This window comes from Roseovarius gaetbuli (assembly GCF_900172365.1).
GTDB classification, from domain to species: Bacteria; Pseudomonadota; Alphaproteobacteria; order Rhodobacterales; family Rhodobacteraceae; genus Roseovarius; species Roseovarius gaetbuli.
Map to the genome: position 1 here is coordinate 1 of NZ_FWFJ01000004.1, position 57,671 is coordinate 57,671.

At 60.4% G+C, this 57,671-nt stretch carries 51 protein-coding genes and 1 pseudogene (1 of these 52 running past the window's edge); 21 read left to right on the forward strand and 31 right to left on the reverse strand.

Features of this window, described 5'->3' with window-relative positions; genetic code table 11:
* Together ROG8370_RS21375 and ROG8370_RS20475 are read right to left on the reverse strand one after the other, a co-directional pair.
* Positions 1–124: pseudogene (locus tag ROG8370_RS21375) on the reverse strand (IS110 family RNA-guided transposase); the annotation flags it as partial.
* 223 nt (positions 125–347) lie between these two features.
* Entirely contained in the window at positions 348–716 is a 369-nt protein-coding gene (locus ROG8370_RS20475; RefSeq protein ID WP_170925171.1) for a hypothetical protein, read from the reverse strand.
* Between ROG8370_RS20475 and ROG8370_RS03175 the strand changes: the two genes are divergently transcribed.
* From ROG8370_RS03175 to ROG8370_RS03205, 7 genes are all read left to right on the forward strand, one after another.
* Complete coding sequence (locus tag ROG8370_RS03175) at positions 708–1,730, forward strand: sensor histidine kinase (protein WP_085825637.1); 1,023 nt, start codon at positions 708–710, stop codon at positions 1,728–1,730. The two genes, ROG8370_RS20475 and ROG8370_RS03175, sit on opposite strands and share 9 nt — an antisense overlap.
* On the forward strand, positions 1,727–2,071 hold the full coding sequence (locus tag ROG8370_RS03180; RefSeq protein ID WP_245827170.1) for a response regulator: 345 nt from the start codon (positions 1,727–1,729) through the stop codon (positions 2,069–2,071). Before ROG8370_RS03175 ends, ROG8370_RS03180 begins: the two co-directional genes overlap by 4 nt.
* Positions 2,068–3,159 (forward strand): sensor histidine kinase, encoded by a 1,092-nt coding sequence (locus tag ROG8370_RS03185; protein WP_170925172.1) that lies wholly within the window; start codon positions 2,068–2,070, stop codon positions 3,157–3,159. The genes ROG8370_RS03180 and ROG8370_RS03185 overlap by 4 nt, the downstream gene beginning before the upstream one ends.
* A 170-nt stretch (positions 3,160–3,329) precedes the next feature.
* Positions 3,330–4,046, forward strand: coding sequence for an energy-coupling factor ABC transporter ATP-binding protein (locus ROG8370_RS03190; RefSeq protein ID WP_245827172.1), 717 nt, complete (start codon positions 3,330–3,332; stop codon positions 4,044–4,046).
* The gene (locus ROG8370_RS03195) at positions 4,021–4,623 is read left to right on the forward strand and encodes an energy-coupling factor transporter transmembrane component T family protein (RefSeq protein ID WP_085825759.1); all 603 of its coding nucleotides are present in this window, start codon (positions 4,021–4,023) and stop codon (positions 4,621–4,623) included. The genes ROG8370_RS03190 and ROG8370_RS03195 overlap by 26 nt, the downstream gene beginning before the upstream one ends.
* Positions 4,624–4,637: 14 nt before the next feature.
* The gene (locus tag ROG8370_RS03200; protein ID WP_085825641.1) at positions 4,638–5,183 is read left to right on the forward strand and encodes a biotin transporter BioY; all 546 of its coding nucleotides are present in this window, start codon (positions 4,638–4,640) and stop codon (positions 5,181–5,183) included.
* A complete protein-coding gene (locus tag ROG8370_RS03205) occupies positions 5,180–5,863 on the forward strand; it encodes a nitroreductase (protein WP_085825642.1) in 684 nt (227 codons plus the stop codon). The genes ROG8370_RS03200 and ROG8370_RS03205 overlap by 4 nt, the downstream gene beginning before the upstream one ends.
* On the opposite strand, the gene ROG8370_RS03210 is transcribed toward ROG8370_RS03205, so the two are convergent.
* The 11 genes from ROG8370_RS03210 to ROG8370_RS03260 all read right to left on the reverse strand — a co-directional run bounded on the left by ROG8370_RS03210 (position 5,860) and on the right by ROG8370_RS03260 (position 21,125).
* Positions 5,860–6,966, reverse strand: a complete 1,107-nt coding sequence (locus ROG8370_RS03210) for a thiolase family protein (RefSeq protein WP_085825643.1) — start codon at positions 6,964–6,966, stop codon at positions 5,860–5,862. The genes ROG8370_RS03205 and ROG8370_RS03210 overlap by 4 nt on opposite strands.
* On the reverse strand, positions 6,963–8,072 hold the full coding sequence (locus ROG8370_RS03215) for an AMP-binding protein (protein ID WP_139838033.1): 1,110 nt from the start codon (positions 8,070–8,072) through the stop codon (positions 6,963–6,965). Before ROG8370_RS03215 ends, ROG8370_RS03210 begins: the two co-directional genes overlap by 4 nt.
* Before the next feature lie 87 nt (positions 8,073–8,159).
* Positions 8,160–8,918: an SDR family oxidoreductase gene (locus tag ROG8370_RS03220; RefSeq protein WP_245827173.1), complete on the reverse strand. Its 759-nt coding sequence runs from the start codon at positions 8,916–8,918 to the stop codon at positions 8,160–8,162.
* A 298-nt stretch (positions 8,919–9,216) separates the two neighbouring features.
* Complete coding sequence (locus ROG8370_RS03225; RefSeq protein ID WP_085825646.1) at positions 9,217–10,542, reverse strand: aspartate aminotransferase family protein; 1,326 nt, start codon at positions 10,540–10,542, stop codon at positions 9,217–9,219.
* Positions 10,543–10,551: 9 nt separating this feature from the next.
* A complete protein-coding gene (locus ROG8370_RS03230; RefSeq protein ID WP_085825647.1) occupies positions 10,552–11,523 on the reverse strand; it encodes a C45 family autoproteolytic acyltransferase/hydrolase in 972 nt (323 codons plus the stop codon).
* Between the two features lie 10 nt (positions 11,524–11,533).
* Positions 11,534–12,994, reverse strand: a complete 1,461-nt coding sequence (locus ROG8370_RS03235) for a biotin carboxylase (RefSeq protein ID WP_139838034.1) — start codon at positions 12,992–12,994, stop codon at positions 11,534–11,536.
* A gap of 12 nt (positions 12,995–13,006) precedes the next feature.
* The gene (locus ROG8370_RS03240) at positions 13,007–15,748 is read right to left on the reverse strand and encodes an ornithine decarboxylase (RefSeq protein WP_085825649.1); all 2,742 of its coding nucleotides are present in this window, start codon (positions 15,746–15,748) and stop codon (positions 13,007–13,009) included.
* Positions 15,749–15,822: 74 nt separating this feature from the next.
* The gene (locus ROG8370_RS03245) at positions 15,823–16,797 is read right to left on the reverse strand and encodes a carbon-nitrogen hydrolase family protein (RefSeq protein WP_085825650.1); all 975 of its coding nucleotides are present in this window, start codon (positions 16,795–16,797) and stop codon (positions 15,823–15,825) included.
* A gap of 68 nt (positions 16,798–16,865) precedes the next feature.
* Complete coding sequence (locus ROG8370_RS03250) at positions 16,866–17,297, reverse strand: universal stress protein (RefSeq protein WP_085825651.1); 432 nt, start codon at positions 17,295–17,297, stop codon at positions 16,866–16,868.
* A gap of 11 nt (positions 17,298–17,308) precedes the next feature.
* A complete protein-coding gene (locus tag ROG8370_RS03255; protein ID WP_085825652.1) occupies positions 17,309–20,059 on the reverse strand; it encodes a TRAP transporter permease in 2,751 nt (916 codons plus the stop codon).
* 109 nt (positions 20,060–20,168) lie between these two features.
* Positions 20,169–21,125 carry a TAXI family TRAP transporter solute-binding subunit gene (locus tag ROG8370_RS03260; protein ID WP_085825653.1) on the reverse strand — a complete coding sequence of 319 codons (957 nt, stop codon included), beginning with the start codon at positions 21,123–21,125 and terminating at the stop codon, positions 20,169–20,171.
* 398 nt (positions 21,126–21,523) lie between these two features.
* Between ROG8370_RS03260 and mgtE the strand changes: the two genes are divergently transcribed.
* Together mgtE and ROG8370_RS03270 are read left to right on the forward strand one after the other, a co-directional pair.
* Positions 21,524–22,906: a magnesium transporter gene (mgtE, locus tag ROG8370_RS03265; protein WP_085825654.1), complete on the forward strand. Its 1,383-nt coding sequence runs from the start codon at positions 21,524–21,526 to the stop codon at positions 22,904–22,906.
* A 56-nt stretch (positions 22,907–22,962) separates the two neighbouring features.
* Positions 22,963–24,576, forward strand: coding sequence for an FMN-binding glutamate synthase family protein (locus ROG8370_RS03270; RefSeq protein ID WP_085825655.1), 1,614 nt, complete (start codon positions 22,963–22,965; stop codon positions 24,574–24,576).
* 71 nt (positions 24,577–24,647) lie between these two features.
* Here ROG8370_RS03270 and gabT read toward each other — a convergent pair whose 3' ends face one another.
* Positions 24,648–26,033: a 4-aminobutyrate--2-oxoglutarate transaminase gene (gene gabT / locus ROG8370_RS03275; RefSeq protein WP_212580049.1), complete on the reverse strand. Its 1,386-nt coding sequence runs from the start codon at positions 26,031–26,033 to the stop codon at positions 24,648–24,650.
* Between the two features lie 229 nt (positions 26,034–26,262).
* Here gabT and ROG8370_RS03280 point away from each other — a divergent pair, with 229 nt between their 5' ends.
* Positions 26,263–26,817 (forward strand): cupin domain-containing protein, encoded by a 555-nt coding sequence (locus tag ROG8370_RS03280; RefSeq protein WP_085825656.1) that lies wholly within the window; start codon positions 26,263–26,265, stop codon positions 26,815–26,817.
* On the opposite strand, the gene ROG8370_RS03285 is transcribed toward ROG8370_RS03280, so the two are convergent.
* From ROG8370_RS03285 to ROG8370_RS03315, 7 genes are all read right to left on the reverse strand, one after another.
* Complete coding sequence (locus tag ROG8370_RS03285) at positions 26,809–27,555, reverse strand: 2-keto-4-pentenoate hydratase (protein ID WP_085825657.1); 747 nt, start codon at positions 27,553–27,555, stop codon at positions 26,809–26,811. The two genes, ROG8370_RS03280 and ROG8370_RS03285, sit on opposite strands and share 9 nt — an antisense overlap.
* Complete coding sequence (locus ROG8370_RS03290) at positions 27,552–28,772, reverse strand: CaiB/BaiF CoA transferase family protein (RefSeq protein WP_085825658.1); 1,221 nt, start codon at positions 28,770–28,772, stop codon at positions 27,552–27,554. The genes ROG8370_RS03285 and ROG8370_RS03290 overlap by 4 nt, the downstream gene beginning before the upstream one ends.
* Positions 28,757–29,530 carry an enoyl-CoA hydratase gene (locus ROG8370_RS03295; protein ID WP_085825659.1) on the reverse strand — a complete coding sequence of 258 codons (774 nt, stop codon included), beginning with the start codon at positions 29,528–29,530 and terminating at the stop codon, positions 28,757–28,759. Before ROG8370_RS03295 ends, ROG8370_RS03290 begins: the two co-directional genes overlap by 16 nt.
* Positions 29,531–29,539: 9 nt before the next feature.
* Positions 29,540–30,820: a TRAP transporter large permease gene (locus ROG8370_RS03300; RefSeq protein ID WP_085825660.1), complete on the reverse strand. Its 1,281-nt coding sequence runs from the start codon at positions 30,818–30,820 to the stop codon at positions 29,540–29,542.
* Positions 30,820–31,371, reverse strand: a complete 552-nt coding sequence (locus ROG8370_RS03305) for a TRAP transporter small permease (RefSeq protein ID WP_085825761.1) — start codon at positions 31,369–31,371, stop codon at positions 30,820–30,822. The genes ROG8370_RS03300 and ROG8370_RS03305 overlap by 1 nt, the downstream gene beginning before the upstream one ends.
* A 128-nt stretch (positions 31,372–31,499) precedes the next feature.
* Positions 31,500–32,474 (reverse strand): TRAP transporter substrate-binding protein, encoded by a 975-nt coding sequence (locus ROG8370_RS03310; RefSeq protein ID WP_085825661.1) that lies wholly within the window; start codon positions 32,472–32,474, stop codon positions 31,500–31,502.
* Between the two features lie 160 nt (positions 32,475–32,634).
* A complete protein-coding gene (locus ROG8370_RS03315) occupies positions 32,635–33,819 on the reverse strand; it encodes a pyridoxal-phosphate-dependent aminotransferase family protein (RefSeq protein WP_085825762.1) in 1,185 nt (394 codons plus the stop codon).
* A 123-nt stretch (positions 33,820–33,942) separates the two neighbouring features.
* Here ROG8370_RS03315 and ROG8370_RS03320 point away from each other — a divergent pair, with 123 nt between their 5' ends.
* Together ROG8370_RS03320 and ROG8370_RS03325 are read left to right on the forward strand one after the other, a co-directional pair.
* Positions 33,943–36,873 carry an FAD-binding and (Fe-S)-binding domain-containing protein gene (locus ROG8370_RS03320; RefSeq protein ID WP_085825662.1) on the forward strand — a complete coding sequence of 977 codons (2,931 nt, stop codon included), beginning with the start codon at positions 33,943–33,945 and terminating at the stop codon, positions 36,871–36,873.
* A complete protein-coding gene (locus ROG8370_RS03325) occupies positions 36,866–37,555 on the forward strand; it encodes a GntR family transcriptional regulator (protein ID WP_245827174.1) in 690 nt (229 codons plus the stop codon). The genes ROG8370_RS03320 and ROG8370_RS03325 overlap by 8 nt, the downstream gene beginning before the upstream one ends.
* Positions 37,556–37,562: 7 nt before the next feature.
* Here ROG8370_RS03325 and ROG8370_RS03330 read toward each other — a convergent pair whose 3' ends face one another.
* The 9 genes from ROG8370_RS03330 to ROG8370_RS03370 all read right to left on the reverse strand — a co-directional run bounded on the left by ROG8370_RS03330 (position 37,563) and on the right by ROG8370_RS03370 (position 46,485).
* Positions 37,563–38,666, reverse strand: coding sequence for an NAD(P)/FAD-dependent oxidoreductase (locus tag ROG8370_RS03330; protein ID WP_085825663.1), 1,104 nt, complete (start codon positions 38,664–38,666; stop codon positions 37,563–37,565).
* Positions 38,663–39,685: a histone deacetylase family protein gene (locus ROG8370_RS03335; RefSeq protein ID WP_085825664.1), complete on the reverse strand. Its 1,023-nt coding sequence runs from the start codon at positions 39,683–39,685 to the stop codon at positions 38,663–38,665. The genes ROG8370_RS03330 and ROG8370_RS03335 overlap by 4 nt, the downstream gene beginning before the upstream one ends.
* The gene (locus ROG8370_RS03340; protein WP_245827176.1) at positions 39,682–40,173 is read right to left on the reverse strand and encodes a GNAT family N-acetyltransferase; all 492 of its coding nucleotides are present in this window, start codon (positions 40,171–40,173) and stop codon (positions 39,682–39,684) included. The genes ROG8370_RS03335 and ROG8370_RS03340 overlap by 4 nt, the downstream gene beginning before the upstream one ends.
* A complete protein-coding gene (kce, locus tag ROG8370_RS03345) occupies positions 40,174–41,100 on the reverse strand; it encodes a 3,5-dioxohexanoate:acetyl-CoA acetone transferase (protein WP_085825665.1) in 927 nt (308 codons plus the stop codon). It abuts the gene before it with no gap.
* Between the two features lie 9 nt (positions 41,101–41,109).
* Positions 41,110–42,462, reverse strand: a complete 1,353-nt coding sequence (locus ROG8370_RS03350; RefSeq protein WP_085825666.1) for an aminotransferase family protein — start codon at positions 42,460–42,462, stop codon at positions 41,110–41,112.
* A gap of 4 nt (positions 42,463–42,466) precedes the next feature.
* Entirely contained in the window at positions 42,467–43,540 is a 1,074-nt protein-coding gene (locus ROG8370_RS03355) for an ABC transporter ATP-binding protein (protein WP_085825667.1), read from the reverse strand.
* Positions 43,541–43,615: 75 nt separating this feature from the next.
* Positions 43,616–44,758 (reverse strand): extracellular solute-binding protein, encoded by a 1,143-nt coding sequence (locus ROG8370_RS03360; protein WP_085825765.1) that lies wholly within the window; start codon positions 44,756–44,758, stop codon positions 43,616–43,618.
* A 57-nt stretch (positions 44,759–44,815) separates the two neighbouring features.
* On the reverse strand, positions 44,816–45,619 hold the full coding sequence (locus ROG8370_RS03365; RefSeq protein ID WP_085825668.1) for an ABC transporter permease: 804 nt from the start codon (positions 45,617–45,619) through the stop codon (positions 44,816–44,818).
* Positions 45,619–46,485 carry an ABC transporter permease gene (locus tag ROG8370_RS03370; protein ID WP_085825669.1) on the reverse strand — a complete coding sequence of 289 codons (867 nt, stop codon included), beginning with the start codon at positions 46,483–46,485 and terminating at the stop codon, positions 45,619–45,621. Before ROG8370_RS03370 ends, ROG8370_RS03365 begins: the two co-directional genes overlap by 1 nt.
* Positions 46,486–46,593: 108 nt before the next feature.
* Here ROG8370_RS03370 and ROG8370_RS03375 point away from each other — a divergent pair, with 108 nt between their 5' ends.
* Positions 46,594–47,553, forward strand: a complete 960-nt coding sequence (locus ROG8370_RS03375; protein ID WP_085825670.1) for a LysR family transcriptional regulator — start codon at positions 46,594–46,596, stop codon at positions 47,551–47,553.
* Here ROG8370_RS03375 and ROG8370_RS03380 read toward each other — a convergent pair.
* Complete coding sequence (locus ROG8370_RS03380; RefSeq protein ID WP_085825671.1) at positions 47,550–48,434, reverse strand: HAD-IIA family hydrolase; 885 nt, start codon at positions 48,432–48,434, stop codon at positions 47,550–47,552. The two genes, ROG8370_RS03375 and ROG8370_RS03380, sit on opposite strands and share 4 nt — an antisense overlap.
* A 270-nt stretch (positions 48,435–48,704) precedes the next feature.
* On the opposite strand from ROG8370_RS03380, the gene ROG8370_RS03385 reads away from it, so the two are divergent.
* The 8 genes from ROG8370_RS03385 to ROG8370_RS03420 form a co-directional block, all read left to right on the forward strand.
* Entirely contained in the window at positions 48,705–49,484 is a 780-nt protein-coding gene (locus tag ROG8370_RS03385; RefSeq protein WP_170925173.1) for a DeoR/GlpR family DNA-binding transcription regulator, read from the forward strand.
* Positions 49,481–50,506, forward strand: coding sequence for an ABC transporter ATP-binding protein (locus ROG8370_RS03390; protein WP_085825673.1), 1,026 nt, complete (start codon positions 49,481–49,483; stop codon positions 50,504–50,506). Before ROG8370_RS03385 ends, ROG8370_RS03390 begins: the two co-directional genes overlap by 4 nt.
* 124 nt (positions 50,507–50,630) lie before the next feature.
* Positions 50,631–51,857: an ABC transporter substrate-binding protein gene (locus ROG8370_RS03395; protein WP_212580055.1), complete on the forward strand. Its 1,227-nt coding sequence runs from the start codon at positions 50,631–50,633 to the stop codon at positions 51,855–51,857.
* A 62-nt stretch (positions 51,858–51,919) separates the two neighbouring features.
* A complete protein-coding gene (locus tag ROG8370_RS03400; RefSeq protein WP_085825675.1) occupies positions 51,920–52,816 on the forward strand; it encodes a carbohydrate ABC transporter permease in 897 nt (298 codons plus the stop codon).
* Between the two features lie 8 nt (positions 52,817–52,824).
* Positions 52,825–53,622, forward strand: coding sequence for a carbohydrate ABC transporter permease (locus ROG8370_RS03405; protein ID WP_370738322.1), 798 nt, complete (start codon positions 52,825–52,827; stop codon positions 53,620–53,622).
* Entirely contained in the window at positions 53,619–54,416 is a 798-nt protein-coding gene (locus ROG8370_RS03410; RefSeq protein WP_085825677.1) for a metallophosphoesterase, read from the forward strand. The genes ROG8370_RS03405 and ROG8370_RS03410 overlap by 4 nt, the downstream gene beginning before the upstream one ends.
* An 18-nt stretch (positions 54,417–54,434) precedes the next feature.
* On the forward strand, positions 54,435–56,096 hold the full coding sequence (locus ROG8370_RS03415; RefSeq protein ID WP_170925174.1) for a Na/Pi cotransporter family protein: 1,662 nt from the start codon (positions 54,435–54,437) through the stop codon (positions 56,094–56,096).
* Positions 56,097–56,185: 89 nt separating this feature from the next.
* A protein-coding gene (locus tag ROG8370_RS03420; protein WP_085825678.1) for an SLC26A/SulP transporter family protein crosses the window boundary here: on the forward strand, positions 56,186–57,671 show its 5' portion. 710 nt of this gene lie beyond the right edge of the window; only the first 1,486 of its 2,196 coding nucleotides appear in the window; its start codon is at positions 56,186–56,188; its stop codon lies beyond the right edge, outside the window.

Below are 57,671 nucleotides of genomic sequence, written 5' to 3' on the forward strand. Positions count from 1 at the left end.
ACATGAATTTCCAGAACTGGGGCCGTGTCAGTTTTTTGCGGAATTGTTCCTTCCCCGACAGCAATGCCCCGTGAACCTGGAAAATACTCTTCGCCAGATCTACACCAATCATTGTATCCTTCATTTTGCCGTCCTCTCCGTTAGATGGTCTACAGACCACCATCTTGGCACATTGCGATGCCGTCAGGGGAGGGCGGCAACCACCCCATCTTCAGTACCTGGAACAGCACATCGCTGATCCTACCGGCGCCAGCCGGTAGTGGTTCAGCGCCGATGATCCGAGCCCAAAGCTTTTCTTTCATTCCAATCCCGGCTTCATCCCGCCGCCGCATGATGTGGAGACCGCGTCAAAGGCTGACCTGGGTCAGATATTCTTTGCCGGTGATGTGGCGATGGCCGCCAATGCGGTTGTCACGCCGCAACTTGGTCGCCCCTTTGGCCTTTATGTGGTGACGGAAATGCCGCGCGACGCCCTTTTTGCGGCGGCGAACAAGATGCTGGTTCGGAATGCGGTTGTGGCGTTTGTCCTGATTTTTCTTGCCATCGGTATCGCGGGGATCATCGGCGCGCATCTTTCCGATCCATTGCGCCAACTCGCCGATGCAGTGCGCAGGCATGTCGACGACGAACCTTTTGATCTTAGGGTTTCGAGCGATGACGAGATCGGGGAACTGACGCTTGCCTTTGCCTCCCTGGGAAACTAGCTTTTGGGTCAAACCCTGCGCGCCTGCGCGATTTTCGATAGCGCCGGTGACGGTATCATCACACTCAACGAATACGGTCAAATCGAAGAAATGAACCCTGCGGCAGGGGCGATTTTCGGGTCTAGGGGCGACGAGCTTGCAGGCAAGGATATTTCACTCTTGATGCAGGAAAACGGGACGCCAAGCGGTTCCCCGATTCCGTGTATGTCGCAAAAGCGCGAGGGTTTGGGGCGGCGCAAGGACGGATCAACCATACCGATTGAAATTTCAATGAGCCGGAACGAGACAGATGGCGGATGTCATTTTATCGGCGTCGTCCGCGATGTCAGCGCAAGACATGCTGCGGAACTTTGCCAGCAAGAGCTTTTCGAGGCGCTTGAGAGATCGAATGCGGAACTCGATACATTCGCCTATATCGCCTCGCATGACCTCAAGGCGCCGCTTCGGGTGATCGAAAACGCGTCGCGATGGCTTGAAGAGGATCTTGAGGCTCATCTGACCGATGACATCCGCGAGAGCATGCAGCTTTTGCGCAACCGGGTGTGCCGGATGGAACAGCTTTTGGATGACATGCTTTTGCATTCCCGGATCGGTCGTGTGGAAGAGCGGGCGGTGCTGGTAAATGGCGCCGACCTGATTGCGGAGATCGAGGGGCTTGTGCATCTGCCGTTGGGGATGACGCTTGTGGTGGATCCCGGATTTTCCAAGATAAACCTGCCCAATATGCCGATCACCACGGTGCTTTTGAACCTGATCTGCAATGCGGTGAAACATCATGATCGTGACAAGGGTCGCATTGAGGTGGGCGTTGTCGCGAAGGAGCCTGGGTTTGGGTTTACCATAAAGGATGACGGCCCCGGCATTCCTGAAGAATACCAATCCAGGATTTTCGAAATGTTCCAGACCTTGAAGCCGCGCGATCAGGTCGATGGAAGTGGCATGGGCCTCGCCATTGTCAAAAAACATGTCCAGCTTGCGGGCGGGCCCTGGCGCGCGCAAAAATCGCCAACCCGGTTATTCGCGTGATTGACGGGGTCGAGGCGCTTGGGCTGTTGCGCGGCGAGACCGGATCGCCGCCGGATTCCTACATTCTTTTGATTGATCTCAACAGGCCGCGGATGAATGGAATCGAGTTGTTGGAGGAAATCCGGAAAGACCCTCTGCTCAAGGAGGCGGTAGCGTTTCTGCTGACCACATCAAGCGATGAACGCGACAGGGCGGCGGCCTATGCGCATAATGTGGCGGGCTATATTCAAAAGCAGAACGCGGGCAGCGATTTTGTTGATTTGATCGGCACGCTTGATCACTTCTGGCGGATTGTCGAACTGCCGGACATGAGATTGGATAGAGTTGGATGGTTGGTATGAGTTTAATTGATGTTTTGGTGATTGATGATGATCTTGGCGATCTCAAGCTGATCCGGCGCTTGCTGGCGGGGCGCCCGGAGGGGGCCAATGTCTATGAGGCCAAGAGTTACGAAGAGGCGCTGTCGTTTTCCGACATGGTGCCGGATGTTGTCCTGCTTGATTATCTGATGCCGGATCTCACCGGGCTTGAGATGCTCAAGCGGCTCAAGGAAAAGTGGCCGGGTGCGGCCTATATCCTGATGACTGGGCATGGCGATGAAGAGATTGCCAAATCGGCGATTCAGCTTGGCGCATCGGATTATATTTCCAAGCGGTCGCTCAATCAGAACGCGCTGTTCCGGATGCTGGATACCGGGATTGCCCTGACGCAGATGCAGGCCAAGATTGATCTGCAACGTCAGGAGCTTGAGACTTTTGCGCATATGCTTGTGCATGATTTCAAGGCGCCGATCCGGGGAGTCAGCTTTCTGGCCGAACAGATAAAAGAGGGTCTTGAGAACGGGGATATGGCGGATGTGCAGGTCAGTCTTGGCTTGTTGAACCGCTCCACCCGGCAGATGTCAGAGTTGATCGAGAGTCTTGCCATGTTGACCAGGGTCGATTCCGATGAGCCGTTTTGCGAGGCCTATCTTGGGGAGCTTGTTGATCGTGCGATCATGGCCAATGAGCGCGACATTTCGTTGAGTGGCGCGCAAGTACGGACCACCGACGTCGGGGCAAGCGCGGTGTGTTCCGCCCCGCAGGTGGCGCAGTTGCTTCAGAATCTGATTGCCAATGCGATCAAGTATCGCGGTGAGGAGAAGCCTGACATCGTCGTATCGGCGCAGAGTGTTGCAAAAGGGCTCCGGGTTACCGTCTCGGACAATGGTCAGGGTATTCCGTCGGAATTCCGCGACCGCATATTCGAGCCGTTTCGTCGGATCAATGGCCGAAATTCAGCGCAGGGCACGGGGCTTGGGCTTGCGACCTGTCGCAAAATTGCCCTGCGCCATGGCGGCACAATTTGGTGCGAACCCAATGTTCCAAGCGGCACCTCGTTTCATTTCAGCCTTGACGCGGGCGAGCCGGGCGCGCGCCCGCAGGCCTAGGTTTCTGCCATTCTGGCACGAAACCGCGGTAATGATGTCACGGGGCATGTTCGTGCCCGCTTGCATTCGCTAGTGTCGATGGCGATACGTGCGCCTGCGCGCATCGACAACGACTCTGAGGGACCAGAATGCAAGGCGAGGCTGTCATTTCAAGATCCGGCGATCCGTCTGTGACGTTTGAAATGGCCGGGGTATCCTTTTCCCGCGAGGGCCGAGCGCTTTTGACGGGCCTTGACCTTTGCGTGCCGGAACGGCGTGTCGGGATCGTCGGGCGAAACGGGTCGGGCAAGACCACTTTGGCGCGGGTTCTGTCCGGGCTGGTGGCCCCTGACCAAGGCGAGGTTCGGGTGTGCGGTGTCGATATTGCCAAGGATCGCAGGGCAGCGATCGAAACCGTGGGCATCCTGTTTCAAAACCCCGATCATCAGATCATTTTCCCGACCGTGGAAGAAGAGCTGGCCTTTGGGCTGCTTCAGGCCGGCGCGTCAAAGCCCGAGGCGGAACGACAAGTCGCCGATATCCTTGCGCGGTTTGACAAATCCCATTGGGCATCGGCGGCGACGCATCAGCTCTCGCAGGGGCAAAAGCAACTGGTCTGTTTGATGGCAATCATCGCGATGGCACCCAAGGTGGTTATTCTCGACGAGCCGTTTTCAGGGCTTGATATTCCGATCCGCGCCCAGTTGACGCGGTATTTTGAGCGTATTGATGCGGCGCTGATCCACATCACCCATGACCCGCAGGCCTTGCGCGGCTATGAAAGGGTGATCTGGCTTGAAGAGGGGCGGATCAAACAGGATGGTGAGGCCGGGCCGACGCTTGCGGCCTTTGGTAAACATATGACCGATCTTGGGGGGCATGATGATATCTCTGACCTCGCCGGTTGAAACGCGCGCCCATCGCTGGCCGGCGGGCGTAAAGCTTGCGGCGCTTTGCGGCGCGACGGTTGTGTTGTTTTCGCAAGAGGGGCTTGGCTTTCATGCGGTGGTATTCGCCGCTTGCCTGCTTGTCTATCGCCTGCCGGGGCGGCGGTTTTTCCGCGCCGGGGTGAAGGGGCTTGTTGCGCTCTGGCCGTTCATCGCGGTGGTGCTGGTCTGGCATATCGTGATTGGCGCGCCGGTTGAGGGGTTGGTGGTCGTGCTGCGGCTGTTATCGGCGGTGGCGCTTGCCAATCTGGTGACGATGACGACCCGGCTTTCGGCGATGATCGAGGTGGTTCGCTGGCTGGCGGCGCCGCTCAGACGGGTGGGGGTGAACACCCGCGCGCTTGAAATCGGGATTGCCCTTGTCGTGCGCTTCACCCCGACGCTGGCCGACAAGGGCGCGCAGCTGGCACAGTCGTGGTCGGCCAGATCGCCCAAAAAACCCAGTTGGAGGATCGTCATGCCGTTCACCGTGCTGGCGATCGACGACGCAGAACATGTGGCCGAAGCGCTCAAGGCGCGCGGCGGCCTGACCCGTTAAAAGGAACTCGACTCATGGAACGTAACCTTGCCCTCGTGGCGCTTTTTGCCGCCCTCATCGCGGCGCTCGGGCTTATCCCGAAATTCACCCTCGGGTTTGGCGTGCCGATCACGGCGCAAAGCCTTGGGATCATGCTCTGCGGGACGGTGCTTGGATCGCGGCGCGGGGCGATGGCGGTGTTGCTGTTCTTGCTGCTGCTTGCGCTTGGCCTGCCGCTTTTGGCGGGGGGGCGCGGCGGGCTTGGCCTTTTCGTGTCGCCTTCGGCGGGCTTCCTCATTGGCTGGCCGGTCGCGGCTTTTGTTACCGGCCTTGTGGTCGAGAAGTGGCGCGGGGCGTCGCTTGCGGTCGTGGCCGGGATTGCCTCGGTGATCGGCGGCATTCTCGTGCTCTATGTTTTCGGCGTTGCGGGCCTCGCCGTGACCTTGAAGAAATCCGGTTATGAAGCCGCCTTGCTGGTGGTTGCCTTTGTGCCCGGCGATATCGTCAAAGCGGTGCTTGCGGGTGTGATCACCGCAGCCCTTGCCAAGGCCCGCCCGCAAAGTGTTCTATCGCGCGCATGAGCATTTCGCCTCTTGAGCAGCTTTTGGCGTCGCGGCGCTCGGTGCGCAAATATCACGCGACGCCGGTGCCAAGGGCCGATGTTGCCCGCATTCTGACGGCGGCGCGCCGCGCACCAAGTGGCGCCAACCTTCAGCCGGGGCGCTTTCACGTGCTCTGTGGTGCGCCGCTGGAGGGGTTGAAATCCGCGCTGCTTGACGCGGTGGCGGTGGCGCGCCCGCAGGTGTCGCAATTCTCGTATTTCCCCGATCCGATGCCGCCGGGACTAAAGGCCAAGCAACGCGCGGCGGGCTATGCGCTTTATTCCGCGCTTGGGATCGAGCGACGGGATTTGGCAGGGCGCAAGGCACAGTTTGATCAGAACTATCGGTTCTTTGACGCGCCGGTCGGGATTGTCGTCACGATCCGGGCGGACATGGGCAAGGGCTGTTTCATGGATCTTGGCATGACCCTCATGGCGCTGTTTCTGGCGGCCGAGGATATGGGCTATGGCACAAGTGGGATCGGTGCTTTGGGCAATTACGGTGATCTTGTGCACGAGATCTTGGACCTGCCCGAGGATGAGCTTGTGGTGTGCGGCATTGCTCTTGGGCGCCCGGATAGATCGGCGCCGGTGAATAGCGTCAGGACAGAGCGCGACGCGCTTGAGGAGTTCGCGCGATTCAAAGGGTTTGACGGTTAGGCGCGCAGCAAGAGCGCTGTGCCGATCCCCCCGGCGGCGGCAATCGCCGCGATCCCGATGCCGCCCCGCGCGACCAATTCATGATAGAGCCGCACGGCATTGATCGCGCCGGATGCGCCGATGGGGTGTCCGCGCGCAAGCGAGCCACCGCCGGGGTTGACGATCTCGGGGTTGAGGCCGCTTTCGGTGACGCAGGCGATGGCCTGCGCGGCGTAGGCCTCCATTATCTCGGCCACGGTAAGGTGATCGGGGGTGATATTGGCCCTGTCGAGCAGGGCTTTGATCGCCGCGACAGGCGCAAGACCGGGAAGGTCCGGGCAACCGCCCAGGGTACAGCCGCCGATAATCCTGACCGCTGGCGCGTCAAGACAGCGCGCGATCCGCTCCGAGACCACAACACAGAACGCCGCGCCATCGGCCGCGACCGATGTATTGGCGGGCGTGATGGTGCCGACCATCGCGCGGCTTCGCGCACAAAGGCCGGGCGACAGGGCGCGGGTGAAGGGGTCTTTTGTGATGCCCCCAATTGTGACCAGTTCGCGCGCCAGCCGGGCGCGCGCCTTGAGCGCGCGATCATGGCTTTGTACGGCCCAGGCATCCTGCGCAGCGCGGGTGATGCCATGCTCTGTGGCAAGGGCATCGGCAGCGACATGCATGTCGGGATCGCGATCTGGCCATGGGGTAAACCGGGCCTGGGCATAGGGCAGGGCAGGGCGGCCATCGGCAAAGGTACGGGCGCGCTCGGGGCGGCGCGAATAGCTCTCGGCGCCGCCGACCACGACGATCTCGGCCTGACCGGAGCGGATCATCGCATCGGCGAGGTTAAGCGCGTCCAGCCCGCTGGCGCATTGGCGGTCAATCGAAAGCCCCGCCACTTGCTCGGGCAGGCCCGCCGCCAGGGCACAGAGCCGCGCAGGATTGCCGCCCGCGCCAAGGGCGTTGCCGACAATCACTTCGCCAACCTTCTCGGGGGCGAGGCCACAGCCGACAAGACAGGCGCGGATCACCGGGGCGGCGATATCAAGAAACTCCAGATGCGCAAAAGCGCCGTTCAGGGGCACGACGGCGGATCGTTTGGCGGCGACAATATAGCTATGCGTCATGCGGTGGCCTCGACCCATTGGGTAAGTGTGCAATAGTCGGGTTTGCCTGCCGCCAGCATCGGCAAGGCGGCGACAAAATGCACCCGGCGCGGGGCGCGCAGCGGGCCAAGGGTTTGTCGGCAAAGCACCAGCAGGTCATGCTCGCTCATCGTGGCATCGGCCCCGGCGACGACCGCGATAAGGCGATGACCGCGCTTTTCATCGGGCAGGGGGAGTACCGCGACACTGCCGGTGCCAAGGGTTGCGGCCAGAAAACCTTCGATCTCTTCGGGAAAGACATTGATGTCAGAGATTGTCACCATTCGGCTTTTGCGCCCAACGACAAAGAGGTTGCCCGCCGCATCCAGCCGCCCCAGCTCGCCAATCGAAAGATACACGCCATCCCAGCGGGTATCGGCGCTTTGACCGCCGGCGTAGCCGTCAAAGAGATAGGGGCTCTTGACCCAGATTTCGCCGATCTGATCGGTTTCATGACCCGCCGCATCGCGGATCGAAATCGAGACACCGGGATAGGCGGCCCCGACCGAACCGAGCGGCGTGGTGTCGTTTGCCCAGCTGACAAAGCTGGTCTCGGCCGCGCCATAGAAATGGATCAGCCGGGCATTGGGAAAGGTCCTTGCGGCGTCGGTCGCGATCCTGTCGCTAAGCTGGCCACCGCCGACCAGAATATGGCGCGTCGATTGAATCGCGGGGGCGTCTTGTGCGCACAGCAGGCCAAGCTGCGTCGGGGTGATATAAAGGACCGTCGCCTGCTCTTGTTCAAGCGCGGCAAGCTGTCGGTCGGGGCGCAGGCCATGCAGGCCAAGAATGCGCGCACCGTGATGGGCGGCCTCTAACGTGCCATAAAGCGCCAGCGAATGCGCCAGCGTTCCGAACACCGCGGCGCAATCGCGCGATGACAGGCCAAGCACCCGCCCGTTGACCGCGAAACTGTCTATCCAGGAGGATTGCGTGCGCCGGATAATCTTGGGCTCTCCGCCAGAGCCCGAGGTCGCGCAGTGAAGATAGCGCGCCGGGTCAGACGAGGGGCTGTCGAGCGGCGCAACGCCCGAGGCGGAAACCGCAATCGAGGCGCGCGCGCGCACCAGTGCGCAGAGGTGCGACATCGCGACGTCCGATCCAAGCACCGTCGCGGAGTCCCGCCATTCAAAGGAGTTCTGGTTCAAACGCTAAGCCCCGATCTGCGTTCTAGTCTAATAATGCGATACATACCCGCCATCAACCGCGAGCACTTGCCCGGTGACATAGGACGCCGCCGGAGATGCCAGAAACAGCACGGCCGGGTTAGCCCAACGACCAAGCGAGGTGTTTCGCGCCAACATGTCGGCGATCTTGGGGTCCGCCGCCGCCTGTCGGTTCGGTTCTGTCTTGAAAAAGCCCGGCGCGACGGCATTGACATTAATGCCCTTGGGGCCAAGTTCGGCGGCGAGCGCCCGAGTCAGACCGATAAGCCCGGATTTGGCCGTTGTATATGCCGCATCGCCGGATTGCGCGATGAGCCCGGCAATCGACGAGATGTTCACAATCCGCCCTTTAGATTTCTTTGCAGTCATCATTTTGGCGGCATGTTGCGCCAACAAAAATGGCGCCACGAGATCGACATCCAGCAAGCGGCGCAGATCTGCGCCGGTGAAGTCCTCAAAGGCGCGGCGATCTCTGAGGCCAACATTGTTGACCAGGATATCAAGCCCGCCCCCGGCGTTTTCGATCGTATCGAACGCCTGTGCAACCGCATCCTCATCCGCCACATCAAAGACCAGAGCCCGCGCCTCGCCACCGTCGCTGGCAATCTCGTCAACGGCTTTTTGCACAGTCTCGCCCCGGCGCCCATTAACCCAGACAATGGCCCCAGCCGCGGCCAGAAGGCGCGCGATTTCAAAGCCCAACCCACTGCTGCTGCCGGTGACCAGGGCCTGCTGGCCGGTGAGGGAAAACGGTCCAAAATTCTGCAACACGCATCTCCCGTTGAAACCTTTGCGATGGGGTGCTTTGGTGTGTAACGCGCAGGAGGGGCTAACCATAGCGCTTTGTTTGCCCGGGTCCGCATGCGAGTATTCTAACGTGCGGGCCAACTAAATGCGCATAAACATAGTTATGTTAACAAAGGTGGCGTGCCCCGAGAAAGTTGATCTTACGTAACCAGAGACGTCGGATGCTTGCCGTTGTTAGGTCAAACGCCTTGCATAATCATGTCGATAGCTATCGCGATTTTAAAAACCACCTCAAGCCTTCGCAAGGCAGGACACCCGATCAGGCCCGTAGGGCCGTTTCGATGGCACCCGAGAGCTTTTGCACCAACTCGTCGATCTGATCGTCGTTTATGATAAAGGGTGGCGCGAGAAGAACGTGATCGCCGGTTTTTCCGTCAATCGTGCCGCTCATCGGGTAACAGATCAGGCCGGCCTCGAACGCCGCCGTCTTGATTCGCCCTGCAATCTTTCGCGCGGGATCAAACGGCGCTTTGGTGTCGCGATCCGCCACAAGCTCGACCCCCTGAAACAGGCCCCTGCCCCGAATATCGCCGACATTTGGATGCTGGCCAAATTCGGCCTCAAGCGCCGCCATCAATTTTGCGCCTTGGGTTTGCACCTGCGGGATCAGGTTACGCCCGATCAAGGCGCTGACCACGGCAACACCTGCGGCGGCGGCGGTGGGGTGGCCAAGATAGGTATGCCCGTGCTGGAAAAACCCGCTGCCGTTTTCGATGGTCTCATAGATTTTCCGGCTACAGAGCATCGCACCAATCGGCTGATAGCCCGCGCCTAACCCCTTGGCGATACAAAGGATATCGGGGGTGACGCCGTCTTGCTCACAGGCAAAGAGGCTTCCGGTGCGGCCCATGCCGCACATCACCTCGTCAAGGATCAAGAGAATCCCGTATTGATCGCAAATCTCGCGGATGCGTTTGAAATAGCCCGGCGCGGCGGTCAAAGCGCCGACGGTGGCGCCGACAACCGGCTCGGCAGCAAAGGCCATGACGTTTTCCGGCCCGACCCGCAGCAATTCTTCTTCCAGAAGGTTGGCGGCGCGAAGACCGTACTCCTCAAGGCTCTCGTCATCGCGCTTGAGACGGTATTCATAGCACGGGTCAATATGGCTCATGTCGATGAGAAGCGGGGCGAACTGCGCGCGGCGCCATTCATTGCCCCCCGCCGAGAGCGCGCCCATGGTGTTGCCATGATAGCTTTGCTTGCGGGCAATCAGGCGGCCGCGCTTGGGCTCGCCCTTCTCGACAAAATACTGGCGCGCCAGCTTAAGCGCAGCTTCCATCGCCTCGGAGCCGCCCGAGACAAGATAGACCCGATCTAGATCGCCCGGCGCATGGGCGATCAGAAGATCGGCCAGCGTCTCGGCCGGTTCAGAGGTGAAAAACCCGGTATGGGCATAGGCCAGTTTATCTAGCTGGGCCTTGACGGCCTCAATGATCGTCTTGTCGCCATGGCCAAGACAGGACACCGCCGCCCCGCCCGAGGCGTCAAGATATTGCTTGCCGCTGGTGTCATAGAGATAACACCCCTCACCGCGCGCGGCGACCGGGGGCAGTTGCTTGGTATGGCGTGGGAAAATATGTGACATCAGTCTCTCCTATGCGGCGCCCGGTATTTGTACATGGCGCCCGCCCTCTTGAAAATGATCCATCGTTTGCGACCAGACGGTGCCCGGCCAACGGACCTCCATCTGTTGCAGGCGTGGGCGATAAACGGCGGTGTAAAGCGTGCCAAACCCGGCGGAAAACGCTGTAGAATAGAGCGGCGGGCGCAGGAAGGCGTTGATGAACTTATCCTCTGGATCGCGGTGCAGGGTCAGGCGTTGCAGCAGATACCGCTCGCGCTCGACCGTGGCGGTAAAGCGCGCATGGCTGACCCATTCGACGTTTTCCTGATGGTTGGTGGCCACGGCGGCATGGGTGATCACCGCCGGGCGATCCGGCGCCATCATCGCGGTCAGGTACTTGCGCTTGGCATCAAGCACGGTGACGTTATAGCTCATATGCGTCGGCAGGCGGGCCAGGGCCGCGCCGGCCTCTTTCGCCGTTTCGCAGGTTTGCAGCACATAGCGCAGGATCAGCGGCACGCCGAACCCCTCGCCGACCACCCGCCGCCCGCCAAAGGTAAGCGAGATCGCCAAACCTGCATCGTTCATCCCGTCAACAAGCCCCCAGAGCCCGTCAGAGGTGCCGATAACGCGCCGCCCCTGCCAGCCGGTTTTCAGGATCAGACTGTCAAAGGCGTTGGGGTTATAGTCGTAATTGCGCACAAGAACCGGTTCTTCACCGGTCCAGATCGCCTGGCTACAGCCCGAAAGATAAGGCGGCGGGCAATAAAAGCTAAGAAAGCGCGCGGCCTGATCGCCCCCGCCGACCAGTTCGCACAGGGTGTCGTAAAGCGGTACGATCTCGGGCATGTGCTGCTCAAGGGCGCGTCGGCTTTCAAGGTATTTCGGCCGCGCCGCGTCGCCCTCTTTGAGCCACCAGCGTTTGTAGTCGGGCCAATATTCGGCGAAAAGCCCGGCCCATTTCGGGCCGGGCAGGTCTTCGCTTAATGCGCGCCAGAGCATCGCAACTTCCTTACATGATCTTGAACGCCGGATCCGCCAGGGCAGGCCCCGCATTGGCAACCGGCAGCGGTTTGCCCGCGACGGTCTGCTTGATGCCGTGGATCCACTTTTTCGCGCGCTCGTTGAGCTGAAAGCTTTTCGTCATCGAGCGGCCCCGCGTCACGAGAATGCCGATATCGGCGCCCTCGTAGCGATAATCGCCCGGCTGAAGGATGCGCAGGAAGAACGCCTCGTTTTCCGATTCAACCGCACGGCGGTGATAATCGAAGCGGTCAAAGACCACGCGGCCATCCTCGAGCATCTTGTAGATGCCGGTTTCGGGTGCGTCGGTGCAGATATCAACGCTGTCCTCGGTGTGCTTGATCACCATCTGCGACCAGCTGTCGATCATGTCGGGGTTGGCCCAACGATTGTTCAGCTCGGTCGTATCAAGGGTGAATTTTTTCTTCGAGAATTCAAGCAAGTGGAACAGGAACAAGGGCGCATCCGCATGGGCAAAGGCGGCGTGATTGGTCATCGACGACGCCCCGGTGATGCGCGGGTTCAACTCGCCCAGCCAAAGATCGCCGGTCTTCTTGTCGATCAGGAAATCAAGTTCGAAGTAACCGCGATAGCCCTCTTTGCGCAACTGCTCGCCGAACTTGAAGGTCAGTTCGCGCGCCTGTTGGCGGACTTTGGGCGGAAAGGCGGTGGACAGGATTTCATTGCCACACCAACCGCCGCGATAGGGCGTGAGATCCTTGAAACCGACAAGCTCGGTCATCAGCGGGCCAACGATGGTGCCCTCTTTGGTGGCGCAGGCCTCGATTGCGGAACCCCGGCAATCAATCCGCTTCATGATCTTAATCTCGCCCTCGCCGATGATCTCGTGCTCGTGACGGCGGAAATCGGCCTCGGACTTGATAAAGAACGTGGTATGGCCGCTATCGCCAAAGGCCGATTGCAGCACCAGATCATGACCGATCCCGGCCTTTTCACAGGTCTTTTGCAGATCCTCGTAGGATTTCACCTCGGCCAGAACATTGGGCACCGAGGGCACGCCGGCCTTGTTGCCGATGCGCACGGTTTCGATCTTGTTGTCCATCGAAGTGCGCAGCTTGGCCTTGGGGAACCAGACTTCGGCGCCAAGCTCCTTGGACAGACGCTCGGTTTCCTCGTCAAACATCAGGAAGACGAATTTCGGCTTGCCGCCCCGGCGCTTGATGAAATCAATCACCTCTTTGTGCTGCAAGAGATAGTTGTTGATATCCTCGATCGACTGAAACTCGGCATGGGGTTGTTCCGAGGGGCAGAACACGTTCGGATGCTTGCCGCCGTAACAGTCGATATAGCAGATATATTTGAAGTTCTTCACCCACTCATCAAGACCCAGAAGGTTAAAGTTGGTGGCCGAAATAAAGTAGATCGGGTCTTCGTTGCGGTGAAAGAACCGGCGGATTTCCGAGATATTCTTGAGCACAGTTGCCATTATAGTTTCCCTTCCTTATTCGGCTGCAGTCTTGATGTTCTTGGCCTTGGGCAAGGCGGCCAGGGCCTCTGGTGTGAAGACGCGCAACCCAAGATCCGCGCGGTAGCCGTGGATTTCATTGACGTCGAGCGCGCGCATGAAGGCAAGGATTTCCTTGCTGATCACCTGCCCCGGCACCAGGATCGGAAAGCCCGGCGGATAGGGGATGATAAAGCTGGCGGAAACCACCTCTTTCCCGGCCTCAAGCGCGTCCTTCAGCGATCCATCCAGTTCAAGATAATCGCAGTTGTTGAGGTCATAGCTCAGGTAATAGGCGGTCCTGATATCGCCCTCAGGCGTCAGGTTGTCGGGCCGGAACGCATCGTGAAAGCGGCTGAAATCCGGCAGCGGCGGGTAATTCTCGGTCAGGTTCTTGACCCGGCGATCAAACGACATCCGCTCCATGTTCGAGGCATCGTCAAGCAGATCGTCAAGATCCTTGGCAATTTCGACCAACACTTCGATAAGATAGGCGACCGACGACCGGGTGGTGCCGATATTGGTCATGAACAAGACGGTGTTGCGCGAGGTCTTGTTGATCTGAATGCCGTACTTGTCCATCAGGATATCGGTCTTGAAGGTATCGCCATCCCAACCGGTGCCGCCAACGGCAAGGGTCACGCGGGTGGCATCAAGCACGAAATCATCCTGCTCCCAGCAATCCCACATATCGGTCCAGCCCTGATCGTTGTCAAAATAGCTGGTGACGCCGCTTTGGCGGTGATGTTCGGGAATCATGTCGCCGGCGGTCAGAACCTTGAAGTACTTTTGCAACAAGGGATGGGTGCTGATGGCCTTGCGCATCGACATGGCCGCTTCGATCTGGCGTTGAACGAATTCAAACCCTTCCAGCTCGACCTGACGGCGGCCGACATCAAGCGAGGCGATGATCTGATAGTTGGGCGAGGTAGACGTGTGGGTCATATAGGCTTCGTGGAACGATTGCTCGACCTCGCCTTTGAAATCCTGATCGTTGACATGGATCATCGAGCCCTGCCGCAGAGACGTCAGCGTTTTATGCGTCGATTGGGTGGCATAGACCCTTATTCGCGCATCGGGTGGCGCGACAAGGCGGGTGTCTAGCCATTCTTCATCTGTGGCATCGGCAAGGGCCTCTTGCTGGGCCTCATAGGTGCGGCGATGCGCATCGGTGCGCAGGCGGCGGCGCAGGTTGTTGGCGGTCCGCATGCCGGTGCGCTGACGATAGGTCGGGCTGAAGCGGGCAAAGGCAAACCAGGCCTCATCCCAGAGGAACACGAGATCACGCTTGATCGCCAGACATTCCTCCATCACGCGCTCGACGTTATAGACCAGCCCGTCAAAGGTACAGTTGGTGAGCAAGAGCATGCGCACCCGGTCAAGCTTGCCGGCGGCCTTCAGGGCCAGAAGCTGATGCTTGATTTCGCGCAGCGGCACCGCGCCATACATCGAGTATTCATTCAGAGGGTAGCTATCGAGATAGACCACCTCGGCGCCGGCAAGAACCATGCCGTAATGGTGCGATTTATGGCAATCACGGTCGACAAGCACGATGTCACCGGGGCGCACAAGCGCCTGCACCACGATCTTGTTGCAGGTCGAGGTGCCGTTGGTGGCAAAGAAGGTCTGTTTTGATCCGAACGCCCGGCTGGCAAGTTCCTGCGCCTCTTTGATGGGCCCATGCGGTTCCAGAAGGCTATCAAGCCCGCCCGATGTGGCAGAGGTCTCGGCCAGAAAGATGTTGGGGCCGTAAAACGCGCCCATATCCTGAATCCAATGGCTGCGGCTGATGGATTTGCCGCGGCTGATCGGCATCGCGTGAAACACGCCGGTGGGCTGTTTGGAATAGTTCACAAGCGCGGTAAAGAACGGCGTCTTGTTGCGGGCCTCGACCCCGCGCAGGATATTGAGGTGCAGCTCCATAAAGTCTTCTTGGTTGTAGAAAACCCGCCGACAGATACCAAGATCAAGGCCCGCGATATCCTCGACCGAACGTTCGGTGACAAGATAGGCGTCAAGTTCGGGGCGGACCCGGTCGATCAGGCGGCACAACTCCGGGCCGTAATTCTCGGGCAACAGCGCCTCAAGCTCATCGGCGCCGCTGGCATTGCTCAGGTATTTGCTGAGAATTTCATTTTCGTTCTTGGACTTCAGAACAAGACCGGGGCGCACGACAATCGCCTGAATGTTATGGTTGAACAGCACCGCGATAAGCGCGTCCTCAAGGCTTGGCACAACAACCGCCTCATAGTGAAACGGATCTTCGGCGCGGCGCATCCGGGTGACGTTGGACTTGAGCCAGCGTTCTTGCTGCTCGCTGACATTGTCAACGATCAGAACCTCGAAATAGGGCCGCGCCATGGCGCGCGCCTCGGGCGACAGCATTGCCTCGTCGTTATGCTCTTCGTCATCCATGCTGTCGCGATCAAGCGGGATCGTGCGGCGCCGATAGGCCCCGGTGGTCAACGCGCGGGTGACCCGGTGCACGCCAAACGACAGATCGTCGAAATTGCCATGCTCGAACTGGCGGCGCATGTGATCAAAGGCGGCCATGCCGGGAAAGGCCCAATAGGGTTCGATCACGGCGAGGGCCTCAAAAAGCTCATTGACCCGCAATTTGAGGGTCGCAATCTTTTTGGCGTCCCGCTCGCGGCATATAGAGGTTGTTGCCTCGCGCAACGCGCTCCACCGGTCAGAGCGGAGCTGCGTTGCGGAATAATAGTCGCTTACAGAATCCATCAATCATTCTCCCGCTTATTGGGCCGGAACGCGATCAACGGATCAGGGGCACAGGGCCCCTGCGGTCCTGCGTTCTAGCCGACTGTTGTTCTGCCCTCGAAAGGGGTGGTTCCATACCCAAGAGCGCGCTTGTGATTGCGCTCTTCGGCTTCGGCATCGGCGGGCACGTCCACATGCAATCCTGCACGTGATCCCTGTTGCGGGATTTCAAGCGGCCCAAGTGTTTTCAGATAGTCGTTGGTTGTGCTGGTGCGATCGTAAACCGAGAAATCAACCGAGCGGTCACGGAAGCTCTTGAGCACCTGGCCCAAGCCCTTCATTCCGGTTTCGCGTTGACGGCGCACCATCGAAAGATCGACCTCGATCGGGAACATGTCCTCTTGTCCGGCGGACTGGTGCAACACCAGAGATGTCGGATCGACCACCAGCGATTTGCCGACGCCGCCGGCGCCAAGGCCGTTCACGTCAAACACATAACACTGAAACTGCGCGGCCGTGGCGCGCGCGATGGCAAGTTCTGCGTCGCGGTCGGTGGTGCCGGTCAGAACCGGGTGAAGCAGCACTTCAACGCCTTGGCTGGTCAATTCGCGCGTGGTTTCCGGGAACCACATATCGTAACAGATCGACAGGCCAAAGCGGCCCACATCCGGCACGTCAAAGACGCAAAACTCGGTGCCCGCCGCGATCCCCGCCTCGTAGGGCAGGAAGGGGAACATCTTGGCATAGCGCCGGATCACCTCGCCATCGGGGTTGATCACCAGAGCGGTGTTGTAAATCCGCCCATCAATCGGCGAGGTCAGGAACATCGAGCCGGGGATCAGCCAGACCTTATAGCGCCGCGCCGCCTCGCAGAATTGGTCGATCACGTCGTTTTCATGCGGCAGGGCATATTTGTCGAGCGGGCCAAACGGCGACAGTTCGCTGAACATCACCATCTGCGTCCAGGGAAACCGCGCCATAAGCACGTCAAGACGATGCAGCATGCCCTCGACATTGGGTTGCAGGGCGTTGACGTACATTTGTACGCCGGCAATTGCGAAAGGGGTCATAATGTCAGCTCTCCGTGCTGGCAGAGCGGCCCGGATCGGGCACAAGGATTCTCTGCTTTGACCACCTATTACGCCCTTACCACCAGAACGGAAACAGGTGATCTGCGCACGATTCTATCAGCATTGGAGCCGACAAGAAACTCCCTTACCCGGTCGGGTTTGGGCGAGGCCATGATCACGAGATCACAGTTGATTTCATCAATGACCTTGAGAACTTTCTTGTGAATCTTACCAAAAGCCAAGTGTTGCTTTACGTCCACATCATCGGGAACTTCGGCGGAAACCAGCGTATTCAGGGCCTCGCTTGCGGCGGCGACGGCCCTCACCTCGAAATCCTCGGGGAAGAACCCTTCGACAAGCGGCGTGCCCATATCGGGGACCACCGACATGATATGCAACTTGCCCTTTGAGGCACGCACAAGCTCTATCGCCTGGGGCAGGGCCAATTTCCACGAGGCCGGCGCGTTAAGATCAATCGTGAGCAGGACTGTTTTGAACATTCTCTATCTCCTCAGGCGGCGGCGGATTTGCGCGGCGCGCGCGCGTTGCGGCCCCGCTGAAGGAACACGACCAAGCCCAAGAGCAAGAGCGCGGGAATGAACATCAGGTATTTGCTTGGCTGACCCACCGGGCGCAGCACGCGCAACACTTCCTGATCCCAGTCAAGGCCTGCCGTTGCCCCGGCGCTTCCAAAGGCGACGTCGTCAATCAACAGGGTCTCGCCTTCGTTGCGGAACGCCAGACCGGCGTTTTGCAGCCGCTCTTCGCCGGTCGCCCCCTCCTTGATCGGCAGGACGGCGACAAACTCGATCGGATCGCCAAGATCATTCACCCCTGCCACCCGAAGCCGCAGGTCTTCGCCCACCGGTGTCGCCATGGCCGCGGCGGCAATCTCGGTCGGGTTTTCCTCGCTATAGGGCGGCGCGACCATATCCATCCAGAAGCCCGGACGGAACAGCGTGAAAGCAATCAGCAAGAGCGCCAGGGTTTCGTAGATACGGTTTCTGGCAATGAACCAGCCTTGGGTTGCCGCCGCAAACAAAAGCATGGCAACCGTCGCGACAATAAAGACAAAGACCCCCTGCACCCAGGTCACATCAATCAACAACAATTCGGTGTTGAAGATGAACAGGAACGGCAGGGCGGCGGTGCGCAGCGAATAAAAGAACGCCACGACCCCGGTCTTGATCGGATCACCGCCCGAGACGGCGGCGGCGGCAAAGCTTGCAAGGCCGACGGGCGGCGTCACATCGGCCATGATGCCAAAGTAGAACACGAAAAGATGCACGGCGATCAGCGGCACTATAAGGCCGTTCTGCTGACCAAGGGTGACGATGACGGGGGCCAAAAGCGCCGACACAACGATATAGTTCGCCGTGGTCGGCAGGCCCATGCCAAGGATCAGCGACAGGATCGCGGTCAGGAACAGAATGGCAAGGATATTGCCGCCCGAGAGAACCTCGACCACATCGGCAAGCGCCGAGCCGACGCCAGTCTGGCTTACGGCGCCGACGATGATACCGGCGGTCGCGGTGGCGATGCCGATGCCGATCATGTTGCGCGCACCGGTTTCAAGGCCGTCGATCAGATCGGTCAGACCTTCTTTAAGAGCGCTACCAAGCTTGCCCTCGCCGCGCATGATCGCGGTCAGCGGGCGTTGGGTCAGCAGGATGAACACCATATAGGCCGTCGCCCAGAAGGCCGAGAGACCCGGCGACAGGCGATCCACCATCAGCGCCCAGACCAGAACCACAACCGGCAGGATGAAATGAAGCCCCGAACGAACCGTCGGCCCCGGCAGCGGAAGCGCGGTCACCGGCACATTGGGATCATCAAGCTCAAGTGGCTCTTCTTTGGAGGCGACATAAAGCAGGGCGATATAGACCAGCGAGATGAAGGCAAAGATGATGTAACCCGCCGCATTCGGAAACGCCGGGCGAATCCAGCCCATGCCATAATAAACCGCAAAGGAAATTGCGCAGATCGCGGCGATGGTAAAGGCGATGCCGATCAGGCGCTGCACGATGGGTTTGGGCGTATAGGCGCGCGGAAGACCTTCCATGCCGGCCTTGAGCGCCTCAAGATGCACGATATAGACCAGAGCGATATAGCTGATCACGGCGGGCAAAAAGGCGTGTTTGACCACGTCGAAATAGGGAATGCCGACATATTCCACCATAAGGAACGCCGCGGCGCCCATCACCGGCGGCATGATCTGGCCGTTGACCGAACTGGCCACCTCGACCGCGCCGGCCTTTTCAGAGCTGAAGCCGACCTTTTTCATCAGCGGGATGGTAAAGGTGCCGGTGGTCACCACGTTGGCAATCGACGAGCCCGAGATAAGCCCGGTCATCGCCGAAGACACCACCGCCGCCTTGGCGGGGCCGCCCTTCATGTGACCCATCAGGCTAAAGGCGACCTGAATGAAATAGTTGCCCGCCCCTGCCCGGTCGAGCAGCGAGCCGAACAGCACGAACAGAAAGACAAAGGATGTCGAGACACCCAAGGCGATGCCGAACACGCCCTCGGTGGTGATCCACTGGTGGTTCACGATTTCCGACAGGCTGTTGCCCTTGTGGGCGATGATGCCGGGCATATAGGGGCCAAGCACGGTATAGACGAGAAAGACCGAAGCGACGATCATCAAGGCCGGCCCAAGCGCGCGGCGCGTGGCCTCTAGCAAGAGCATGAGGCCGATCACGGCAACGACGAAGTCCTGAAGGATCGGCGCGCCGACGCGACCGGAAATATCACGGTAATAGACGTAGAGATAAAGCGCGGCCATGGCGCCAAAAACCGCCATTGCCCATTCCCAGACCGGCACCTTGTCCTTTGGCGAGCCAAGCAGGATCGCCGCGACAAGAGCTATCGCGATCAGCGGAATCCACCATGTCGAGGTGCCGTCCTTGGCACCGACCATGAACAGAAACGCCAGAACCACCGGTACAACAACGCCAAGCCCAAGCTGAAACTTGGTGCGCGCCGCCGGAAAGGCCGCGAAGGCAAGGAAGATGGCAAAGGCCAGATGAATCGACCGGCTCTCGGTGTCGTTGAACACGCCCCAGCCGACGATAAACGGGATCGGCGAGGCAATCCAAAGCTGAAACAGCGACCATGCAAGCGCAACGCAGGTCAGGAAAATGCCGACTGTACCCGTCGTGCCGCGCCCGCCTGTATCAGAGGAGGCAACCAGCGCGTCGAGTTCTTCCTGCGATAGCCCGCCACGATCTTTGGTTTGCTGTTGGTTTGGATTGTCCGACATGTCAGTCCCCCGCGGCCCGCTTTGCAGGCGCTTGATTGCTGTGTCTCAAGGTCGGTGCGGCAAACCCTCTTGCCGCACCGATGTGTCAGGTGTCGAAAGGCGAGGTGCCTTACTTCCAGCCACGCTCTTTGTAATAGCGGACCGCACCGTCATGCAGAGGCGCCGAGAGACCGGCACTGATCATGTCTTCTTCTTTCAGGTTCTCGAACGCCGGGTGCAGGCGCTTGAAGCGGTCGAAGTTATCGAAAACCGCCTTCACAACCTCGTAGACAACATCGTCATCCACCGTGGCCGAGGTCACGAATGTCGCCTTCACACCAAAGGTATGTGTCTCATCGGGCGAGCCGTCATACATGCCGCCTGGCACCGTGGCCGCCGCATAGAACGGATTGTCCGCGATCAACTTGTCGATCTCGGGGCCGGTCACAGGAACAAGAACCGCATCGACGGTCGAAACCGCTTCTTGGATCGAGCCATTGGGATGGCCAACCGTATAGATGATCGCATCGACCTTGTTGTCGCCAAGTGCGGCGGCCTGTTCTGCGGGCTTGAGTTCCGAGGCGAGGGCGAAATCGTCCATTGTCCAGCCAAGCGCGTTCATCACGACCTGCATGGTGGCATACTGACCCGAGCCGGGGTTGCCGATGTTCACGCGCTTGTCCTTGAGATCGGCAAAGGTTTTGATCCCGGAATCCGCACGCGCAATAACCGTGAAAGGTTCGCCATGCACCGAGAACACCGCGCGTTCGTCGGTAAAGGCCTTGCCCTCGAATTCGGAGGTGCCGTTATAGGCGTGATACTGCCAGTCGGACTGGGCCACGCCCATGTCCATGTCACCCGCCTGAATGGCGTTGATATTGGCGATTGAGCCACCGGTCGACGGCGCGGTGCATTTAAGCCCGTGATCCGCCGAACCGCGATTCACCAGACGGCAAATCGACTGGCCAACCACAAAGTAAACGCCGGTCTGGCCGCCGGTTCCGATGGTGATGAATTTTTCTTGTGCGAAGCTTGCTGTACCGGCCAACATGGCGCTGGCAAAGGCAAGAGATTTGAAAATCTTCATAGTGTTCTCCCGATTATCTTGGTTAGGATTGCCACCCTTCAAGGATGGTCTCGTTCATTTTCGTATTAGATCGGAACTTGGGTGCGATATGTCGCACGTCACAGGCTCGCGAGCGTAAAATTGCGTTTGGACAGGGAGCCCGTTCATGCGGTCTTTCCGCGTCTCATTCCTGTCCGACATAACCAGTCTGCATTGTTTTCGCTTCTTATCAAGAGGCTAGTAGTGTTTAATATTTTGATCAAGTTATATATGCTGGAAAAACCAAGACGGCGTCGCCGACAGGTAACAACTGCTCGTTAAAGTGGCACAAAGCCATGATCAGGGAATGCGATGACAGATCGCAGAATTACCCGTCTCAACAGGCCGCAAGATGGCACGCACCAACAAGGAAACTCATCATGGATGCCCCCCTGATTGACAACGAAATAATTGAAAATATTGATATTTCCGATGATGTTAGGGCCGCCTTTGATGCCGCTGACGGTGACCGGCTTGACGCGCTTCTTGACAGCGTAACCATTAGCGAAGCCCTGCGCGAAGTGTTGACGTTTTCGCACACGGAACGGGACGCGCTGATCGCTTTGCTCTCGCCTGAAATGGCCTCGCAGTTGATTGACGAAGCCCCTCTTGAACTTGCCGGCGAGCTGATCGAAGGCCAGGAAACGGCCAGGGCGGTTGAAATTTTCGACGAACTTGATTCGGACGTTCAGGCCGATGTTCTGGCCGAGCTTGACCAGGAAGATGCCGATGCGATTTTGGCCGGGCTTGACCCGGAAGACGCCGCCGGGGTGCGCCGCCTGGCCGAATATGACGCCGGAACCGCGGGTGGACTGATGCTGGCGGATGCCTTTCAGTTCCGCCCGAACCAGACGGTCGGCGCGGTTTTGCGCAGCCTCGCCAGTGACGACGAAGACCTTGAACGCTATCACGGGCAGCACCCCTATATCGTCGATGAGATGGGTCATCCGGTCGGCGTTGTGTCCCTGCGCGGGCTTTTGACGGCCAAGCGCAGCGCCAAACTTGAAGACATCATGGTGACGCCGCTCACGGTGGATGCGCAGGCCTCGCTTGATACACTTCAGGACCTGTTCAACGACTATGACTTCCTTGGGTTCCCGGTTGTGGACGAGGCCAAGACCCTGGTCGGTGTGATCTCTCGCACCGCTGTCGATGCCGCCATTCTTGCGCGCGCCGAGGGTGATAACCTGCGCCTGCAAGGCATCGTCGGGGACGAGCTTCGCACCATGCCGCTGGCGATACGCTCGCGGCGGCGCCTTGCCTGGCTGTCGGCCAATATCGTGCTCAACATTATCGCGGCCAGCGTGATTTCGGCCTATGAAGAGACCCTCGCCGCCGTCATCGCCATCGCGGTTTTCCTGCCGATGGTGTCGGACATGAGCGGCTGTTCCGGCAATCAGGCGGTCGGCGTGACGATGCGCGAGCTATCGCTTGGTCTTGTGCGCCCCAAGGATGCGATGCGGGTCTGGCTCAAAGAAGCCTCTGTCGGGGTGATCAACGGAATCGTGCTTGGTATTCTCATCGGACTTGTCTGTTGGGCCTGGAAAGGAAACCCCTACCTTGGCCTCGTCATCGGCCTTGCGCTTGCTCTCAACACCCTGATCGCGGTGTCGATTGGCGGTGTCGTGCCCCTGCTTTTAAAGCGCGTCGGCCAGGACCCGGCAGTCGCCAGCGGCCCGCTTTTGACAACCATTACCGATATGGCCGGATTCTTTTTGGTTCTGAGCCTCGCATCGCTCATGATGCCCTTACTGTTGCAGTAAGGCAAAAATTTAGACTTGCCGTCGTATAGATACCCAGAAGTTGAAAGGACGACCATATGCCAAAGATGAATGAAATGGGGCGCTTCGCGGCTTTTGCGCTATCGGGGCTTTTGGCGTTTGTGTCTCTCATTGGCCTGTTTTGGTCGGTCTGGATGCTGATCCCGCTGGTGTTTTTTGCGGGGCTGACGGTGCTTGGCATCCTTGATGTGACACAGAACAGCCATTCGATCCTGCGCAATTATCCGGTCATCGGCCATATGCGGTTTCTGTTTGAGGGTATTCGCCCGGAAATTCGCCAATACCTGATTGAAAGCGATCAGGACGAAGAACCCTTTAGCCGCGATGCGCGCTCGCTTGTCTATCAGCGCGCCAAGGGGATGGAGGACAAGCGCCCCTTTGGCACGCGCATGCGGGTTTACGATGCGGGTTATTCCTGGGTCACGCATTCGGTGATGCCGAAACACCTTGAGGATACCGATTTTCGCGTGCGCATCGGCAGTGATGACTGCACCCAACCCTATAATGCCTCGATCTACAACATTTCCGCCATGAGCTTTGGCGCGCTGTCGGCCAATGCCATTCTGGCGCTCAATACCGGCGCAAAGATCGGCGGCTTTGCCCATGACACCGGCGAGGGCGGGGTAAGCCGCTATCACCGCGAGGGTGGCGGCGATCTGATTTACGAGGTCGGCTCGGGCTATTTTGGCTGTCGCAACGAGGATGGCACCTTTAACGCCGACCGCTTTGCCGAACAGGCCGCAAGCCCGCAAATCAAGATGATCGAGGTCAAGCTAAGCCAGGGTGCCAAGCCCGGTCATGGCGGGATGTTGCCCGCCTCGAAAATCAGCCCCGAGATCGCCGAGGCACGCGGCGTGCCGATGGGGCAGGATTGCGTCTCGCCCGCTTCGCATTCCGCCTTTTCCACGCCCATCGAGATGATGCAGTTCCTTGCGCTGTTGCGCGAACGGTCCTGCGGCAAGCCGGTCGGCTTCAAGCTTTGCATCGGTCACCGTCGCGAATTTATGTGCATGGTCAAGGCGATGATCGAAACCAGGTTCACCCCTGATTTCATCGTGGTCGACGGCACAGAGGGCGGCACCGGCGCCGCGCCGCTGGAATTCGCCAATCACATCGGCATGCCGATGGTCGAGGGGCTGACCTTTGTGCACAACACCCTGCGCGGCGCGGGGCTGCGTGATCAGCTCAAGATTGGGGCGGCAGGCAAGATCGTCTCGGCCTTTGATATCGCGCGCGCCCTCGCGCTCGGGGCCGATTGGTGCAATTCGGCGCGCGGCTATATGTTTGCCATCGGCTGTATCCAGGCGCAGGCCTGTCACACCAACCATTGCCCCGTCGGGGTCGCCACCCAAGACCTGCTGCGCCAACGCGCGCTTGATCCGGTCGGCAAGAGTAAGCGCGTCGCCAATTTTCACCGCAATACGCTGGCGGCTTTGGGCGAAATGACCGGCGCGGCCGGCCTGTCCAATCCGGGCGAGTTTTTGCCGCGTCACCTTATGATCCGGCAGAGCGATGCGCAGATGGTCACCGGTGACGAGGCCTATTCGATCCTGCCGGTCGGCTTTTTGCTGAAGGACGGCAAGGAAGACCCGGGTGGCTATCGCACAAGATGGGCCCGCGCCAAAGCGGATCAGTTTGCGCCGGTCGACTGATCCCAAGCCCGCGCTTAGACACAAAAAAGGGGCAGGCAACCGCCCGCCCCTTTTCGCAATTCTGGTATCGCTTAGCCGTGCAGTTCGGCCATCGCGTCAACCAATGCCGCATCGAAGATGGCCAAACCTTCTTCGATGATCGCATCCGACGCGGTCAGCGGCACCATGATGCGAACCGCGTTGCCATGCATGCCACAGGACAGCAGGATCAGACCGCGCTTGAGCGCATGCGCGACAACCGCCTTGGTCAGCGCGGCATCGGGCGCGGCACTGTCAAAGTCGGTGACGAACTCAACTGCCAGCATGGCGCCAAGGCCGCGAATATCCCACATCCGGAACGGCGCCACGCGCGCGCCAATCTCGGCAAAGCGGGCGCGGAAATGCTCGCCAAGTGCGGTCGAGCGCGCTAAAAGCCCCTCTTCCTCGATCGCCTCGATTGCGGCAAGTGCCGCGGCGCAGGCCACAGGGTTGCCTCCGTAAGTGCCGCCCAGACCACCGGGAATCATCGCATCCATCACCTCGGCGCGACCAATCACACCGGCAAGAGGATAGCCGCCGGCCATGGATTTGGCGACGGTGATCAGATCCGGCACAACGCCCGAATGCTCAACCGCGAACCATGTACCTGTACGCCCAAAACCGGCCTGAATTTCATCAGCGATGAGCATGATGCCATGGGTGTCACAGATGTCGCGCAGCGCCTGCATCATCTCAAACGGCACCGGCGTGTAACCACCTTCGCCAAGCACCGGCTCGATGATGATCGCGGCAACCCGCTCGGGCTGTGCGTCGGTGAGGAACAGGTTCTGAAGCCCGGTCAGCGCGTCCTGCACGGTGATGCCGTCACGCACACTCGGGAAGGGCGCGCGGAAGATATCCGACGGGAACGGGCCGACATCCTTTTTATAGGGAGAGATCTTGCCGGTCATGCCAAGCGTCAACAACGTGCGGCCGTGGTAGCCGCCGGTAAAGGCGATAATGCCCGGACGGCCGGTGGCGGCACGGGCAATCTTGACCGCGTTTTCAACCGCTTCGGCGCCAGTGGTGACCAAAAGCGATTTCTTGGCGTGATCGCCGGGGGCCAGATCGTTCAGCTTCTCGGCCAGGGCAATATAGGGCTCATAGGGCACAACCTGAAAGCTGGTATGCGTGTAATGATCTTCCTGTGCCTTGGCGGCAGCGACCACTTTGGGGTGGCGATGCCCGGTGTTCAGCACGGCAATCCCGCCAACGAAGTCGATATAGCGGTTGCCTTCGACATCCCAGAGCTCAGCGTTTTCGGCATGGCTTGCAAAGACCGGGGCCGCAGAGGCCACACCGCGCGCCACAGCCGCCTCGCGCCGCGCAAGCAGTGCGGCGTTGGTTTGCACTTCGACCCCAACATCCGGCACAACCGAGATGTTGGCTTTGGGCTTGGGCGCCGCCTTGCGGGGCTTTTTCTTCACGCTATTGGACATTTCAATGTTTCCTTGTTCAGACGAACACCGGTCCCATCCTGGGCTGTGTTTAAAATTCTCATAATACGTTTAATTTACCTGTCAATCCCGTTTCCGCCAAGCCATTATCGCTGAGCGACAGGTACGAGCAATGCGTCGGATTTAATTTTAAACTGGGTTCCGGTGCGGGGTTGCGTGTACTACATTGTTCTCGCAAAAGATTATCCCAAAAGCGCAGAAGGAATGAGACGTGGACATTGGCAACAGGCTCCAGGAAATCCGCAAGGCGCACGGCCTGTCTCAGCGGGAACTTGCCGCACGGGCGGGCCTTACCAATGGAACGATCTCGCTTATCGAGCAGAATAAGACCAGCCCTTCGGTGGCCTCGCTCAAAAGTCTTCTGGATGCGATTCCCATGAGTATCGCGGAATTCTTTGCCACCATCGAGGAAAATCGCGACATCAAGTATTTCTATCGCGCGGATGAGTTTACCGAGATCGCGCCGCAATCGGATCAAACGGCGGTGTCCCTGCGCCAGCTTGGAAATGCCAGCAATCATGCCCTGCAAATTCTGGATGAGACCTATCCGCCCAATGCCGATACCGGGCCGGAACTGATTAGCCACATTGGCGAAGAGGCGGGCATCGTGATCGCGGGCATGATCGAAATCACCGTCGAGGACCAGGTCAGAGTGCTACACCCCGGCGACGGATACCTGTTTGATAGCCGCCTGCCTCACCGGTTTCGCAATCCCGGCAAGGAAGTCTGCAAGATCATCAGCGCCTGCACGCCGCCGTCATTCTGATCCGGCCTCAAGGGTCATCTCAACAGCCCCGAGCCCGGCAATCTCGCCCTTGGCAAAAAGACCCGGTTTGACCCAGGGCAACCCGTTGAGCGATCCGGTGATCACCAGCTGACCGGGCTGCAAGCCGCCACAATGGGTGCCGATCGCAAGGGCAAGCTTGCATAGGGTCGCAAAGGCATCGCCGCCGGGCACCTGCGCCGCGCCACTCAGATGCACCGCCTCGCCAATTGTCAGGTGCGCCGTGGCCTGCGTGACATCAATGTCCTGCCAGTCACGGATCGGCGCGCCAAAGACAACCGCGCCGTTCAACTGATTGTCGAGCATCTTCAACAGACCGCTGGCGCCTTTGGGGTCGTCAAGGCGGCTGCGCACCAGTTCGAACACCGGCAGCAATTCAACGCAAGTGCGCAATTGAGCGGCAAAGTCAGGCACGTCGCGATCCGGCAGAGGCGCGATCAGGCGAAAGGCATATTCAAGCTCGACCCCGACCTCTTCATCGGCAGGCAATTCAAGGCTGGCGGGGCTGGCGTGAATATCGCTGGCATAGATCGGTGCGATGATGATGGGCGCGTCGGGTGGACAGGCCACCTTGAAACCGCCAACCGGGCCAAGCGTGGCGGCAAGCGCCTCTTGCACGGCAAAGACACGCGCGCGGGTCAGCCCCTCACCCGCATTTTCAGGCAGTCTCGCGCCACCGTCGCGCGCGGCCTGCAACAGCTGGATCAAGGGATCATTCATGCGGCAATCACCGCGCCGGTGGCGATCATCGCGTCAATCGCGGCGCTGTCATAGCCCGCTTCGCCCAAAACCTCGCGGCTATGCTGGCCCAGAACCGGCGCTGCGCTGCGGATGCTCGCGGGGGTCTCGCTAAACTTGATCGGGTGGCCGAGGGTCTCAACGCTGCCCGCCTTGGGGTGCGCCACCTCGACGATCATGTCGCGGGCAAGGGTTTGCGGATCACGGTGCATTTCAAGGATATCAAGCACCGGCCCTGCGGGCAGGCCCGCCGCCTCCATCCGGTCAAGCCAGACCTGCGTTGTTTCATGGCCAAGTTTCTCGTTCAGGATGCCTTCGAGGGCATGCAGGTTCTGCATCCGGTCCTGATTGCTGGCAAAGCGCAGATCATGACCAAGCTCGGGCGCGTCGATCACTTCGAGAAACCGTTCCCAGTTGCGTTGATTGGCCGCCCCCACGTTGATCCATCCGTCAGAGGTGCGAAACGACTGGTAAGGCGCATTCAGCGGATGCGCCGAGCCAAGCGGGCCGGGCGCCGTGCCGGTGGCAAAGGCGATGGCCGATTGCCAATAGGTTTGGGTGATCGCCGCCTCGAACAGCGAGGTATCGACCTTTTGCCCTTCGCCGGTTTGCAACATCCGCGCATAGGCCGCCGAAACGCCCATGGCGGCGATGATCCCCGCAGTGATGTCCGAAATCGGCGCACCGGGTTTGACCGGCGGGCGACCGTGCCCTTCGCCGGTGATCGACATCAGGCCAGACATGCCTTGGGCGATAAGGTCAAAACCGCCGCGCTCTGCATACGGTCCCGTACGGCCAAAGCCGGAAATCTCGCAATAGATCAGTCGCGGATTGATCGCGCGCAGATCATCATAGCCAAGGCCCAACCGCTCCATCGTGCCCATGCGATAGTTTTCTATCACCACGTCGGCCTCTTCGAGCAACTTGTGCAGTGCCGCCACCGCATCCGGTTGCTTGAGGTTAAGCGCGAGCCCCCGCTTGTTGCGGTTCATCATCATATAGGCGGCGGATTCGCCCTCGATCGCGGGGGGCACAAAGCGGCGGCTGTCATCGCCATCGGGCTTTTCAACCTTGATTACATCCGCGCCCATATCGGCCAGCATCAGGCCACAGACCGGCCCGGCCATGATATGCGCAAGCTCGATCACCTTCATGCCCGCCAGCGGGCCGGTGGCTTGGGGGGCTATTTTCCGCTCCATTTCGGGGCCTCCTTGGCAAGGAAGGCTTCCATCCCGTGGCGGAAATCCTCGCTCATGTAACACATCTCGATCAGGTCTGCGTCATCAACGGCGGCGGCGGCGCCAACGCGACGCATCGCCTCTTTGGTGGCGCGCAGGGTCAGGGGGGCCATCTCGCCAAGTGTCTTTGCAAGGGCTTCGGCGCGCGCCATAAGAGCGGCCTCATCCTCAAGCACCTCGGAAATCAACCCACAGCGCTGCGCCTCATCCGCCCCCAAAAGCCGCGCGGTAAAGATCATCTCGCGCACGCGCCCCGCCCCCATCAAGGCCGAAAGCCGCGCCAGGTTGGCCGCCGCAAGGCAATTGCCAAGGGTGCGCGCAATCGGAAAGCCGAACTTGAGGCTGGCACTTGCAATGCGGATATCGCAGGCCGCCGCAATCGCCGCCCCGCCTCCGGTACAGGCCCCGTTGAGCGCCGCGACCGTCGGCAGTGGACAGCGTTCAACCGCATCAAGCACGGCGCCGATCTTGGCCTCGTAATCAAGCGCATCCTGCGCCGTCTCGAACGCCCGAAACTGGGTCATGTCGGTGCCCGCCGCAAAGGCCCGCCCGCCGGCGCCGGACAGAACCACGGCGCGCAGGCTTCCGTCCGTCGGCACGCCGCGACAGAGATTCGCAAGCCCCTCGTACATTTCAAAGGTCAGCGCATTGCGCGCCTGCGGCCGGTTGAAGGTGATCCACAGCGTCGCGTCGCGGATGTCATGGGTAAGTTTGCTCATCTTGCCGCCTTATCTGTAGAAATATTCGACCAGGAACAATGGCACCGACGGCACATAAGTGCAAAGCATCAGCACCGCCAAGAGCACCATCACGAACCAGACGTTGACCTTGGACACCTCCCAGATATTGGCCCGCGCTACCGCACATGACGTGATCAGAACCGAGGCCACCGGCGGGGTCTGTTGACCGATGGCAAGGTTAAGCGTGACCACAAGGCCGAAATGCACCGGGTCGATGCCAGCCGCCGTGATCAGCGGGATGACAATCGGCACCACAAGGATGATCGCCGCCGCCGAGTGCAGGAAAAAGCCGATGATCAGGAAGAAGAAGTTGAGGATCAGAAGGATCGCCCACTGCTTGTCGGTGATCGACAGGATGCCATTCGCAAGCTCCTGCGGGATCTGCGCACGGGTCAGGAACCCGCCCATAAGGACCGAGGCCGCGACCAAAAGCATGACAACGGCGGTCTGCATGCCACCGTCAAGCATGGCGCGGCGCAGGTGGCCAAGGTCAAGGTTGCGATACCAGGCCGAAACCGCAAGCGCGGCAATCACCGCAAGGCCCGCGCCTTCGGTCGCGGTGACAAAGCCGCCAAAGATGCCGCCAAGGATGATCACCGGAAGGGTAAAGGCCGGCAGAGCATCGACAAAGGTCTCGCGCAGGCGCGGCATGTTGAACGCCTCTTCGGTCGGCAGGTTGTAGCGGCGCGCAAAGATATAGGCGACCAGCATAAGCCCCGCCGCGCCCAAAAGGCCCGGCACAACGCCGGCGACGAAAAGCTGTTCCACGGATGTATTGGCCGAGGCCGCGTAAAGGATCATCGGGATCGACGGCGGGATGATAATCGCCAGCGAGGCCGAGGATGACGTGACCGCCGCAGAGAGTTCCTTGGAATAGCCGCGCTTCTTCATCTGCGGGATCAGGATTGAGCCCATCGCCGCCACATCCGCCACCGCAGAGCCCGAGATTTCTGCAAAGAACAACGAGACTCCGATGTTCACCATCGCCAGCCCGCCGCGCACAAAGCCGACAATCGCCGAGACGAAATTGATAAGCCGGTCGGTGATGCCACCGGCATTCATGATCGCCCCGGCCAGCACGAACATCGGGATCGCGATCAGCGAAAACTTGGTCGACCCGTCGTACATATCAAGCGCGATGGTCACGAGGCTGTCGGGCCCCTCGGTGACCAAAAGGCCCAGAACACCCGACATCGCCAGGGCAACGGCAATCGGCACGTTGATGCAGATCATCGCCACGAGGGCTATAAAAATGGCCAGCATAAGCATCAGACGCGATCCTTGTTCTTCTGAAGTTCGGTCTCGACCTCTTCTTCGATTTCGGCGTGTTCAAGCGATATGCCCTGCATGGTCTTTGACCAGTACTCCGGCAGGCTCAGCAATTGGCAGACCACGAAAAGAGTGGCGCCAATCGGGATCACGGATTGGGTGAATTGAATGGGTACCCATGTCAGCGACACGAGCATGTCGCCCTCAAGCACCTCAAGCACCTGAAGACCCGCGCGGGCCATCAGAACGAAGAACAACAGCACAAGCCCCTCGGCAAGCAAAAGCGCGACAAGCCGCGCATGGGGCGGCAGGGCCAGCAACACCGTATCAAACCCGATATGGCGGCGATGCAGCGCCGCAAGCGCCGAGCCGTAATAGGTGATCCAGGCCAGCATGATCGCGGCCACCTCGTCGTACCACGAAAAGCTCTGCCCCATGAGACGGGCCAGAACGGCGATGATCACGATCGCGGTCAGACCGACCATCAACAGGATCGTAAGACTTTCCAGAATACGGCTCAGGATGTGGTTGGCGCGCGACAGAATAGTCATGAGGGCCTTCTTTTGCATGCATCCGAACGCCCCTGCCCGATTGGAGGTAACAGGATAATCCGGGGGGTGTCTGATCTTTGAAAAACGGGGGTCGGCGGCCCCTTGACGGGACCGCCGGATAGTGCAGTTTAGCTCGACTGAGCGAGGCCCATGACCGTGTCGATCAGCTCCTGACCGCCGTCGACCTCAGCGGCAAAGCCTTCATAGATCGGCTTGGAGGCTTCGATGAATGCGGCCTTGTCGGCCTCGTTCACCTCGACACCGGCATCCTTGATCACCGTCAAAAGATCGGTTTCAAGCTGGGCCGCCTTTTCATAGGTAAAGGTCTGGGTGTCGTTTGCGCAGTCGGTCAGCATCGCCTGAACATCCGCCGATTGCTTGGCAAAGGTCTTGGACGAGGTCAGAATATACGCAGGCGTATATACATGGCCGGTGATCGAGAGGTACTTTTGCACCTCTTGAAACTTGGCCGAGGCGATCTGTGCATAGGGGTTTTCCTGGCCGTCGATCACACCGGTCTGAAGCGCGGTAAAGACGTCGGAAAAGGACATCGGCGTGGGGTTGGCGCCGTATTGCTGGAACATCTTCACACGCCACGCACCGTTCGGCGTGCGCAGCTTGATCCCCTCAAGATCCTCGGGCTTGTTGATCGGACGGGTGTTGTTGGTGATGTGGCGAAAGCCGTTCTCGGCCAGCCCGACAATGTGATAGCCATTGTCGTTGGCCGCACCCTGGAACTTGTCCATCATCGCGCCTTGCACGCGGCGCATGTGGTCGCGGTCCTTGATGATATAGGGCATCTCGAAGACGCCGAACACGTCACTGACCGAGGACATCACCGAAGACGGCAGAGCAAAATCGACCTGCCCCAGCTTGAGCTTTTGCAAAAGCTCCTTGTCCTTGCCAAGCTGCGACGAGCCAAAGGTCTGAACCTCGATCTTGCCGCCGGATTTGTCACCAACGCAAGCGGCGAAGTTGTTGACCGTCGCCTCGAACAGCGAGCCGGGCGCGCCGACATGGCCGAATTTCATTGTGACGTCGGCGGCCATTGCCGGCATGGCAAGCATCGAGGCCACAGCGGTTGCAATAAGTGTCTTTTTCATCTTGATCCTCCCTGGATATCTGAATGATGCGTCGGCGTTTCGGGTGGGCGTTCCGCCTTTTTTCCGGTCGTGCCGCGCGATGGTGATCTTGGGTCTCGTCAGGTTCCTCAGTGTCCGGTCAGGGCGGGCTCCTCCGTCCGCCGCGATCGGTTTTTCCGGGTCAGGCGGCGGCGCGCGCCGCATCGAATTTCTGGCCCAGCACCTCAAGCGCGGCCTGAACGCCCCCGGCGCGATAGGGAATGCCCGCATCGCGAAGCCCCATTTCAACGCCCGACAGGGTGCCGCAGAGCATGAGATCGTTGAAATCCCCCAGATGCCCGATCCGGAACACCCGGTCGGCGACCTTGGACAAGCCGTTGCCAAGCGACATATCGTAATTGCGCAGGGTGACAGCGCGGAAATTATCCGCCGAATGCCCCTCTGGCACCATCACCGCCGTCAGAACCGGCGAGCGATGTTCGGGCACCTGGCACAGCACCTCAAGGCCCCATGCCTTGACCGCGGCGCGGGTGGCGGCGGCGTGACGCTGATGGCGGGCAAAGACGTTATCAAGCCCCTCTTCATGCAGCATATCAATCGCCTCGTTGAGGCCATAAAGCAGGTTGGTCGCGGGCGTGTAGGGGAAATACCCGGTGTCATTCGGCCCCGCCATGTCCGCCCAACTCCAATAGGCGCGCTTGAGGCCTGCGGCCTCGGAGACCTTCATCGCCTTGTCGCTGATCGCGTTGAACGACAGGCCCGGCGGCAGCATCAGGCCCTTTTGCGAGCCCGACACCGTGACATCGACACCCCAGTCATCATGCTTGAACTCGACCGAGGCCAGCGAGGAAATCGTATCGGCCATAAGCAGCGCCGGGTGACCCGCCGCATCCATCGCGCGGCGCACGTCGGCCACCGGCGTGACCGAGCCGGTGGAGGTTTCATTATGCACCACACAGACCGCCTTGATCTCGTGGCCCTTGTCGGCGCGCAGCCGCTCTTCAATCGCCGCCGGGTCGGCGCCGGCACGCCAGTCGCTTTCGATAAAGACCGGGTTAAGGTCAAGTTTCTGCGCCAGCGATTTCCAGAGCGTCGCGAAATGGCCGGTCTCGTACATCAAAACCGTGTCGCCGGGCGACAGGGTATTGACCAGCGCCGCTTCCCACGCGCCGGTGCCCGACGAGGGGTAGATCACCACCCGGCTTTCGGTTTTGAAGATTGATTTCATCCCCTCAAGCGCCTTGCGGCCAACATCGGCAAAGGCCGGGCCGCGATGGTCCATTGTCGGGTAATCCATCGCGCGCAAAATACGATCCGGCACGTTGGAAGGCCCGGGAATTTGCAAAAAGTGGCGTCCGGCAGTCATGGTGATCCTCTCCCCGATACGATAGCCCTCGGCGGCAAGACGCAAGGGAATTTTGTTGAATTGAATTCTGAATTCAATATTCTGTCAAGAAATATCGCAAAGTTTTTTAGGGGATCGGGCCGCATGCTGGATGAAACGATACGCTCACGGCTGGCGCGTGACATCGAGGGTGAAACCCGCTTTGATGCCTTCACCGCCGGGCGCTATGCGACCGATGCCTCGATCTATCAGATCATGCCCGCCGGGGTGGTGATCGCCAAAAGCGCCGCCGATATTGCCGCAGCGCTCGACGCCGCGCGCGAGGCCGATGTTCCGCTTACCATGCGCGGCGGCGGAACATCGCAATGCGGGCAAACGGTGAATTCCGGGCTGATCGTGGATTGCTCGAAATACCTCAACCGGATCATTGAGCTTGACGTGCCGGGTCGTCGCGCGGTGGTCGAACCGGGGATCGTGCTTGATGATCTCAATCGCGCGCTCAAGCCGCATGGCCTGTGGTTTCCAGTCGATGTTTCGACCGCCTCGCGCGCCACGATTGGCGGCATGGTGGGCAATAATTCCTGCGGCTCGCGGTCGCTTCGCTATGGCACCACGCGCGATAACGTCGCCCGAATCGAGGGGCTCTTGGCCGATGGCACAGCGTTTGATTTCGGCCCCGGGTCTGGCAATCGCGTGCCTGAACCCTTGCTGCGGCAGATGCTTGATCTCGGCGCCCGTGAGGTGGGTGAAATCACCGCGCGTTTCCCCAAGGTTCAGCGCCGCGTTGGTGGCTATAATATCGACGCGCTTGTGCCCGGTGATGGGCCGATCAACCTTGCGCATCTTCTGATTGGCTCCGAGGGCACGCTGGCGATTTCGACCGCGATCGAGATCAAGCTCTCGCCCCTGCCCTCGAAAACCCGCGTGATGGGGGTATGCCATTTTCCGACCTTCCGCGCCGCGATGGAGGCCGCAAAACCGCTTGTCGCGCTTGGGCCGACATCTGTGGAACTGGTCGATTCGACGATGATCGACCTTGCGCGTTCGATCCCGATCTATGCCAAGACGCTAGAGGGGTTCGTGCGCGGCACCCCCGCCGCGATGCTCTTTGTCGAATTCGCCGATAGCCCCGATGAGAACGCGGAAAACATGCGCCATCTTGCCGATACCATGGCCGATCTCGGCTTTGGGTTCGGCAAGGGCGGCGATCACGAAGGTGGCGTTGTCGAGGTCTGGGATATGGGTCTTGCCGCCGATATCGGCGAGCTGCGCAAGGCCGGTCTCAATATCATGATGTCGATGAAAGAGGCGGGCAAACCTGTGTCATTTGTCGAGGATTGCGCCGTGCCGCTGGATCATCTGGCCGATTATACCGACCGGCTCACCGAAGTGTTTCATAAACATGACACCACCGGCACATGGTATGCGCATGCCTCTGAGGGCTGCCTTCATGTGCGCCCGATCCTAAACCTCAAGCTTGAAAAAGACGTGCGCGCCATGCGTGAAATCGCCGAGGCCGCGTTCGAGATGGTGCGCGAGTACAAGGGTTCGCATTCCGGCGAGCATGGCGACGGCATCGTGCGATCCGAATTTCACGGGGCGATGTTCGGCCAACGCATCCTGAGCGCCTTTGAAGAGGTGAAAGCAGCGTTCGATCCCGGTGCGCGCCTTAACCCCGGCAAGATCGTGCATGCGCCGAAAATGGATGACCGGAGCCTGATGCGCTATCCGCCGGATTACGCGTTTGACGACCTCAAGACCGGGCATGACTGGTCCGACTGGACCGGCGCGGGCGGTGGATTTCAGGGCGCGGTCGAGATGTGCAACAACAACGGCGCCTGTCGCAAACTGGCCGGGGGTGCCATGTGCCCGAGCTATCGCGTGACCCGTGACGAACGCGACGTGACCCGCGGGCGCGCCAACACCCTGCGCCTTGCTTTGTCTGGGCGCTTGGGCAAAGACGCCCTGTTTTCGCAAGATATGGCCGAAACGTTAAAGCTTTGCGTCGGCTGCAAGGCCTGCAAGCGCGAATGCCCCACCGGGGTGGACATGGCCAAGATGAAAACCGAGGTTCTTTATCAGCGCGGTCAGAAACTGGGGTATGGCACGCGCGAGCGGCTGATCGCGGAAATGCCCCGCTATGCCCGCCTTGCGGTGGCGCTGCGTGGGGTGATCGCGCTGCGCAACCGGGTGCCGGTTCTGGCGCGTCTGGGAGAAAAACTTCTCGGGCTGGCGGCGGCGCGCAGCCTGCCCTTGTTTCGCGGTGATTTCTTTCGCGACAGCGAGGTCAACCAGGCCAAGGCGGGCGGCACGGCGGGCAAGGTGATCCTGTTCACCGATACGTTCAACCGCTGGATGGAACCCGAAATTCCGCGCGCCGCGCTGCGGGTTCTGACCCGCGCGGGATATGAGGTGATCACCGCCATGGCCCCCGGTCGCCCGCTCTGTTGTGGGCGCACGTATCTGGCGGCGGGCATGATTGACCGTGCCCGCGCCGAGGCCGAGCGCACGCTTGACGCCCTGATGCCGCATGTGCGCGCAGGCACGCCGATTGTGGGCCTGGAACCCTCCTGCCTTTTGACGCTGCGGGATGAGTTTCTCACGCTGCTACCTGGCGAAGATGCGCGCGCGCTTGCCCAAAACGCGTTTCTCTTTGAGGAATTCATCGCGCGCGAGGCCAAGGCCGGGCGCTTTGATCTTGCGATGCATGACATCGGCCAGGGCGCGCATGTGCATGGTCATTGCCACCAAAAAGCCGCCGGGATCATGAGCGATATGGGCGCGGCGCTTGACCTTTTGCCGGGGCTTGCGGCGCAGAACATCGAAAGCAGTTGTTGCGGCATGGCCGGCGCCTTTGGCTATGGCGCAGAGACCCATGACATCTCGATCCGCATGGGCGAGCTGTCGCTTTTGCAGGCCGTGCGCGCCGCCGCGCCCGATGATCTTGTGATCGCCAATGGCACCTCTTGCCGCCATCAGATCGCCGACGGAACCGGCCGCCGGGCCTTGCATATCGCGGAAGTTTTCGACAGAGCCTCGTCAGAGACAGAAGGAAAGGGCCCAGAGCATGTATAGTGACCCCGAAAAGGCGCCCGCCATGTCCGAGTTGAAACCAGAGCCGATTGGGCGCACCGCCCTTGCCGTCGAGATCACCAACCGGCTGCGCCAGATGATCCTTGAAGGTCAGCTTGAGCCCGGTGGAAAGATCAACGAAAAGCTTTTGACCGAACAGTTCGGCGTGTCACGCACGCCCCTGCGCGAGGCGCTCAAGGTGCTGGCCTCCGAGGGATTGCTTGACCTCATTCCACATCGCGGCGCGGTCATCACCCGCCAGAGCGAAGCCGAGTTGGCCGAGGTGTTTCGCGTCCTCGCCGCGCTTGAGGGGCTGGCCGGAGAGCTTGCGGCCGTGGCGGCCAGCGACGGCGATCTCAAAGCGATCGAAGCCATGACGCAAGAGCTGCGCCGCTCTTATGAAGAGACCGACAGGCCGACCTATTTCCGCATCAATCAGGCCATTCACAAGTCGATCCTCGCGGCGGCGGATAACGAGACCCTGCTGCGCTCGCACGAGCTTTTGGCCTATCGCGTGCAGCGCGCGCGCTATCAGGCGAACCTCACGCCGGACCGCTGGCGCGCGGCGGTTGAAGAACACGAGGCGATTGCCGAGGCGCTTTGCGCGCGTGAGGCCGCCAAGACGGCAGAGCGGATGAAAGACCACCTTTTGAAAAAGCTCGCCTCGATTTCGGCCAAAGCCTAACCCGCCCTCACGTTGCAAACCGCTCTGGCGAGAGCGCCACGATGACCTCTGGCGCAAGCTCGGGGGTGTGCCCCAGAACAAGCGCCGCCGTCAGCCGCGACAAGGCCGGGGCGGTTTGCACGCCATAGCCCCCCTGCCCCGCCAACCAGAAAAATCCGGGCTTACCGGGCGCAAAGCCGGCCACCGGCGTGCGGTCGGCGACAAAGCTGCGCAGGCCAGCCCAGCTATGTTCGACCCGGGTCACCGGCACCGTCACCGCCTGTTCAAACCGGTGCAATCCTTCGGCCAGAACCATATCATCCGCCCAGGCATCATGCGGATCAACCGGGTCTTCATCGGCAGGCGAGATCATAAGCTTGCCGGCCTCGGGCTTGGCGTACCAGGTCTCGGCGATAGAGCCGAACACAGGCCAATCTGCGCAATCATACCCCTCGGGCTCAGGGATGATCGCGGCCGAACGACGTAGCGGCTGCAGGCCGACCCGCGCCACGCCCGCGCGCCCTGCCACCTCATCGGCCCAGGCCCCGGCGGCGTTGACGACGATCGGCGCGGTGAAGGTGTCCAGCGGCGTTTCAACCTGCCAAAGCGCGCCATCATGGCGGATCTCGCCCACCGGCGCGCCGGTGATGATCTGGCCGCCATGGCCGCGTAAAAACCGGGCATAGCCCTGCAACATCCGGTCGACATCAATGCCCTGTGCGCCATGTTCGATCATCGCCCCGGCAATCCGCTCGGGGCGCAGGATCGGCACGATCTCGGCGGCCTCGGCCCCGCTTAGCCGTTCGATCCCGGTCGAGCCGTCAAGATAGGCCTCAAGCTCCGGCATTTCATCCTCGCTCGCGATCAGCAATTCGCCGCGCGGGCTAAGCAGCGGGCCGTCGCAAATGTCACCGGGGGCCTCGAAAATCGGCTCTGCGGCGGCATTGAGCGCACGCAGGGTGGCATTGCCGTAGTTGCGGATAAAGATCGCCGCCGAGCGCCCGGTCGAGTGATAGCCAAGCTGCGGCTCGCCCTCTAAGAGGACAACCTCAGCCCCGCCGCGCGCAAGCTCTGCAGCGGCACTGACCCCGGCGATCCCGCCGCCGATCACGATGATGTCGGCGCGGCTCATGCGCCTTCGAACCCGGTCAAGGCGGCGGTCAGGTTCTCGCCAAGCTCGTCACAAAGATAGCCGCCTTCCTGCACGAAAAGCGTCGGCAAGCCGAGGCCCGCAATCGCCGCCCCGATCCGGCCAAACCCCGGCGTCGTGATCGCCAAGCCCTTGAACGGATCGCCGACGTAAGCATCAAGCCCAAGCGCCACCACCACCACATCGGCGCCAAAGGCGGCCACCCGCTCAAGCGCCGTGTCGAGCACCTTGAGATAGGCGTCATCGCCAGTGCCGCGCGCCAGCGGCAGGTTGAGGTTATAGCCAATTCCGCGCCCCGCGCCGCGCTCGTTGCCGTGCCCCCAGAAGAACGGATAAAATCGCGCCGGATCGGCATGGATCGACACGGTCAGCACATCGTCGCGGTCATAGAAAATGCCCTGCGTGCCGTTGCCGTGATGCACATCGACATCCAGAATGGCGGCCCGCAGGCCGCTAGCGCGCAACCGCTCGGCGGCAATCCCGGCATTGTTGAGAAAGCAAAACCCCCCCGCCAGATCGCCGTAAGCGTGATGCCCCGGCGGGCGGCACAGCGCATAACCCGCGCGCGCTCCATCCGCCAAAAGATCGGCGCCGGTCACCGCCGATTGCGCCGACCAATAGGCGGCCTCCCAGGTGCCCTTCCCGATGGGACAGGCGGTATCGGCCTGATGAAACCCCGCCTGCCCGACGGCGGATTTCGGGTAATTGTCGGATCGGTTAGCGGGGTGAATATTGGGGATCACCTCTTCGCCCGCGCCCTCGATCCGCTGCCAGCGGGTGTAGATATTCTTGAGAAACGTCACATATTCCGGCGAATGCAGCGCCGCAATCGGGCCAAGCCCGGCATCCTTCGGCGCGATGAAATCACAGCCCGCCGCCTCGGCCCCGTGGCGTAGGCGGGTGATGCGCTCTGGCTGTTCCGGGCTTGGCAGGACCTTGCCGTTGGCCATGAAATGTTTGGGATCATGGTGCCACTGGCGGTCGTCAAAAATGGCCTTCATTGCGCATTCCTTATCAGTCGTTGCATCGCATCCTGTGACAGGCGCATGGTCGTCGCATTGCTTTGCGGCTCGAACCCGAGGCGCGTGTAAAACCGGCGCGAGGCGGTGCTATGGGCATAGACCGCCAATGTCATCCACTTGCTCCCCCAGAGCAGATCCGCGCGTTTGGCGACCTCTGCCAGCACGCCCGCCCCAAGCTTTTGACCGCGCGCCGCCTCTGCGATCCAGAGGTCAGAGACATAAACCCCCGCCGCGCCGCGCGCGGTGGAAAACACCGGGCTGAACAGCGCCGCGCCCATCAACGCGCCCTCGCAGAGCGCCAAGAGGCCATAGGCGGCGGGCACCGGCCCGAACAGCCCCGCGCGCAACACCGCCTTGTCGGCCAGATGCACATCGCCCAACTCGACGCTAAGCGCGCGCAGGGCTTGGTCCAACAGGTCCAGGTCATCGGCGCTTTGCACCGGGTGAAACTCGATATCCCTCATCATTCAGATCGCCGTCTTATCCGCGCCCTTGAGGCCCAGAATTGCGCGCGCCTGATCGGGGGTGGCGACGGTGCGCCCCAAAGCCTCGACAACTTCGCGGATCTTGGAAACCTGCTCGGCGTTGGACCGCGCAAGCGTGCCGCGCGCGATGGTAAGGCTATCCTCAAGCCCGACGCGCACATGCCCGCCCATGGCCGCCGACATGGTGATCAGTGGCATCTGATGCCGCCCCGCCGCCAGAACAGAGAACATGTAATCCTCGCCAAATAGCTTGTCGGCGATGCGCACCATATGGGTCAGGTTCTCGGGGTCCGGCCCCATGCCGCCTAAGACGCCGAACACGAACTGAATGAAAAATGGCGCCTTGATCAGCCCGCGATCGGCAAAATGGCGCAGCATGTAAAGGTGGCTCAGGTCATAGCATTCGAATTCAAAGCGCGCGCCGCGATCCTGGCCAAGCTCGGTCAGGATACGGGCGATATCGCGCGGGGTGTTCTTGAAGACAAGGTCATCCGAGCCCTCGAGAAAGGGCTTTTCCCAATCGTGTTGCCAGTCTGAAATCCGCGCGGCCATCGGGTAAAGCGCGAAATTCATCGTGCCCATGTTGAGCGAGGCCATTTCCGGCTCGGCCTGCTTGGGCGCGGCCAGCCTCTGATCAAGGCTCATCACCGCGCTACCGCCGGTCGAGATATTGAGCACCGCATCGCTCGCCTGTTTCAGGCGGGGCAGGAAACCCATGAAATGCGCGGGCTCTGACGAGGGCTTGCCGGTCTCGGGATCGCGCGCATGCAGGTGCAGGATCGCCGCCCCCGCCTCGGCCGCGCCAAGACCCGCCGCCGTGATCTCATCCGCCGTGACAGGAAGATGCGGCGACATGCTCGGCGTGTGGATCGAGCCGGTCAAGGCACAGGTGATGATGATCTCGCGCATCCCCGCCCCTTACGCGATCTTGTCGAGGCTGGGGCGGATTTCGGCGGTGAATTGCGCAAGTGCTGCATCCAGCATTTCGGTGATCTCGTCCAGATGGGTTTCATTCACGATCATCGGCGGGCAGACAAGGACATGATCGCCCTCAACGCCATCACGGGTGCGGCGCGAATAGACGATAAGGCCCTTGACATAGGCGATCTGCACAAAGCGGTCAAAGGCGCGCAATTCTTTCGGCAGGGGCGCCTTGGTGGCCCGGTCCGACATGAATTCGAACGCCGTCAAAAGACCCATGCCGCGCACATCGCCGATGATCGCATGGCGGTCCATCAGCTCGCGCAAACGGGTCAACAATTTCTCTCCCATCAGGGCCGCATTCCTGACCAGGCCAAGACGCTCGATCTCGTCGATCACGGCAAGGCCGGCGGCGCAGGCAAGCGGATTGCCGGCATAGGTGAACCCGTGCAAAAACCCGCCCGCGTCAAGCACCGGCTCGACAAGGCGCTCATGCGCGGCCATCCCGCCAAGCGGCATGTAGCCGGCGGCAAAGCCCTTGGACATGACCATGATATCGGGCTCAAGATTCCAGTGTTCCGAGGCCAGAAATTTACCCGTGCGCCCGGCGCCGGTCATCACCTCGTCAAGGATGAAAAGTACGCCATATTGGCGGCAAATCTCCTGCACGCGCTCCATATATCCGCGCGGCGGCACAAGCGCCCCGGTCGAGGCGCCGCCGACCGGCTCGACGATAAAGGCCAGCACCGACTCAGGCCCTTCGGCCAAAATCTGCGCCTCAAGCATATGGGCATAATGATGCCCGGTCGCGATGTCATCAGGGTCAAGCCCGTCAAGATAGGCGCGCGGCGCGGGCACTTTCGGCATCATCTGCATCATCGGCTCGAACGGCTTGGTCAGCGGCGCATAACCGGTGATCGCAAGCGCGCCCAAGGTGCAGCCATGATAGCTCGGGCTGCGCGAAATCACCTTCCAGCGGCTGCCCTGCCCCACGGCAAGCGCATATTGCCGGGCCAGCTTGATCGCACTTTCCACCGCCTCGGACCCGCCCGAGACAAAGAATACCCGGTTCAACCCCTCGGGCGTCAGGGCGGCGGTTTTCGAGGCCAGCTTTTCCGAGGCCTCGGTCTCAAAGTGAAGCCGATAGCCAAAGGTCGATTTCTCCATCTGGCGGCGCATCGCCTCTAGCACATTCTCGTTGGAATGGCCGATGTTACAGACCATCGCGCCAGACGAGCCGTCAAGATAGCGCTTGCCATCGACATCCCACATGTAAACGCCGCGCGCCTGATCCAGCACCGGTTTGCGCTCTCTGCCCTGATAGAAAAGGTGGCTTGGTTTTGCACTCATGGTCTTATCCCGGAAGCGCCGCGCAATCCTGCGGGCGAAGGTGGAGGTTGACCTCGTCGCCCACGGCAAAGGGGCGCCCGTCGATCATGTTGATGGCCTGTAACTGGGTCTCGCCCGCGCGCACGAAATAGCGCACGGCCTGACCTTGGTAATCGACGGTTTCGACCTTTGCAGGCACTGAAATCACGCCCTTTGCGGCGCTCGATTTCGACAAGACCAGCTTTTCGGCGCGCACCACAAGCTTGGCCGAGCCCTTGGATTTGAGGTTGGGCGCCTTCTCGGCCGGGATATCCATGCCGCCGAACACCGGCGCTTCGATCCCCACGAGGGGCCCGCCATAGCTGGTGCATGTCGCATCAAAGATGTTCGACGCGCCAAGGAAATTGGCGACAAATTCAGAGGCCGGCGTGTTGTAGACCTCTTCGGGTTTGCCGACCTGTTCAACGCGGCCCTCGGACATGACGACGATAAAGTCCGACATCGCAAGCGCCTCGGATTGGTCATGGGTCACAAAGACTGTGGTCACGCCGATGCGCTCCTGAATGCGCTTGAGTTCGACGCGCATATCCTCGCGCAGGTTGGCATCAAGCGCCGATAGCGGTTCATCAAGCAGCAAAACATCCGGCTCGATCACGATGGCGCGGGCAAGCGCGATGCGCTGTTGCTGGCCACCCGACAATTCCTTGGGATAGCGATGCCCGACATCGGGAAGCTGCACCAATTCAAGCGCCGCCTTGACCTTGGCCGGGATATCGGCGCTTGGCACGTCGCGGTACTTGAGGCCAAAGGCGACATTCTCGGCCACGGTTTTATGCGGGAAAAGCGCGTAATTCTGAAACACCAGCCCGAGGTTGCGCTCGTGGATCGGCACATCGTTGACCCGCTTGTCGCCAATCAGGATTTCGCCTTCGCTCGGGTCCAGAAGCCCCGCGATCATCCGCAGATTGGTGGTCTTGCCACAGCCCGACGGCCCCAAAAGCGTCACGAACGCGCCTTCGGGTATCTCAAGCGAGGTCTGGTGAACGGCGGTAAAGCCGCCAAACCGTTTGACGATGTTCTTGAGGGTGACGGCGCTCATTGGCGGCCTCCTTGGGCGGGCGGAAAGTGGTGGCCCGCCCCGGCAATGGCCGGGACAGGCAAGGATCGAACGGGCTTAGTAACCCTTTTGGACGCGACCAAAGGTCTTGGTCCATTCCTGTTCGTTCTCGTTCCAATAGGCCGGATCGGCAAAGGTCAGGTTCGCCAAGGTGCCGGTCGGATCAAAGGCCGGCAACGTCGGAATCTTGGCGCCAAGATCAACCTTGGTCGGGTCAAGCGCGGGCGGATAATTCTGGCCTTCCGCGACCGCGATCGAGGTCGCCGGATCGAGCATGAAGTTCAGCAGCTCTTCGCAGGCCTCCATCGGGCTGCCCTTGATCACGAAGAGGCATTCCTGCCAGCCATAGCCGTTGGGCGGGTCCATATAACCGATGTCATGGCCCTGTTCCTGAAGCGCGAAAATCCGGCCGGACCAGCCTTCGGTCACGTGAATTTCCTCTTCGGCAAGCAGGCTCATCAATTCGGCGCCCGAGCCCCAGTACTTCAAGCTAAGGTCACGATGCGTGCGGATCGCGTCCCAGACAGCCTCCATGTCGGTGGCGCCGTTCGGGTCCTGCCCGGTTTGCAGCGAGGCAAACCAGATCCGCGTGCGCCAGTCGCCCCAGCCGGCAATCTTGCCCTTGTGACCTTCGTCGATCAGGATCTTGGCGCCTTTTTCCTTCATCTCGTCGTCCGAGATATACTTGCGGTTATAGGCAAGACCGGTGGTGCCATAATCATAGGGCACACAGGACAGCTTGCCATCGGTCACCTTGCGGAACACATCGACCAACTTGGGGATGACGTATTTCAGGTTCGGGATGTTGTCCTCGTTCAGCTCGCTGGAAAAGCCAAGGTTGTGATAGCGCGCATAATCGAACACCCCGGACAGGTGGGCGATGTTGTATTCGCCTTCCTGGCCTGCCTTGATGCGGCTGATGTATTCGTCGGGGCCGCCAAAGGTGCCATCGACCACGTTGATGCCCGTCGCGGCGGTATAGGGGTCAAAGGCGTGCTTGCGGAACGCCTCGGACACAACGCCGCCCCAGCCGTCAAAGCGCACCTGCGATACGGTCTGGGCATTGGCGTATTTGGCGAATGGCGTCTGCACGCCATAAGCAAGGCCCGCCGCACCGATCAGCCCGAGAAAGCTGCGCCGGTCCAGATCGCCGTTCATATACCGTTCGCGCATCCGCTCGAGCCGGGTGGTGTTGTCCATTTTATCGGTCATTTTCATCTCCTTGTTGACTGGGGTCTTCATCTGTTCGGACGGTTCTCAGGTGCCGCCCTTGCTTGCCACCTTGCGCGCAATCGCCAGCCCGAGCAGCGGCAGGCCCACGGTCATGAAAATCATGACCGTGCCCAAGGCGTTGATCTCGGGGCTGATCGAATTGCGCAGCATGGCGAAAATCTGTGTCGGCACGGTTTCCACCCCGCCGGGCTTCCAAAACAGCGTGCCGGTGATGTCATCAAAGCTTATCGTGAAGGCGAAAAGCCCCCCGGCCAGCACCGCAGGCATCATCAACGGTAGGGTAATCTCGAAAAACGTCTGGCGCGGGCTTGCGCCAAGGCTAAGCGCGGCCTCTTCGATATCGCGCTTGATGCTGACAAGGCGCGCCTGCACCACCAGTATCACGAACGGCAGCGTAAAGATCACATGCCCGGCCAGCAAAAGGGGAAAGCTTTTCGGCAGGCCGAGAAAGTTGAGAAACAACAGCAAGGCCACCGCAAGCACCACCTCGGGCACCAGGATCGGCGCGATCAGCATGGTGGTGATCATGTTGCGCCCCGGCACGTTGTAACGCACCAAGGCCAGCGAGGCCAAAACCCCCAAAGTCGTGGAAAACACCGCCGTCAGCGCCCCAAGAATGATCGAGGTGCGAAAGGCGCGCAGGATCGCCTCGTTCTGGGCCAGTTCCGCGAACCAGCGAAACGAAAAGCCGGTCATCGGAAAGCTGCCGAACTGGCTTGCGTTGAAACTCAGCAAGACCACGACCGCCACCGGCAGGAACATGAAGATGTAAACCGCGATCGCCCATCCGCGAATAAGGTGCCAGCCGAGGTTGGTTTTATCCGCCATCAGCCAAGCCCCTTCATCAACTGCGCCATGCCAAGATAGCGGTTGTAGATCAGGACAAGCGCCCCAAGCACCGCCAAGAGCATCAGGCTAAGCGCGCTGCCAAGCGGCCAGTTGAGCTGGGTGATGATCGCCTCGAACACCAGATTGGCAAACATCGCATCCCTTGGCCCGCCAAGCACGAGCGGCGTGATATAGGTGCCCGCGCCAAGCACGAAACACAGCAACCCGCCCGCCGCCAGCCCCGGAAGCGAGAGCGGCAAGGTGACCTGCATGAACGCCTGCCACCGGGTGGCGCCAAGCGAATTCGCGGCATCCTCAAGATTGGTGTCGATGCCATCAAGGCTAACAAAGACATTCAGCACCATGAAGGGCAGCAGGAAATGCACCAGACCGAGGATAACGGTGGTCTGGTTGTACAGCATCTGAATCGGCTCATCTATGATCCCGATCCAGAGCATGAAGGTGTTGAACGCCCCCGAAACCCCCAGAATATTGATCCAGCTCATCGTGCGGATGATATAGCTGATCCAGAATGGCAGCATCAAAAGCAAAAGCAAAATCGCCTTGTTGCCGCTTGACCGGGCAATGAAATAGGCCGCCGGATAGCCCATCAAGGCACAGACAACCGTGGTGATCGCGGCGATCTTGAGGGTGCCCAAAAGGATGTCGCGGTAGAAGGCGTCGCTCAGAACCTCTTGCCAGTTATCGAGGAAAAACCCGACCTGATCCGCCCCCGTCGACGTCCTAAGCCAGAACGAATAGACCACGATGAACATCAGCGGCACAAACAGCAAAAGCACCACCGCGCCAAGCGCCGGTGACAGCAAAATCCAAGGTTGTCTTGCCTCTCTGGCTTCGACTGACATGCGGTTCCCTAGTGTTTTGACGCCGCGGATGCGGGGTTGCGATCAGGATGCAAACCGGGCAAGCATAAATCCAATAGATAATCACAATTCTCATAATAGATAAAATCAATGGATGATCAAAATAGCCCCGAACGCATCATGCGCGAGATGGATTGGAACCTGTTGCGCACCTTCGTGGTGCTGGCGCAGGCGCGCTCTGTCACCGATGCCGCGACCCGGCTTCGCCTGACCCAACCCTCGGTTTCTACCGCCTTGAAAAGGTTGGAAAACAGGGTTGGTAAAAAGCTCATTGATCGCAGTCCGGGGCACTTTCAACTGACCGATGCGGGTCAGGTTCTCTATCGTGAGGCGGTGGACATTCAGGGCTCTATCCTGCGGCTGTCGACCCTGATGCGCAACATGACTGACGAGGTAACCGGCCATGTGCGCCTGTCTCTGGCCAGCCACGTCATCTGCCCGCTTTTTAATCAGGTGCTGGCGGAATTTCACGCCGAGAACCCCCGCGCGACGCTGTCGATTGATGTTTTCACCTCGGCCCTGGCGGTCGAAACGGTCACCGCGCGCTCGGCCTCGTTTGCGATCTGCCTTGTGCATCAGCGCAATTCCAAGCTTGAATACAAGCGCCTGTTCCGGGAATATTTCGGCCTGTTCTGCGGCCCGCCGCACCCCTTGTTCAGGCGCAAGAACCTCACGCGCGCCGATCTTGCCGGGCATTCGGCCGTCAGCTTTGGCACCGACCGGCTTCAGGACGCGCTCAAACCCGTGACCCTGATGCGCGCCCAGGCCGAGCTTGGCGATAAGATCATCGCCACCTCAAGCCACCTCGAAGAGGTGCGCCGCCTGATCATCGCCGGGCTTGGCGTCGGGCCGCTGCCGCTTCATGTGGCAGCGCGCGATGTGCGCGATGGCCAACTCTGGCAACTGCCGCCCTATGATCAGACCGCGCCGATTGACGTGCACGTGGTCTGGAACCCGCGCGCGGTCTTGAACCGAGCGGAAAAATGGCTGTTGGATCGCCTGTTGCAACGCATCGAAGAGACCCCGATGGATCAGCGCACCTATCGCTAGATGCGCGCGACCTGCCAGTCGGGGTAAAGGCCGCATTCGTCGATGAACGGGGCAACATCATGCCCGGCAAAAAGCCCATCCTGCGTGACCAGAACCGTGCGCCAGCCCGCCGCCGCGCCACCAAGAATATCAGTGTGAAGCGTATCGCCCACCATCGCAATCCGGGTCTTGTCGATCCCGGCAAGGGTTGCGCTCGCCATGGCATGCACATCGGCGAACGGCTTGCCAAAGAACATCACTTCGGCCGCCGTCAAATCGGCAAGCTGATGACCATAAAACCCCGGTTCGATTGAAAACCCGTGATCGCGCGGCGCAACCAGATCGGCATTGGCGATGATCACACGCCGCGGATGATCAAGCAATGACACCTCAAGCAACCGCTGGCGCGCATCGCTCCAATTGGCGCTGGAGAGAAACAAAAAACCCTCGGCCCGATCATAATCCGCCGGGTTATCACCCAGCCGGATCACCGGCATTTCCAAGTCGCTCAAGCTATCTTCCGGCGCGGCGATAACGCCCCAAAGCCGGTTATCAAGCACACAAAGGGCGGCGTCGCGGCTGGTGATGATTTCATCAGGTTCAAGCAGAACACCGAGCCTCTCGAACTTGGCCACAGCGCCCGCGCGATCATAGCTTGCCGCATTGGTGAGAACCCTGATCTGACAGCCACGCGCGCGCAGGGCGGCCACCCGGCTGGCCGCGCCGGGGATCGGCGTTTCGCCGACGTTGAGCACACCAAAGGCATCGAACACAAAGGCATCGACCTGATCGGCGATTTCGCCAAGGTCAGCGACGCTCTGCGGCTGCGGCTGAACAACTGCGACCGGCAGGCGCGGGCGGATCGCCTCGTATCTGTCGAAAATGCCGCGCAGGCCATTCATGCGTGATCCTTCCCCTGGTGGCCGACACTGATTCGACCAGCGCGAGCCTATCCGGCGGCGGCCTTTCTAAAAAGCGCGAATGATCAAAATTGACCGCCTATCGTCAAAATGGACGCCTGAAATTTATGGTTTCTTCCTGAAAGTATTCAAATAACTGTCACAAAACCAGCGTATCAGCGCCGCAAGCCCCGTCTGCGTGGGATCTTAGAAAAATGTTGCTTTAATGATCGTTTCGCTCATTCTGTGGTCAGAAATGGAGATATGCCCATAATGTCATCCAAAAAGCGAAAACGCAGGGACGAGATACTGGACCTCATGCAGACTCAAAAAAGCGTCTCGGTGGATGAGCTTGTCACCACCTTTGGCGTCTCTGCCCAAACCGTGCGCCGCGATATCAACCACCTGTGCCAGGAGAACCTGCTGCGGCGGCGCCATGGTGGGGCCGACCTTTTTGAAAAACAGCTCAACCAACCCTACCAACAGCGCAAGACCACCAATCCGCAAGCGAAAGAGGCCATCGCCCACGCCGCCGCCGCGCTTATACCCGATGATGTGACGGTGTTCTTTTCCATCGGCACCACACCGGCCTTTGTGGCCGAGGCGCTGCGCGAGCGCAAACGGCTGACGGTGGTGACCAACAACCTCAATGTGGTGATGGCCCTGTCGAGCGAGCCGACCAACCGCATCATCGTGCCGGGGGGCGAAGTGCGCCTGCCCGACCTTGATATTCTAGGCGACGAGGTGCCGCGCTTTTTTGAAGGTTACCGCGCCGAGTTTGGCATTTGCGGCGTTGCCGGCGTTGCCGAAGATGGCGCGCTTTTGGATTTCCACGCCTCAGAGGTGCGCGTGCGCGAACAGATCCGCATGGCCTGTGAAACCTCGATCCTCGTGCTTGACCATACCAAGTTTGGCCGCGTCGCCCCGGTGGTGGGCGGCCATCTGGGCGAGGTTGACCGCATCATCATGGATCGCGCGCCCGACGCCCGGTTTGCCCCGGTGCTTGAGCGGGTTGGCGACCGCCTGACCATCGTCCAAGGAGGCAGCTCATGACCACGCAACCATTTGTTTCGCTCAAAGGCATCGGCAAACGCTGGAACGGCAAGCTTGGGGTCGAGGATGTCAGCCTCGATATCCCCGAAGGCGCCTTTGTTGCGCTGCTTGGACCATCGGGTTGTGGCAAGTCGACCACGCTGCGGCTTTTGGCCGGGCTTGAGATCCCGGACGAGGGCAAGATCGTGATCGACGGGCGAGATGTCACCACAAGTGCGGCCTCGGATCGCAATCTGTCGATGGTGTTTCAATCCTACGCGCTTTTCCCGCATCTCTCGGTCGCCGAGAATGTCATGTTCGGCCTCAAGGTACGCCGCGTGCCGCGCGCCGAGCGACTGGAAAAGCTGAAGCGCGCGCTTGAAATCACCGGCCTCACCGGGCTTGAGGATCGCAAACCCGGCGAATTGTCCGGCGGTCAGCGCCAGCGCGTCGCCCTCGCCCGCGCCATTGTCGCCGGTCAGCGGTTGTGCCTGATGGATGAACCGCTCTCGAACCTCGATGCCAAGCTGCGCAATGCGGTGCGCAAGGACATCAAGAAGCTGCAACGGGATCTGGGCATCACGGTGGTTTACGTCACCCACGATCAAACCGAAGCGATGAGCATGGCCGATATCGTGGTCCTGATGAAGGACGGGCGCATTCAGCAGATAGGCTCGCCGCAAGAACTTTATAGCGCGCCGGTCAATACCTTCGTGGCCGAGTTCGTCGGCGCGCCGCCGATGGCCTTGATCAAGGGGCATGCGCTTACCGGGTTTGACGACGACACAACCATCGGGCTGCGCGCCGAAAATATCCGCCTTGAAAAGCCCGGCAAGGGACGGCTGGTTTGCACCGTCACCGAATGCGAATTTCTGGGCGCCGAAACCTTTATCGGCCTCGCACATGACCATGCCACCGGCCTCACGCTCAAGGCGCCGGGCATGGCGCTTCACCCAAGCGGGCACACCGTCGAGATCAGCTTTGCCGATGGTGACCTGCATGTTTTCGATTCCGGGGGCAAACGGGTGGCGCGCGCCACCTGACCCCACCCGCCAAACGCCACGATCACGCATAACAAGTGGCGCAACACCCAAGACTGACACCGATAAATCTCAGGAGGATACAATGTATTTCACCAAGCATCTCGGGCTCGCGCTTTCCGGCGCCATGGCCCTTTCGCTGGCGTCACAGGCGCAGGCCGAAACCGAACTTACCATGTATTACCCGATTGCCGTGGGCGGCGCCCTGACCGAGGTGGTCGATGGCATCGTCGCCGATTTTCAGGCCGAAAACCCCGACATCAAGGTCAATGCGATCTATTCGGGCAACTATGACGACACCCGCGTGCGCGCCCTCTCTGCGCTCAATTCCGGCGAACCGGCGCAATTGGCGGTGATGTTCTCGATCGACGCCTATGACCTGATCGAACAGGATCTGATCCTGCCGTTTGACGATGTGCTGAAGAGCGATGCAGATCGCGCCTGGCTTGACGGGTTTTACCCGGCGCTGATGGCCAATGGCCAAATCGAAGGCAAGACATGGGGCATCCCGTTCCAGCGTTCGACCATCGTGGCCTATTACAACAAGGACATGTTCCGCGCCGCCGGTCTTGACCCCGAAAAGGCCCCCACAACCTGGGACGAGATGATCAGCATGGGCAAGGCCCTCACCAAGGATGATACCTATGGCGTGATGATCCCCTCGACGGGTTATCCCTATTGGATGTTCCAGGCGCTCGCGATCCAGAACGGCAAGGAATTGATGGCCGGCGACGGGCTTACGACCTATTTCGACGATCCCGACGTCATCGAGACGCTGGAATTCTGGAAATCGCTTTCGGCCGAGCATGGCATCATGCCCACCGGAACGGTTGAGTGGGGCACCCTGCGTCAGGCGTTTCTTGAGGGCCAGACCGCGATGATGTGGCATTCCACCGGCAACCTGACTGCGGTCAAGAAGGCGGCGGAATTTGACTTTGGCGTCGCGATGCTTCCGGGCAACAAGCGGCTTGGCTCGCCCACCGGCGGCGGTAACTTTTACCTCTTCAAAGACACCACAGACGAAGAGCGCGAAGCGGCCATGAAGCTTATCCAGTTCATGACCTCACCCGATCAGGCCGCAGCCTGGTCGATCGCCACCGGCTATATGGGTGTCTCGCCCGCCGCCTATGAGACCGAGGCGCTTAAATCCTATACTGCCGAATTCCCGCCCGCGCTTGTGGCGCGCAATCAGCTTGAACATGCGGTCGCCGAGTTTTCGACGTTCGAGACCGCGCGTGTGCGTGACGGGCTTAACAACGCGATCCAATCGGCACTGACCGGGGCCAAAACCCCGGCCGATGCTCTGGCCGAGGCACAGGCCGGCGCCAAGCGTCTTTTGGCCGGCTACCAGTAAGCACACCACCGACACCGGCCTGCCTCGGGCTGGTGTCCCTTCCCCAACAAAAGGGCCGCGCAATGTCAAACCCACATGCCAATCTGGAACGGCGCAGACAGGCGATTTACGGCTGGCTTTTGCTAAGCCCGGCAGCCTTGCTCTTGTCGGTCTTTGCCTTTTACCCGTCCCTTGCAACGCTCTGGTCAAGCACGTTCTCGCGCGGCAATCGCCGCAACCCGTCGGAATATATCGGCCTTGAAAACTACGCTGACCTGTTTGCCGATCCGACGTTTTGGCTGGTGGTACGCAACAACCTGTTTTACGCCGGCGTCACCATTCCGGTGTCGATCTTCATCGCGCTTTCAATGGCGCTTTGGGCCAATTCCAAGATCCCCGCACGCGGCTTTGTGCGCACGGCGTATTTCACGCCAACTGTGTTGCCAATGATCGCCGCCGCCAATCTGTGGCTGTTTTTCTACACCCCCGGCCTTGGCGTTCTTGATCAGATAGGTGCGCTGTTTGGCCTGCCTTCGGTCAACTGGCTGGGCCAGCCGGAAACCGCGCTTTGGGCGATCATAATCGTGACAATCTGGAAAGAGGCGGGGTTTTTCATGATCTTCTATCTCGCCGCGCTTCAGACCATCCCCGAAGACCTCAAAGAGGCCGCCGATATCGAGGGTGCAAGCCGCTGGACCTATACCCGCCGGATCGTTTTACCACTGTTGATGCCGACCACGCTTTTCATCATGGTCAATGCGATGATCAACTCGGTCAAATTGATCGACCACCTGTTTATTCTGACCAAAGGCGGGCCGTCGGATGCCTCAAAACTCATCCTCTATTATATTTGGGAAATGGCCTTTGCCTTCTTTGATGCGCCCCATGCCGCCGCAATGACGATGCTGGTGCTTCTGGTGCTCGGGATCGTCGCCGCCATCCAGTTCTTCTTTATCGACCGCAGGACGCACTACCAATGAATCGCCTCATGCCCTCCCTCGACGCCGCCGGTGCCATTCTGCTGGCCGTAATCTGGATTTCGCCGTTGCTCTTTGCCTTTTGGGCGGCGTTTCATTCCACCTCGGATGCGGTGAATTTCAACATCGCCGCGCCCTGGACGCTTGATAATTTCCGCACCGCCTGGGATGGCGCGCCCTGGATGCGCTATTTCCTCAACACCTTCCTGTTGGTCACCGTGGTTCTGATCGGACAGTTCATCCTGACCACACTGGCCGGGTTCGCCTTTGCGCAGGTTCAATTCCCCGGCAAGGATTTCGTGTTCATCCTGGTATTGTTACAGTTGTTCATCCTGCCAGAGGTTCTGATCGTGGAAAACTATGCCATGGTCTCGCGGCTTGGGCTTTTCGATACGATCCTCGGGATCGGCATGCCCTATATGGCAAGCGCCTTTGGCATTTTCCTGATGCGCCAAGCGTTCAAATCGGTGCCTATTGAATTGCACGAGGCGGCACGCATTGAGGGCTGTAGCTGGTTCGGAATCCTGATCCGGGTCTATGTGCCGCTCGCCAAGCCGACCTATCTGGCCTATGCCCTTGTGTCGGTGTCGACCCATTGGAACAACTTTTTGTGGCCCCTGATCGTCACCAACTCGCCCGACACGCGGCCCTTGACGGTGGGCCTGTCGATCTTTGGCGCGCCGGAGAACGGCGTGGATATCTCGGTGATCTCGGCGGCGACACTGATGTCGATTGCGCCGCTGTTGATTGCCTTTCTGGTGTTCCAGCGTCAGTTCGTTCAGGCGTTTTTGCGCGCAGGCATCAAATGACCCGCATCCTGCAACTGAGCGATACCCATGTCACGGTGCCGCCGCACCGCGTCTCGGGAGAGCTTGAAACATTCGCTCTTTTGGGTTCGGCAATCACCCGGATACTGGCCGATCTGGACGGATTGGGGCCGATTGATGCGGTGGTCGTGACCGGCGATCTGACCGATCTTGGCGACGCCGAAAGCTATCACCTCCTGCGCCGTCAGGTCGAGCGGCTTGGCCTGCCGTGGTTTGCCATTCCCGGCAATCACGACCTGCGTGCGCCGATGCGCGCGGCGCTTGCCGACCTTGATTATCTACCCGCCGAGGGGCGGCTGAACTGGATCCGCGACTTTGACGATCTGCGCCTGATCGGGCTTGATACGCTGATCGAAGGGCAAGGCGGCGGTACGCTTGACGGCGACACGCTGGCGTTTCTGGACAACGCCTTGCAGGGGCGCGCCGATGTGCCCGCCCTTGTGGCGCTGCATCATCCGCCCTTTGCTTCTGGCATCGCCTTCATGGACAGGATCGCGCTTGATGCAACCGCGCCCTTGGCCGAAATTCTTGGCCGTGCCCGATCCGAGGTGCGCCTGATCGCGGGCCATGTGCATAATACCTTTATCGGTCAGGTCGGCCCTTGCATCGCCCTGACCAGTGCGGCAATCTCCAGCAGCTTTCCCGTCGACTTTCGCGCGAACGCTCCGGTTGGTTTTACGACTGCGCCGGGCGGGTATATGTTGCACGACTGGCGGGACGGATTTCAAAGCACCTGCGTGTCGCTGGCATCCGGCAGCGGGCCGCATCCTTTCTAAAGACCTGGACCACCCACCTTGGAAACACCCAACCTGACCTTGTTTTTCCTGCATATCGCAGGCGCCGCTGCCCTGTTGATCTGGGCCGTGCGCCTTGTGCGCACCGGGGTCGAGCGCGCCTTTTCCACGCAATTGCGGCTTTGGCTGCGGCGCTCGGGCAAAAGCCGGATCTGGGCGGCTCTGACCGGCACCGCATCGGCGATGGCCTTGCAAAGCTCGACCGCAGTGGCGATCCTTGCGGCCAATTTTGTCGCCGCCGGCGGCATTGCCGTGGCGGCGGGGCTGGCGATCCTGCTTGGGGCCGATCTTGGTTCGGCTCTGGTGGCGAAACTTCTTCTCGTGCGCCAGACATGGCTTGTGCCGATCCTTCTGCTTGTCGGGGTCGCCATGTTCCTGCGCGGCAATCAGAAACGGGTGCGCCAAGGCGGGCGCATCCTGATCGGGCTGGCGCTTATCTTTGTGTCTCTCGACATGCTGCGCGCGGCCACGGCGCCGCTGACCGATAGCACCGGCGCGATCATGGCGATGCAATACCTCGGGCGCGATACGCTGACGGCCTTTGTCATCGGCGCGCTCTTTGCCTGGGTGGTGCATTCCAGCGTGGCGGCGGTTCTGCTGTTCGTGACGCTGGTCATGCAGGGCGTGCTGCCCTTGGCGGCGGCGGTGGCGCTTATCCTCGGGGCCAACCTTGGCGGCGCGTTCATCGCCTTCGTGCTGACCCTCGCCGCCCCGATCGAAGCGCGCCGGATGATCATCGCCAATCTGGTGCTGCGCGGTGGGGGCGCGGCGCTGACGCTGGTGGCGTTCCGCATGTTTGAGCCGCCGCTTGACTGGCTTGGGGCCACCCCTGCGGCACAGGCGATACACCTGCATATCGTCTTTAACTTTGCGCTCCTGATCGTAACGCTGCCCTTTACCGGGCTCGCCGCGCGCATGGCCGCGACAATGCTGGCCGAGCCCGTCGGCCCCGCCGCGCATGATCATTTCACCGCCCTTGATCCGGCCGCGCTAAGTGATCCCGACCGTGCGCTATCGTGTGCCGCGCGCGAAGTGATGCGCATTGGCGAGACGGTCGAGGCGATGCTGCGCACGATACCGACGCTTTACACCAGCTGGGATGACGCGAGCGCCGAGGCTATTGCCACCAATGAAAAGACCCTGCGCAAACGCCATTTCGATACCAAGCTCTATCTTGCGCAACTCCACCGGAGTGGGCTTGACGAAGACAACAGCCGCCGCTCGATGGACCTTGCGACGATTGCCGCCAATCTTGAGGCCGCAGGCGACATGATCGCGCGCAAGATGCTGACACTGGCGCGGCGGTTGCACACCGAAGGCGTGAATTTTTCGCAATCCGGCTGGGATGAAATCTGTGACTTTCACGACCGGGTGCTGGCCAATGCACAACTGGCGCTGAGCGTGATGATGACGCAAAACCCCGATGACGCGCGCGAACTTGTCGCCGAAAAGGACAGCATTCGCGCACTCGAACAAAAACTTCAGCGCCTGCACTTGGGGCGCCTGCGCGAGGGGCTGACCGAAAGCATCGAGACCAGCAATATCCATCAAGAGACGTTGCGCGCGCTGAAACAGGTCAATACCTCGTTTTCGATGGTCGCCTATCCGATCCTGACGGAATCCGGTGATCTGCTCTCAAGCCGGATGTCTGACCGAAGCTAGGCCGCGGCTTGTCAGGTCAGCGAATTATCACTAGGGATCAAGGCGCAAAAGGCCTTGGTTCCCCGTTTGGCCGCAAAAGGATTTTCCCGATGGTCAGGGTTCAGCCCACACCCCAGACAGGCCCCGCTCAATCCGCCCTTGTCGGCGCTATCCTGGGCATTGATGCCGCCGGTCATTGCCTTGCCCTGGCAACGGTGTTCTTTGTCGGTGGGCTTGCGGCGGGGCTTGGGCTGGCGACGGCGATCTTCTTGTTCTCGACCGCACTTATCACGCTTGTGCTGTTTCGCTTTGGCGGGTTTCGCATCGCCCTTGGCATACCACAGGACACCACCGTTGCCATTCTCGCCCCCGCCGTGGCCCTTGTCGCCGCCGCCGCAAGCGGGCCGCCCGAGGCACAGGTTGCGACCGCCATCGCCGCCATCGGCGCGTCTGCTGTCTTGTCGGGGCTGGCCTTCTGGCTGGTCGGGCGACTTGGCTTGGGGCGGATGTTGCGGATGTTTCCCTATCCGGTGACGGCAGGGTTTCTGGCCTCTTCGGGGGTGCTGCTTGTCATGGCGGCCCTGTCGATCCTGACCGGCGCGCAGGGCTATGGTGCCATCGCCGCAAGCCTTGCCACACCCGAGGGTCTGTGGGGTGTCGTGCCGGCCATTGCCATGGCCCTTGCCTTGATCGGCGCGCTGCGTATCTGGCAGGGATCGACACCGGTTCTGGTGATCATCCTGCTGTTTCTGGCCGGATTTTACGCGGCCTTGTCCTGGCTCGGACTAAGCCGTGCCGAGGCGACCGCGCTTGGCCTTTTGCCGCATCTCGGCGAAGGCGGCGGGCTTGGCCCCGGATTATGGATGATCCGGCTTGTCGACTGGCCACTCTTGTTGACCATAGCGCCGACGTTCGCTGCCGTGATCCTGCTCAACCTGATTGGCGTGTTGCTCAATACCTCCGGGGTGGAACTGGCCACGCGACAGGATACCGATGAGAACCGCGAATTACGGGTTACCGGCCTTGGCAATATCGTGATCGGCGCCATGGGCGGGATAACAAGCTATCTTCAGGGCGGGGCGTCAATCATTGCCGCGCGGCTTGGCGTACATGGTGGCGGCCTCGTGTTCGGGCATGTGGCGGTCCTTCTGATCGCCTGTGTTTTCGCCGAACGGATCGTGGCCGCCGTGCCGACCTTTGTTGCGGCGGGCCTGTTGATGTTCATTGGCTTTGCGATGATCGAGGATTGGCTGATCGCAGCGCGCCACCGGCTTGTGACGATGGATTGGCTGATTGTTGTGGGGATCGTCGCGGTTACCATCGGCTTTGGCATCCTGCCTGCTGTCGCGGTTGGCCTCGGGCTTGCGGTGCTTGGCTTTACCTTTGGTTATATGCGCCTGCCAGTGATCCGCCAAAGCTTTGACGCGCGCAGCCACCGCAGCACTCTGGACCGCAATGCCGCCGCAAACGTCTATCTGGCCGAAAACGGTGCCGCAGTCCGCGTGTTACAATTGCAGGGCGCCTTGTTTTTCGGCTCGGTAGAGCAACTTATCGACACCCTGCGCCACACCCCCGTTGCACACCAGAGTCCGCGCG

Excerpts from the sequence above, each read along its gene's own strand:
- ROG8370_RS03260 (WP_085825653.1), bottom strand. The coding sequence starts at position 21,125 with ATGAAGATTTTCAAATCTCTTGCCTTTGCCAGCGCCATGTTGGCCGGT.
- ROG8370_RS03230 (WP_085825647.1), bottom strand. The coding sequence starts at position 11,523 with ATGCTCTGGCGCGCATTAAGCGAAGACCTGCCCGGCCCGAAATGGGCC.
- ROG8370_RS03195 (WP_085825759.1), top strand. The coding sequence starts at position 4,021 with ATGATATCTCTGACCTCGCCGGTTGAAACGCGCGCCCATCGCTGGCCG.
- ROG8370_RS03390 (WP_085825673.1), top strand. The coding sequence starts at position 49,481 with ATGACCACGCAACCATTTGTTTCGCTCAAAGGCATCGGCAAACGCTGG.
- ROG8370_RS03330 (WP_085825663.1), bottom strand. The coding sequence starts at position 38,666 with ATGAGCCGCGCCGACATCATCGTGATCGGCGGCGGGATCGCCGGGGTC.
- ROG8370_RS03285 (WP_085825657.1), bottom strand. The coding sequence starts at position 27,555 with ATGAATGATCCCTTGATCCAGCTGTTGCAGGCCGCGCGCGACGGTGGC.
- ROG8370_RS03315 (WP_085825762.1), bottom strand. The coding sequence starts at position 33,819 with ATGACTGCCGGACGCCACTTTTTGCAAATTCCCGGGCCTTCCAACGTG.
- gabT (WP_212580049.1), bottom strand. The coding sequence starts at position 26,033 with ATGTCCAATAGCGTGAAGAAAAAGCCCCGCAAGGCGGCGCCCAAGCCC.
- ROG8370_RS03410 (WP_085825677.1), top strand. The coding sequence starts at position 53,619 with ATGACCCGCATCCTGCAACTGAGCGATACCCATGTCACGGTGCCGCCG.
- ROG8370_RS03360 (WP_085825765.1), bottom strand. The coding sequence starts at position 44,758 with ATGGACAACACCACCCGGCTCGAGCGGATGCGCGAACGGTATATGAAC.
- ROG8370_RS03250 (WP_085825651.1), bottom strand. The coding sequence starts at position 17,297 with ATGTTCAAAACAGTCCTGCTCACGATTGATCTTAACGCGCCGGCCTCG.
- ROG8370_RS03365 (WP_085825668.1), bottom strand. The coding sequence starts at position 45,619 with ATGGCGGATAAAACCAACCTCGGCTGGCACCTTATTCGCGGATGGGCG.
- ROG8370_RS03210 (WP_085825643.1), bottom strand. The coding sequence starts at position 6,966 with ATGACGCATAGCTATATTGTCGCCGCCAAACGATCCGCCGTCGTGCCC.
- ROG8370_RS03245 (WP_085825650.1), bottom strand. The coding sequence starts at position 16,797 with ATGACCCCTTTCGCAATTGCCGGCGTACAAATGTACGTCAACGCCCTG.
- ROG8370_RS03240 (WP_085825649.1), bottom strand. The coding sequence starts at position 15,748 with ATGGATTCTGTAAGCGACTATTATTCCGCAACGCAGCTCCGCTCTGAC.
- ROG8370_RS03225 (WP_085825646.1), bottom strand. The coding sequence starts at position 10,542 with ATGTCACATATTTTCCCACGCCATACCAAGCAACTGCCCCCGGTCGCC.
- ROG8370_RS03335 (WP_085825664.1), bottom strand. The coding sequence starts at position 39,685 with ATGAAGGCCATTTTTGACGACCGCCAGTGGCACCATGATCCCAAACAT.
- ROG8370_RS03380 (WP_085825671.1), bottom strand. The coding sequence starts at position 48,434 with ATGAATGGCCTGCGCGGCATTTTCGACAGATACGAGGCGATCCGCCCG.
- ROG8370_RS03295 (WP_085825659.1), bottom strand. The coding sequence starts at position 29,530 with ATGAGCAAACTTACCCATGACATCCGCGACGCGACGCTGTGGATCACC.
- ROG8370_RS03215 (WP_139838033.1), bottom strand. The coding sequence starts at position 8,072 with ATGTCGCACCTCTGCGCACTGGTGCGCGCGCGCGCCTCGATTGCGGTT.
- ROG8370_RS03355 (WP_085825667.1), bottom strand. The coding sequence starts at position 43,540 with ATGAGCGCCGTCACCCTCAAGAACATCGTCAAACGGTTTGGCGGCTTT.
- ROG8370_RS03375 (WP_085825670.1), top strand. The coding sequence starts at position 46,594 with ATGGATGATCAAAATAGCCCCGAACGCATCATGCGCGAGATGGATTGG.
- ROG8370_RS03205 (WP_085825642.1), top strand. The coding sequence starts at position 5,180 with ATGAGCATTTCGCCTCTTGAGCAGCTTTTGGCGTCGCGGCGCTCGGTG.
- ROG8370_RS03290 (WP_085825658.1), bottom strand. The coding sequence starts at position 28,772 with ATGGAGCGGAAAATAGCCCCCCAAGCCACCGGCCCGCTGGCGGGCATG.
- kce (WP_085825665.1), bottom strand. The coding sequence starts at position 41,100 with ATGCGCGAGATCATCATCACCTGTGCCTTGACCGGCTCGATCCACACG.
- ROG8370_RS03200 (WP_085825641.1), top strand. The coding sequence starts at position 4,638 with ATGGAACGTAACCTTGCCCTCGTGGCGCTTTTTGCCGCCCTCATCGCG.
- ROG8370_RS03185 (WP_170925172.1), top strand. The coding sequence starts at position 2,068 with ATGAGTTTAATTGATGTTTTGGTGATTGATGATGATCTTGGCGATCTC.
- ROG8370_RS03370 (WP_085825669.1), bottom strand. The coding sequence starts at position 46,485 with ATGTCAGTCGAAGCCAGAGAGGCAAGACAACCTTGGATTTTGCTGTCA.
- ROG8370_RS03310 (WP_085825661.1), bottom strand. The coding sequence starts at position 32,474 with ATGAAAAAGACACTTATTGCAACCGCTGTGGCCTCGATGCTTGCCATG.
- mgtE (WP_085825654.1), top strand. The coding sequence starts at position 21,524 with ATGGATGCCCCCCTGATTGACAACGAAATAATTGAAAATATTGATATT.
- ROG8370_RS03340 (WP_245827176.1), bottom strand. The coding sequence starts at position 40,173 with ATGATGAGGGATATCGAGTTTCACCCGGTGCAAAGCGCCGATGACCTG.
- ROG8370_RS03270 (WP_085825655.1), top strand. The coding sequence starts at position 22,963 with ATGCCAAAGATGAATGAAATGGGGCGCTTCGCGGCTTTTGCGCTATCG.
- ROG8370_RS03300 (WP_085825660.1), bottom strand. The coding sequence starts at position 30,820 with ATGCTTATGCTGGCCATTTTTATAGCCCTCGTGGCGATGATCTGCATC.
- ROG8370_RS03405 (WP_370738322.1), top strand. The coding sequence starts at position 52,825 with ATGCCCTCCCTCGACGCCGCCGGTGCCATTCTGCTGGCCGTAATCTGG.
- ROG8370_RS03350 (WP_085825666.1), bottom strand. The coding sequence starts at position 42,462 with ATGAGTGCAAAACCAAGCCACCTTTTCTATCAGGGCAGAGAGCGCAAA.
- ROG8370_RS03385 (WP_170925173.1), top strand. The coding sequence starts at position 48,705 with ATGTCATCCAAAAAGCGAAAACGCAGGGACGAGATACTGGACCTCATG.
- ROG8370_RS03395 (WP_212580055.1), top strand. The coding sequence starts at position 50,631 with ATGGCCCTTTCGCTGGCGTCACAGGCGCAGGCCGAAACCGAACTTACC.
- ROG8370_RS03255 (WP_085825652.1), bottom strand. The coding sequence starts at position 20,059 with ATGTCGGACAATCCAAACCAACAGCAAACCAAAGATCGTGGCGGGCTA.
- ROG8370_RS03305 (WP_085825761.1), bottom strand. The coding sequence starts at position 31,371 with ATGACTATTCTGTCGCGCGCCAACCACATCCTGAGCCGTATTCTGGAA.
- ROG8370_RS03320 (WP_085825662.1), top strand. The coding sequence starts at position 33,943 with ATGCTGGATGAAACGATACGCTCACGGCTGGCGCGTGACATCGAGGGT.
- ROG8370_RS03400 (WP_085825675.1), top strand. The coding sequence starts at position 51,920 with ATGTCAAACCCACATGCCAATCTGGAACGGCGCAGACAGGCGATTTAC.
- ROG8370_RS03325 (WP_245827174.1), top strand. The coding sequence starts at position 36,866 with ATGTATAGTGACCCCGAAAAGGCGCCCGCCATGTCCGAGTTGAAACCA.